This window comes from Anaerococcus lactolyticus ATCC 51172 (assembly GCF_000156575.1).
In the GTDB taxonomy this organism is placed as follows: domain Bacteria; phylum Bacillota; class Clostridia; order Tissierellales; family Peptoniphilaceae; genus Anaerococcus; species Anaerococcus lactolyticus.
Genome location: NZ_GG666044.1, coordinates 192,203 through 249,873 on the forward strand (window position 1 = coordinate 192,203; position 57,671 = coordinate 249,873).

General features: G+C 34.6%; 58 protein-coding genes and 1 CRISPR repeat array (1 of these 59 cut by a window edge). Of the genes, 8 read left to right on the plus strand and 50 right to left on the minus strand.

Annotated elements, in window-relative coordinates; translation table 11 throughout:
- Positions 1–215: 215 nt before the first annotated feature.
- The 4 genes from HMPREF0072_RS00815 to HMPREF0072_RS00830 form a co-directional block, all read right to left on the minus strand.
- Entirely contained in the window at positions 216–1,679 is a 1,464-nt protein-coding gene (locus tag HMPREF0072_RS00815; protein WP_004826788.1) for a VapE domain-containing protein, read from the minus strand.
- Between the two features lie 117 nt (positions 1,680–1,796).
- Entirely contained in the window at positions 1,797–2,159 is a 363-nt protein-coding gene (locus HMPREF0072_RS00820; RefSeq protein ID WP_004826789.1) for a plasmid mobilization protein, read from the minus strand.
- Entirely contained in the window at positions 2,152–3,276 is a 1,125-nt protein-coding gene (locus HMPREF0072_RS00825) for a site-specific integrase (protein ID WP_019116620.1), read from the minus strand. Before HMPREF0072_RS00825 ends, HMPREF0072_RS00820 begins: the two co-directional genes overlap by 8 nt.
- 1 nt (position 3,277) lies before the next feature.
- Positions 3,278–3,472 (minus strand): hypothetical protein, encoded by a 195-nt coding sequence (locus HMPREF0072_RS00830; RefSeq protein ID WP_004826791.1) that lies wholly within the window; start codon positions 3,470–3,472, stop codon positions 3,278–3,280.
- Positions 3,473–3,733: 261 nt separating this feature from the next.
- Between HMPREF0072_RS00830 and HMPREF0072_RS00835 the strand changes: the two genes are divergently transcribed.
- Complete coding sequence (locus HMPREF0072_RS00835; protein WP_004826792.1) at positions 3,734–4,165, plus strand: helix-turn-helix domain-containing protein; 432 nt, start codon at positions 3,734–3,736, stop codon at positions 4,163–4,165.
- Positions 4,166–4,592: 427 nt separating this feature from the next.
- Here HMPREF0072_RS00835 and HMPREF0072_RS00840 read toward each other — a convergent pair whose 3' ends face one another.
- From HMPREF0072_RS00840 to HMPREF0072_RS00885, 10 genes are all read right to left on the minus strand, one after another.
- A complete protein-coding gene (locus HMPREF0072_RS00840; protein ID WP_004826793.1) occupies positions 4,593–5,444 on the minus strand; it encodes a MerR family transcriptional regulator in 852 nt (283 codons plus the stop codon).
- A gap of 443 nt (positions 5,445–5,887) precedes the next feature.
- The gene (locus HMPREF0072_RS00845) at positions 5,888–8,161 is read right to left on the minus strand and encodes a hypothetical protein (RefSeq protein WP_004826794.1); all 2,274 of its coding nucleotides are present in this window, start codon (positions 8,159–8,161) and stop codon (positions 5,888–5,890) included.
- Between the two features lie 320 nt (positions 8,162–8,481).
- Positions 8,482–9,720: a tyrosine-type recombinase/integrase gene (locus tag HMPREF0072_RS00850; RefSeq protein ID WP_004826795.1), complete on the minus strand. Its 1,239-nt coding sequence runs from the start codon at positions 9,718–9,720 to the stop codon at positions 8,482–8,484.
- Positions 9,713–9,919 carry a DUF3173 family protein gene (locus HMPREF0072_RS00855; RefSeq protein ID WP_004826796.1) on the minus strand — a complete coding sequence of 69 codons (207 nt, stop codon included), beginning with the start codon at positions 9,917–9,919 and terminating at the stop codon, positions 9,713–9,715. The genes HMPREF0072_RS00850 and HMPREF0072_RS00855 overlap by 8 nt, the downstream gene beginning before the upstream one ends.
- The gene (locus tag HMPREF0072_RS00860; protein WP_004826797.1) at positions 9,916–10,410 is read right to left on the minus strand and encodes a replication initiation factor domain-containing protein; all 495 of its coding nucleotides are present in this window, start codon (positions 10,408–10,410) and stop codon (positions 9,916–9,918) included. The genes HMPREF0072_RS00855 and HMPREF0072_RS00860 overlap by 4 nt, the downstream gene beginning before the upstream one ends.
- Positions 10,407–10,604: a replication initiation factor domain-containing protein gene (locus HMPREF0072_RS00865; RefSeq protein ID WP_004826798.1), complete on the minus strand. Its 198-nt coding sequence runs from the start codon at positions 10,602–10,604 to the stop codon at positions 10,407–10,409. The genes HMPREF0072_RS00860 and HMPREF0072_RS00865 overlap by 4 nt, the downstream gene beginning before the upstream one ends.
- On the minus strand, positions 10,585–11,106 hold the full coding sequence (locus HMPREF0072_RS00870; protein WP_039930922.1) for a hypothetical protein: 522 nt from the start codon (positions 11,104–11,106) through the stop codon (positions 10,585–10,587). Before HMPREF0072_RS00870 ends, HMPREF0072_RS00865 begins: the two co-directional genes overlap by 20 nt.
- 115 nt (positions 11,107–11,221) lie before the next feature.
- Complete coding sequence (locus HMPREF0072_RS00875; protein WP_004826800.1) at positions 11,222–12,514, minus strand: ATP-binding protein; 1,293 nt, start codon at positions 12,512–12,514, stop codon at positions 11,222–11,224.
- Positions 12,511–12,855 carry a hypothetical protein gene (locus HMPREF0072_RS00880; protein ID WP_004826801.1) on the minus strand — a complete coding sequence of 115 codons (345 nt, stop codon included), beginning with the start codon at positions 12,853–12,855 and terminating at the stop codon, positions 12,511–12,513. Before HMPREF0072_RS00880 ends, HMPREF0072_RS00875 begins: the two co-directional genes overlap by 4 nt.
- Positions 12,852–13,226, minus strand: coding sequence for a hypothetical protein (locus HMPREF0072_RS00885; protein ID WP_004826802.1), 375 nt, complete (start codon positions 13,224–13,226; stop codon positions 12,852–12,854). The genes HMPREF0072_RS00880 and HMPREF0072_RS00885 overlap by 4 nt, the downstream gene beginning before the upstream one ends.
- Positions 13,227–13,523: 297 nt before the next feature.
- On the opposite strand from HMPREF0072_RS00885, the gene HMPREF0072_RS00890 reads away from it, so the two are divergent.
- Entirely contained in the window at positions 13,524–14,591 is a 1,068-nt protein-coding gene (locus HMPREF0072_RS00890) for a hypothetical protein (protein ID WP_004826803.1), read from the plus strand.
- Positions 14,592–14,596: 5 nt separating this feature from the next.
- Here HMPREF0072_RS00890 and HMPREF0072_RS11210 read toward each other — a convergent pair whose 3' ends face one another.
- The 16 genes from HMPREF0072_RS11210 to HMPREF0072_RS00970 all read right to left on the minus strand — a co-directional run bounded on the left by HMPREF0072_RS11210 (position 14,597) and on the right by HMPREF0072_RS00970 (position 29,629).
- Positions 14,597–15,193, minus strand: coding sequence for a restriction endonuclease subunit S (locus HMPREF0072_RS11210; protein WP_081447013.1), 597 nt, complete (start codon positions 15,191–15,193; stop codon positions 14,597–14,599).
- Entirely contained in the window at positions 15,178–15,726 is a 549-nt protein-coding gene (locus HMPREF0072_RS00900; protein ID WP_004826805.1) for a restriction endonuclease subunit S, read from the minus strand. The genes HMPREF0072_RS11210 and HMPREF0072_RS00900 overlap by 16 nt, the downstream gene beginning before the upstream one ends.
- Position 15,727: 1 nt before the next feature.
- On the minus strand, positions 15,728–17,656 hold the full coding sequence (locus tag HMPREF0072_RS00905; RefSeq protein WP_004826806.1) for an HsdM family class I SAM-dependent methyltransferase: 1,929 nt from the start codon (positions 17,654–17,656) through the stop codon (positions 15,728–15,730).
- Between the two features lie 370 nt (positions 17,657–18,026).
- Positions 18,027–19,559, minus strand: a complete 1,533-nt coding sequence (guaA, locus tag HMPREF0072_RS00910) for a glutamine-hydrolyzing GMP synthase (protein ID WP_039930923.1) — start codon at positions 19,557–19,559, stop codon at positions 18,027–18,029.
- A 19-nt stretch (positions 19,560–19,578) separates the two neighbouring features.
- Complete coding sequence (locus HMPREF0072_RS00915) at positions 19,579–20,409, minus strand: pyruvate, water dikinase regulatory protein (protein ID WP_004826808.1); 831 nt, start codon at positions 20,407–20,409, stop codon at positions 19,579–19,581.
- 9 nt (positions 20,410–20,418) lie between these two features.
- Positions 20,419–22,482 (minus strand): glycine--tRNA ligase subunit beta, encoded by a 2,064-nt coding sequence (gene glyS, locus HMPREF0072_RS00920; protein WP_004826809.1) that lies wholly within the window; start codon positions 22,480–22,482, stop codon positions 20,419–20,421.
- A complete protein-coding gene (gene glyQ / locus HMPREF0072_RS00925) occupies positions 22,475–23,356 on the minus strand; it encodes a glycine--tRNA ligase subunit alpha (protein ID WP_004826810.1) in 882 nt (293 codons plus the stop codon). Before glyQ ends, glyS begins: the two co-directional genes overlap by 8 nt.
- A complete protein-coding gene (recO, locus tag HMPREF0072_RS00930; protein ID WP_004826811.1) occupies positions 23,346–24,122 on the minus strand; it encodes a DNA repair protein RecO in 777 nt (258 codons plus the stop codon). The genes glyQ and recO overlap by 11 nt, the downstream gene beginning before the upstream one ends.
- On the minus strand, positions 24,103–24,990 hold the full coding sequence (era, locus tag HMPREF0072_RS00935) for a GTPase Era (protein WP_004826812.1): 888 nt from the start codon (positions 24,988–24,990) through the stop codon (positions 24,103–24,105). Before era ends, recO begins: the two co-directional genes overlap by 20 nt.
- Positions 24,987–25,376, minus strand: a complete 390-nt coding sequence (gene cdd / locus HMPREF0072_RS00940; protein WP_004826813.1) for a cytidine deaminase — start codon at positions 25,374–25,376, stop codon at positions 24,987–24,989. Before cdd ends, era begins: the two co-directional genes overlap by 4 nt.
- Positions 25,373–26,179, minus strand: a complete 807-nt coding sequence (locus HMPREF0072_RS00945) for a diacylglycerol kinase (protein ID WP_004826814.1) — start codon at positions 26,177–26,179, stop codon at positions 25,373–25,375. Before HMPREF0072_RS00945 ends, cdd begins: the two co-directional genes overlap by 4 nt.
- 4 nt (positions 26,180–26,183) lie before the next feature.
- Entirely contained in the window at positions 26,184–26,642 is a 459-nt protein-coding gene (ybeY, locus tag HMPREF0072_RS00950) for an rRNA maturation RNase YbeY (protein WP_004826815.1), read from the minus strand.
- Positions 26,639–27,583, minus strand: a complete 945-nt coding sequence (locus HMPREF0072_RS00955; protein WP_039930924.1) for a PhoH family protein — start codon at positions 27,581–27,583, stop codon at positions 26,639–26,641. Before HMPREF0072_RS00955 ends, ybeY begins: the two co-directional genes overlap by 4 nt.
- Before the next feature lie 48 nt (positions 27,584–27,631).
- The gene (locus HMPREF0072_RS00960) at positions 27,632–28,072 is read right to left on the minus strand and encodes a hypothetical protein (protein ID WP_004826817.1); all 441 of its coding nucleotides are present in this window, start codon (positions 28,070–28,072) and stop codon (positions 27,632–27,634) included.
- Complete coding sequence (gene floA / locus HMPREF0072_RS00965) at positions 28,062–29,006, minus strand: flotillin-like protein FloA (protein WP_004826818.1); 945 nt, start codon at positions 29,004–29,006, stop codon at positions 28,062–28,064. Before floA ends, HMPREF0072_RS00960 begins: the two co-directional genes overlap by 11 nt.
- On the minus strand, positions 29,006–29,629 hold the full coding sequence (locus HMPREF0072_RS00970; protein ID WP_039930926.1) for an NfeD family protein: 624 nt from the start codon (positions 29,627–29,629) through the stop codon (positions 29,006–29,008). Before HMPREF0072_RS00970 ends, floA begins: the two co-directional genes overlap by 1 nt.
- A gap of 404 nt (positions 29,630–30,033) precedes the next feature.
- Here HMPREF0072_RS00970 and mgtA point away from each other — a divergent pair, with 404 nt between their 5' ends.
- The gene (gene mgtA, locus HMPREF0072_RS00975) at positions 30,034–32,565 is read left to right on the plus strand and encodes a magnesium-translocating P-type ATPase (protein WP_004826821.1); all 2,532 of its coding nucleotides are present in this window, start codon (positions 30,034–30,036) and stop codon (positions 32,563–32,565) included.
- 63 nt (positions 32,566–32,628) lie between these two features.
- Here the strand turns inward: mgtA and fni are convergent, their stop codons facing one another.
- Together fni and HMPREF0072_RS00985 are read right to left on the minus strand one after the other, a co-directional pair.
- The gene (gene fni / locus HMPREF0072_RS00980) at positions 32,629–33,642 is read right to left on the minus strand and encodes a type 2 isopentenyl-diphosphate Delta-isomerase (protein ID WP_004826822.1); all 1,014 of its coding nucleotides are present in this window, start codon (positions 33,640–33,642) and stop codon (positions 32,629–32,631) included.
- A 12-nt stretch (positions 33,643–33,654) separates the two neighbouring features.
- A complete protein-coding gene (locus tag HMPREF0072_RS00985; protein ID WP_004826823.1) occupies positions 33,655–34,965 on the minus strand; it encodes an LCP family protein in 1,311 nt (436 codons plus the stop codon).
- Between the two features lie 171 nt (positions 34,966–35,136).
- Here HMPREF0072_RS00985 and HMPREF0072_RS00990 point away from each other — a divergent pair, with 171 nt between their 5' ends.
- Complete coding sequence (locus tag HMPREF0072_RS00990; RefSeq protein WP_004826824.1) at positions 35,137–36,453, plus strand: sodium-dependent transporter; 1,317 nt, start codon at positions 35,137–35,139, stop codon at positions 36,451–36,453.
- Positions 36,454–36,652: 199 nt separating this feature from the next.
- Here HMPREF0072_RS00990 and HMPREF0072_RS12105 read toward each other — a convergent pair whose 3' ends face one another.
- The 13 genes from HMPREF0072_RS12105 to HMPREF0072_RS01045 all read right to left on the minus strand — a co-directional run bounded on the left by HMPREF0072_RS12105 (position 36,653) and on the right by HMPREF0072_RS01045 (position 49,959).
- Positions 36,653–36,826 carry a hypothetical protein gene (locus HMPREF0072_RS12105; protein ID WP_004826825.1) on the minus strand — a complete coding sequence of 58 codons (174 nt, stop codon included), beginning with the start codon at positions 36,824–36,826 and terminating at the stop codon, positions 36,653–36,655.
- A gap of 48 nt (positions 36,827–36,874) precedes the next feature.
- Positions 36,875–37,048 carry a hypothetical protein gene (locus HMPREF0072_RS12110; protein WP_004826826.1) on the minus strand — a complete coding sequence of 58 codons (174 nt, stop codon included), beginning with the start codon at positions 37,046–37,048 and terminating at the stop codon, positions 36,875–36,877.
- 331 nt (positions 37,049–37,379) lie between these two features.
- Positions 37,380–38,934: a CRISPR direct-repeat array (repeat unit 29 nt; unit sequence AGGATCATCCCCGCTTGTGCGGGTACAAC).
- 60 nt (positions 38,935–38,994) lie between these two features.
- Positions 38,995–39,882 carry a type I-E CRISPR-associated endoribonuclease Cas2e gene (cas2e, locus tag HMPREF0072_RS00995; RefSeq protein WP_004826828.1) on the minus strand — a complete coding sequence of 296 codons (888 nt, stop codon included), beginning with the start codon at positions 39,880–39,882 and terminating at the stop codon, positions 38,995–38,997.
- 1 nt (position 39,883) lies between these two features.
- Complete coding sequence (cas1e, locus tag HMPREF0072_RS01000; RefSeq protein WP_004826829.1) at positions 39,884–40,822, minus strand: type I-E CRISPR-associated endonuclease Cas1e; 939 nt, start codon at positions 40,820–40,822, stop codon at positions 39,884–39,886.
- Entirely contained in the window at positions 40,819–41,466 is a 648-nt protein-coding gene (gene cas6e, locus HMPREF0072_RS01005; protein WP_004826830.1) for a type I-E CRISPR-associated protein Cas6/Cse3/CasE, read from the minus strand. The genes cas1e and cas6e overlap by 4 nt, the downstream gene beginning before the upstream one ends.
- Positions 41,448–42,173, minus strand: a complete 726-nt coding sequence (gene cas5e, locus HMPREF0072_RS01010) for a type I-E CRISPR-associated protein Cas5/CasD (RefSeq protein WP_039930927.1) — start codon at positions 42,171–42,173, stop codon at positions 41,448–41,450. The genes cas6e and cas5e overlap by 19 nt, the downstream gene beginning before the upstream one ends.
- Positions 42,174–42,182: 9 nt before the next feature.
- Positions 42,183–43,262 (minus strand): type I-E CRISPR-associated protein Cas7/Cse4/CasC, encoded by a 1,080-nt coding sequence (gene cas7e, locus HMPREF0072_RS01015; protein ID WP_004826832.1) that lies wholly within the window; start codon positions 43,260–43,262, stop codon positions 42,183–42,185.
- On the minus strand, positions 43,246–43,857 hold the full coding sequence (gene casB / locus HMPREF0072_RS01020; RefSeq protein WP_004826833.1) for a type I-E CRISPR-associated protein Cse2/CasB: 612 nt from the start codon (positions 43,855–43,857) through the stop codon (positions 43,246–43,248). The genes cas7e and casB overlap by 17 nt, the downstream gene beginning before the upstream one ends.
- An 11-nt stretch (positions 43,858–43,868) precedes the next feature.
- Positions 43,869–45,557, minus strand: coding sequence for a type I-E CRISPR-associated protein Cse1/CasA (locus HMPREF0072_RS01025; RefSeq protein WP_004826834.1), 1,689 nt, complete (start codon positions 45,555–45,557; stop codon positions 43,869–43,871).
- On the minus strand, positions 45,550–48,303 hold the full coding sequence (locus HMPREF0072_RS01030) for a CRISPR-associated helicase/endonuclease Cas3 (RefSeq protein WP_039930928.1): 2,754 nt from the start codon (positions 48,301–48,303) through the stop codon (positions 45,550–45,552). The genes HMPREF0072_RS01025 and HMPREF0072_RS01030 overlap by 8 nt, the downstream gene beginning before the upstream one ends.
- 167 nt (positions 48,304–48,470) lie before the next feature.
- Positions 48,471–49,013 carry a tRNA 5-(aminomethyl)-2-thiouridylate-methyltransferase MnmM gene (gene mnmM, locus HMPREF0072_RS01035; RefSeq protein WP_004826836.1) on the minus strand — a complete coding sequence of 181 codons (543 nt, stop codon included), beginning with the start codon at positions 49,011–49,013 and terminating at the stop codon, positions 48,471–48,473.
- Positions 49,013–49,564 (minus strand): ImmA/IrrE family metallo-endopeptidase, encoded by a 552-nt coding sequence (locus tag HMPREF0072_RS01040; RefSeq protein ID WP_004826837.1) that lies wholly within the window; start codon positions 49,562–49,564, stop codon positions 49,013–49,015. Before HMPREF0072_RS01040 ends, mnmM begins: the two co-directional genes overlap by 1 nt.
- A complete protein-coding gene (locus tag HMPREF0072_RS01045) occupies positions 49,564–49,959 on the minus strand; it encodes a helix-turn-helix domain-containing protein (protein WP_004826838.1) in 396 nt (131 codons plus the stop codon). Before HMPREF0072_RS01045 ends, HMPREF0072_RS01040 begins: the two co-directional genes overlap by 1 nt.
- A 160-nt stretch (positions 49,960–50,119) precedes the next feature.
- Here HMPREF0072_RS01045 and HMPREF0072_RS01050 point away from each other — a divergent pair, with 160 nt between their 5' ends.
- From HMPREF0072_RS01050 to rlmH, 3 genes are all read left to right on the plus strand, one after another.
- The gene (locus HMPREF0072_RS01050; RefSeq protein ID WP_039930929.1) at positions 50,120–51,361 is read left to right on the plus strand and encodes a DNA polymerase Y family protein; all 1,242 of its coding nucleotides are present in this window, start codon (positions 50,120–50,122) and stop codon (positions 51,359–51,361) included.
- A gap of 71 nt (positions 51,362–51,432) precedes the next feature.
- Positions 51,433–51,837, plus strand: a complete 405-nt coding sequence (locus HMPREF0072_RS01055; protein WP_004826840.1) for an ATP cone domain-containing protein — start codon at positions 51,433–51,435, stop codon at positions 51,835–51,837.
- Entirely contained in the window at positions 51,837–52,319 is a 483-nt protein-coding gene (rlmH, locus tag HMPREF0072_RS01060; RefSeq protein WP_004826841.1) for a 23S rRNA (pseudouridine(1915)-N(3))-methyltransferase RlmH, read from the plus strand. Before HMPREF0072_RS01055 ends, rlmH begins: the two co-directional genes overlap by 1 nt.
- Before the next feature lie 501 nt (positions 52,320–52,820).
- On the opposite strand, the gene HMPREF0072_RS01065 is transcribed toward rlmH, so the two are convergent.
- The 5 genes from HMPREF0072_RS01065 to HMPREF0072_RS01085 form a co-directional block, all read right to left on the minus strand.
- Positions 52,821–54,047 (minus strand): diphosphate--fructose-6-phosphate 1-phosphotransferase, encoded by a 1,227-nt coding sequence (locus HMPREF0072_RS01065; RefSeq protein WP_004826842.1) that lies wholly within the window; start codon positions 54,045–54,047, stop codon positions 52,821–52,823.
- Positions 54,044–54,862, minus strand: a complete 819-nt coding sequence (locus tag HMPREF0072_RS01070; protein ID WP_004826843.1) for a Cof-type HAD-IIB family hydrolase — start codon at positions 54,860–54,862, stop codon at positions 54,044–54,046. The genes HMPREF0072_RS01065 and HMPREF0072_RS01070 overlap by 4 nt, the downstream gene beginning before the upstream one ends.
- Positions 54,863–54,894: 32 nt before the next feature.
- Positions 54,895–55,356, minus strand: a complete 462-nt coding sequence (locus tag HMPREF0072_RS01075) for a PTS sugar transporter subunit IIA (protein ID WP_004826844.1) — start codon at positions 55,354–55,356, stop codon at positions 54,895–54,897.
- Between the two features lie 242 nt (positions 55,357–55,598).
- Positions 55,599–55,796, minus strand: a complete 198-nt coding sequence (locus HMPREF0072_RS01080; RefSeq protein ID WP_004826845.1) for a hypothetical protein — start codon at positions 55,794–55,796, stop codon at positions 55,599–55,601.
- 50 nt (positions 55,797–55,846) lie between these two features.
- Positions 55,847–57,058, minus strand: coding sequence for an arginine deiminase (locus tag HMPREF0072_RS01085; protein ID WP_004826846.1), 1,212 nt, complete (start codon positions 57,056–57,058; stop codon positions 55,847–55,849).
- Between the two features lie 383 nt (positions 57,059–57,441).
- Here HMPREF0072_RS01085 and HMPREF0072_RS01090 point away from each other — a divergent pair, with 383 nt between their 5' ends.
- Positions 57,442–57,671, plus strand: partial view of a TMEM164 family acyltransferase gene (locus HMPREF0072_RS01090; protein WP_248601161.1) — the 5' end (the start) only. The gene runs 391 nt beyond the window's last position; the window shows 230 of its 621 coding nt (coding positions 1–230); its start codon is at positions 57,442–57,444; its stop codon lies beyond the right edge, outside the window.

Genomic DNA, 57,671 nt, shown 5'->3' on the forward strand with positions numbered 1-57,671 from the left:
TTAACAAATCTAAAATTTATTTTTTAATATTTTTTCAAATAGACATTAATAAGTGTAACTGTAACTTACAAAATAAAAACTTCCAAAATTAGGCAAGCTTGTTTTAAGAGTCTGTTTCAACCCCTTATTATCAAGCCATTAATTTATGTAATCCTAATTTAAGAAGATTTATAACGGTGGGTTACAGGTTACAAAGTTACATCTGCATTTTTCACTTAATTTTCTGTATCTATTTCTAATTGATTTTCTTTTTGCCATTCTTCTGGCAAAAACTTCTTATCAACTTCTATAAAGTCAGTTTTGTATTCTTCTTTCTTTTCATAATATAGTTTTACTGGAATTGAGACTCCACTTGGTGATATTCTCTTGGTCTTTGATGACCTAACTGGAATCCATTCTTGGAAATAATTATCCATAATCTCTGAAAAAGATTTCGATTTTATTTGGAAGCCTTGCATGGTTAATTCTTTGAAACAAGTTATATTAGGATCTGCACTTTTTGGCTTATATTCTTCTAGTAAATACCTAATGTCTTCCACATCTGGGTTTAGATATTTGAATTTTTCTTGTTCCTTATACAAGTCTTTTAAGAGATTTTTTGGTATAGTCCATGCGTGGGTCTTGTTTTTGAAAATTTCATATCCTAAGGCCAATGCCTGATTAAAATCTTCTCTTATGCGTGACATATATTCTTTGTCTGAGATTTTTTCTTTATTATTTTTATCTGGATATATAGTCCTTATTCTTTGATTCGAATTACATTCAACAGGTAAATATCTTCTTTCTCCAGTATGGTCATTAAGAAAAGTTCTTTCGTTTAATGTCCCTATAAAGATGCAAGTTCTTGGCACGTCTGTTGCATATTTTTCGTAGGGTATCCTTATCCTATCGCTTAATTTTGATAAAAAAGATTTAGCTTCATTAGCCGATTTTGCATTTCTTAAAGCAACGAATTCTTCGATTTCAACAACAGTTTTACCGATAAGGTTCATGATAGCATCCTTGCCTTGAATGTTTTCTATTGTGCAAAACCAATCGTCTGTTATGGACAGGTATCTTGCAAAAGTCGATTTGCCTATACCTTGTCCACCAACTAAAACAATCATCTCATCAAGCTTAGATCCTGGATTAAAAATTCTTTTTATCATACCCAATATCATATGTTCCATTATCCAATTGTTAAGCTCTGTATCATTCGCTCCCAAATACCTTGGTAATAGTTTTCTAATTGCATTTTTATCTCCATTCCATTTTAAATTTTGAAGATATTGCTTTGGCGGACTCACTTCATATTGATGAGCTACAAAACGAATAGCCTCCCACATTTTATTGGCATTATAATTAATTCCAAAATGTTTTTCTATCTCTAAGCCTAGTCTATTGTTCAAAGAATCATCCCAAAGTCGTATTTGATTTTCCTTTATATTTCTTTCTCCGATAATTTTCCCCTGGAATTTTATTTCATTGGTAAATTTATCAAAGAATATTTGTCCATCAATGATTTTTTGGTTTTGACAATATTTTGGATTTAAAATAGCAGTTACAATATTCCCAGTAATTTGTCTAACCGTCCCCTTATCTGTAGTTTGTAAGTCTAAAAAGGCGTAAGTCTGATCTATTTCCGGGAATTTTAATTTAATATCTGTCATAAGCCTCACTCCTTTTCTTTTTACAACCATCTAATCTATTTATTGTTTTATATGTGTTTTCCATTTTATCCTCCTGTCTGGTATAAATAAGACTCCTGTGGTAAAATGAACTTGTCTAGAGAACACTTCTCACAGGAGTGTATGCCTTTACTCTTTGTAGTAGGGGCTTTTTTCTTTTTTGATTTCTTCATATATTTCTAAAATATAGATTAAAATATCAGCTTCATCGTCATTGAGTTTGCCGAACTTTTTAATAACTTTTGCTAGTTGAAATATTTCCTTGGCTATATTATCAGAAAGTCTGTAATCACTTACTAACTTAACTTCGTGATTTAATAGCATTTGAATAAAATAATCTTGCTTTTTAAGTCCACTTATTTCTATCTTTTTGTTTATTAGTTCATATTCTTCTTCAGATACCCTAAAATTTAAAATGCGATTTCTTTTTCTATTTTTCTCTTTATTTCTAGTTTTTTGTGAAATTTTATCTAATGAATGTCTTCTAAACATCTTTATCGTCCTCTTCTAATAAATCTTTCCAATCATTTGCCTTGTTATTTCTTACTTGCGTTAAAGACAAAGCCATTTCTTTTTGCTTGCTAGGGAAGAGATGAGCATATCTATAGGTGATGTCAATTGATTCATGTCCAACCCTATCAGCTATTGCAGTTGCAGAAAATCCAAGTTCAATCAAGAGTGAAACATGAGAATGCCTTAAATCATGTATTCGAATTCTTTTTACTTGAGATTTCTTAGAGCCCCTATCCATTTCATGGTGTAGGTAGCTCTTAGAAAAATTAAATATTAAGTCTTTGGGTTTTAACTTATAAAAACTTTCTATATATTCTTTGATCTCATCAGTTAAAAATTCAGGCATAACTATTGTCCTTATACTTTTTTTAGTCTTAGGAGCAGTTATTACATTTTTCCCATCTATCCTTTGTAAAGATTCATCAATTTTTAATGTATGCCTTTCAAAATCAAATTTCTCTTTTGTTAAGGCTAATAATTCTCCCATCCTAAGACCACACCAATACAAAAGTTCAAAAGCATAGAATGACTCAGGTTTATCTTTAATAGCTTCTATAAATCTTTCATATTCATCTTGAGTCCAAAATAGCATTTCATCAGCTTCTTTTTCTCCCATAGACCCAACATCACGAGCAACATTAGTTTTTAAATTGTAGTACCTACAGGCATGATTTAAGATACTTGATAATTGGGCATGAATAGTTCTCAAATAGGTAGGAGAGTACTTTTTCCCATTCTTATCCTTAATCTTCATAAGCTCATTTTGCCATTGAATGATGGTTACATTATTAATCTCATTAAGCATTAAATCACCTATATAGGGAAGTATTTTTTGATTTACAATTGCTTCTTTTGTCCTCCAAGTATTTTCTCTTATTCTTGGTTTTCTATCCCTCTTATAAAGTTCAAAAAACTCCCTAAAGCTCATCTCAATTGATTCAGAATGTTGATTTAAGAATTCTTGTTCCCATTTTAAAGCTTCTTTTTTTGTTAAAAATCCACGTTTTTTCTTAGTTAATTTTTCTCCTTTCCAGTTGGTGTAATTAAATTTACAAAACCAAGTCTTGTTCCCGCTTTCATCTCTAAATGCTGGCACTTTAAACCTCCTTTGCATTCGTTGGTTTATAGCAATACTTTTCCATAAAGTATTCTCTATTTACCTTTCCTCTTTGCACACGATACCCTAATTTAAGTAGGTCTTGATTCATATCGTTTATAATCTGATATGCTGTTGTCCTACTTACATCAAGAAAATCTTGTACATCTTTTGCATTCATAAAAATACCTTTCATAATGTCCTCCTTTTATAGTTTGTAAGGTTCTACATCCTCAAAAGGGCGAGCATTAATTTTTATATCTTACATTTTCCGTTCAATATCGAACGGTATGTATATATAATAACAGTTCATATTTGTTCTGTCAAGTTTTTTCTATTTATTTTTTTCTAAAATATTCAGATACTTGCAAATATTTACAACAGAACAGTTTTGTTGAGCTTTTGTTCATTTTGTGATAAAATATTTATAGTTATTGTGAAATAAGGAGGAGTTAGTTTGATTTCTGGAGAAAAATTAAAAAAGTTAAGACTTATGCGAAACTTAACTCAAAAAGAACTCGCTATTAAGTCTGGTTTGACAGATGCTGCCATAAGAAATTATGAACTTGGAAATAGATCTCCAAGTAAAGAACAATTACAAAAAATATCTGAAGCACTTGATTGTGATATATCAGCATTAATTAATCACGAACCTAATTCTATTTTTGAAATAATGCATATAATTTTTGATTATGAAAAAGATATGAAGTTTAGACCCTTAGCAGACGAAGGAGAAATTACTGGACTTTTGTCAAATGATGTAGATTTCAATAATTTTCTTATAGAATGGAATGAGATGAGAAAGAAGCATTATAACGATGAGATAACAGACGAAGAATTTGAAGATTGGAAGTTATCTTACCCTAAAAAATCAAGATTTTTAAAATAAAAATATGTACGCAAAAAGACCGCAGCTTGAAACTACGGTCTAATTTTTTGTCCGAATGTAAACCACTTGGAACTATTATTCAATTTATTCTTTTTAACAAATGTTCCCATTTTAATCTCATTTACAGTTTTTAATCTTCTGTAACTATTGATTTTACAAGTTTTTTTAGTTTTTTTGCTACTTCTTTTAAAATGTACTATACATCTAAAACCGTTCAAAATACAAGGTTCTTTTTTATAATTTCGTTAATCCGTATAAATATAATACGTTTTAAATTTTTTAATCCTGTCCTTGTCCCAAAGCCTTAATCTCAATCTATTTTCTAACCGTATTTGATACAATTAAACTATTTATCTTGGCCCTGAAACTCTTTACATTTGGGCATAAAAAAAGCACCTACTAAAGGTAAGTAGATGCTTAGCTATGATTATTGATATTTATTATTTAGATACTTTTCATTTGCCTTTAACAACTTTTTATAGTAATTATCATAGCTTTTGCTAAATTTTCTAATAAGTGGAATTGCTATTTCATAATATTGATTTTCCTTCATAAAGTTTTTAAGCTTATCCTGGATCTGTTTCATCATGCTATTTTGATACTCTTCACTATTTTTATAGGTTTCATATTGAGAAATTACATCCTCATTATCTTTCATCCACTTTTCAAAACTCTCTATAGCATCGAGTTTAGCCTGATTCACATCTCTTAAGGTTTTCATATCAAAGGATGAGCTAATATTCTCAATATATTTTTTCTCTTCTTCAGTTAATTCAAAAGTAGGAAGCCAATCAAGATAAGCTATATATTTGTAAAAGTAATCCTTACCATCATCTTCTAATGGTTCATTCAAAAATGGTTGATAGGCAGCAAATAACATTTGTCCAAAATATCCCGGAAAAGCAATTTCTAGTTTTTCATAGATATTTTCTTCCACCTCAAGTAGCGAAACTTTCTCATTGATTAGTTCATTACTTTCACCTTTAACAATCATTTCTAGTATTTTTTTTCTTTTTTCATCAAGGTCCAATTGATGTTGTTTTTCCCTTAAAACAGAAGACAGACTATTTCCACCTGACGATATACACTGATAAATATCTGAGATACTCATTCCCAATTTTCTAAATATAGATACCTTTTTTAGAATCTCTAAATCCTTTATACTATAGTCTCTATAACCATTCTCAGATTTCTGAGGATTGATAAGTCCTTTATCCTCATAATACTCTATTGCCTTCCTAGTTAGACCCGTTTCTTTTTGAATTTCACTTCTTAACATGGTTATATACCTCCTTTGATTAAAGGATAACACGGTCCCCAACGGTCAGGTCAAGCCCTATACATATATAAAATTCCCACTTATCTATAAACCAAAACAGTGTCTGACCATTTTTGCAAAGTGCTTATTTTCTTTTTGATAAATCTTATTCAAACAAACACTAAAATCGACATTTTATTGTCGCATAATTTACTTGTTTGCTATATAATCTAAATGTTCCATCAAGTATTCTGTCATAGTCTTAATAAATTTCACTATTTTATTTACCTTAATTAATGACCTAATTTATAACAACTTGCATAATTATATAAAATCAAGATTTTTAAAATGAAAATATGTAGGCAAAAAGACCGCAGCTTCAAACTACGGTCTAATTTTTTGTCCAAATTTAAACCACTTGGAACTATTATTTACATACCACCCGGTTGTTAGTTTTCTGCACCTTATACTTCATTGTAGCTATTACTATTAGTCAATATTGAATTAATTCTGTATCTAATCATATATAATGCTAACATGGTAACTTTAAAAGCAAATTTAAGCATATAACCTTCAAAATAATCTCTTCCATGAATACATTCATTTCTAATATTTAGAGAGTTACTATTATACATAAAGTGATATACGAATAATAAATCCGGAGCACTCTCTAAACCATCCAACTCCTCGTATACATCTTCTATTAGCTCTCTTAATATAGAACTTGGATCTTTAAATTTCATAAATTCACGTACATTTTCTTTAAATGGCACAATCCCAAATAACTTTCCAAGTTTTCTAATCTCAATTTCTAACAAAGGAAAAAGTTGAGTTAAGTGACCTAGAGAAATTTGTTCATTAAATGGAATTAATCTGACTCCAATAATTTTTTCTAACAATTCATATAACTCTTTTTCTTTATTAAATAAATTAATTACGAAATATACGTTATTTATATATGTATCATGCATAGCAGAAACATAAATATCTGCATCTAAAATATTTATAAATTTATATCCATATTTTTCTATAATTTTCTCAACCTGTTTTCTTAAGATATTGTCTGTTTCATGTCTATCAAAATTTATACCAGTGTCTTTAATTGGAAATATATTGTTTATTTCAATTCTATTAACCATATACATTAATGAATGATTAGAAGTTCTTTCAAGAACTGATATTAAATCATCAACTTTAGCTAGAACGGTACTATTAGCTACAATAATGGGATTCTCCAAAATACTTTTATTGTATTTTTCTACTTCTTCTGTGGAAATCTGGGTACAATATGTAAATTCCTGAAGATTCTTTACTTGTTCTTGGTATTTACTTTTTTCCCAATACTCTTGAAGATTTATCATATCTTGTTTCACAATTCTTTTATCAACAATTTGATTAGTTTGATTAACAGATATGAGAAATAACATCGCGTGGTAGAATATATTCGCAACCAAAGTATCATTAACATCTTTTATTAACTTCAAGAACCTATCCTTAGTTTCATCATAATAAATTTGATTAATATATCTTGCTATATCTATATTTTTTAAGTATTGCGTCAAATTTGGAATATCGTTGATATCCAAAATAGTCCTATATTCATTTTCTATGTAATCTTTTACGCTTTGAATTTGATCTCTATGTAGAGGAAAAGAGGAACGGAGTCTCATTAAGAGATTTACAGAAGTTATAGAGTGTAAACTTTTATAGAATTCTTTTATTACTTCTGTTTTATCTATCCTATCCATAGCTCCTTGATCAAATAGCATAGTCAATATTTCATAGGTTGAAGAAGTCAATATTTCATAGTCCTCACCTTTACTAATCAGTTCTAAAAACAAGTTACAATGATCCTCAATAGTCTCTATATTTGGAGCTTTTTGATTTAATAAGAAATCAACAGATTCTATTACAAAATCAGAAATCCTATTGTTAAAATAGTTTTTTAACTGTTTTAATAAATCCGGAGTCCAATCTTTATAGTTTGGAACTATAATATCTCCATTTGAATACATAGGGATTACTTCTCCATTCCTTATTGAAATCTGGATCATGTCTAATAAAGTATCTTCCTGCCAAGTTAAGTTAGTCCCTCTATCAAATGATTGAAAATTGAAACAGTTTTCTGAGAGTAATTTATCACCATACTTCTCAAAGAAATTTTCTGAAAGGCCATAAACTACACGATTTAGATTATCTTCTATGTTTCGTTTTATTCTTCCAAAGTCTTTTAATTTTATTTTTTCTAAATATAAAATTATCTCTTCTTTATCATAATCAAATTCTTGCATATTGAGTGCTTGATGAAAGTTTCGCTGATTCATGAATCGATTATCAATAATATACTTTGACTTATTTCCTGAATTTTGTAATTTAGTTAACCAAACTGATAAAAGTAGGACTTTAGAAAACTCGCTACTTACATTTTTCTCACAGTTCTCTCTTTCTGTTGCTCCTACATAATATTTTGATATTTCATAAATCTCTTGTAACAATATTGTTCTAAATTGAAAGTTAAAATCACATACCTCTAAAATGTTAGTAAAATTTCTTAAGATACGAATCAAAGAATTACTTCTATTTTGATACTCAATGTACGAGCCTACGTCTGACAAATTATAATTATCTTCAATATATTCAATAAACCATTGCCAGCTCTGACTTTGTTCCAATATCCCCTCAACAAATTTAACATGAATTTCATGATCTAAATAGTTTTTGTATTTTACTTCTGACAATTCTCTACCCCCCTTACTATTAAGTAATCCTTATATCTATTATTTTAATATAGATTATTACCATTACTTTTAGATAATTAATATTTGAATATAGAAATAGCCCCAGTACAAAGACCAGGGCTATCGCTTTTTTCTAAACCACTTGGAACTATTATTCAATTTATTCTTTTTTAATTCCAGTACCATTTGAGTACCAGTAGCCATTTTTTATTCTCTATATAGCTTGGAATTAAGCCATTTTAGAAAATTTTGCGATTACTCCCATTCAATAGCAACTAAGATATTAAACACTGTTGTTTTCAACACTTTAAGCATTGCTATTAGATTTTGGCAGGATTTTGGCAGGAATCACTACTATTATATTTAATAAACTGATTTCCATTGAACTCCACCATTGATTTTTTTGGATTATCAAACTTAATAATTCCACTCATTTTTTTAGCTAAGCTTCGGTCTCTATTAGGCCAAAGATGACTATAATGTTTTAATGTTATCTCTGGTCCTGAATGCCCCAATCTATTACTTACTGTTAAAATATCTGCATTAAAATGATTGATCAAATAGCTTACATGAGAGTGCCTCAACCCCTTAGCCTGAATCCTCTTAACATTAGCCAATTTAGCATGTCTATTAATAATTCTATGAATTGTATTCCTTCTAATAGGTTTGTCACAATAACTTATTATAAATTTGCTAACTCCGTATTTCTTCTGAGTGCTTTTCCATCTTTTTAATATGTTGATTGTTGAGTCATCTAATGATATAATTCTATTACCAGAATCTGTTTTGGTTCTGTTTTTTATCGTATAGGAGCTAGGACTACTTAAATCAATTGTAGAATTAATTGTAAGGGTCTTGTCTTTGAAATTTACTTTATTCCATGTTAAAGCCTGACCCTCTCCTACCCTTATACCTGTATTAAAATAGAGCCACAACATTACAAATCCCATGTGCTCATATAAATCGTCTAAACAAAAGGTAGAGATTACTTTTTGAAATTCATCTAAAGTCCAAAACGGCACATATATTTTTTCTTTGGGTATAGATTTGGTTTTCTTGCTTACATTCTCATGAACAAATTCTAAAGTTACAGCATAATCTAATATTTGTCTAAGGCATCCATATATCATTGAAGCATAAGTTTTACTATAATCACTATTATTGATAAGATCAGATTTAAATGCTTCACATTTTCTAACATTTATATCTTCAATCTTAGCATTAGCAAAGTATTTTTGAACTTTTCTTATTATATGAATCTTTGTTCTAAACGTAGAATCTTGCACCTTTGCTTTATAGTGTCCTATAAAATATTTTTCTATGAAATCTTCTAATTTTATTCCATTTGCAAATATCCCTTGAGACTCTACATATTTTCTCTTTAGATAAATAGAATAGTCATAGCATGATTTCGCTGTACTAAAATTTTTTCCATTATTATCCTTACGACCTTTTTTTTGAATTCTCTTGCCAGTTATATTATCTATTCCTAATTCTACCTGATAAAAAAATTTTCCGTTTTTATCCTTATAAACACAAGGATATTTAGTTTTACTCATTATGTTCCCCCTTATCGTCTAGGGAAACTCCAATTATTTTTTCAACGTAGGATTTAGGCACACAACCTATCCTTGTTCCATTATATAATGAATAACCGTCATTTACAAGCTCTTTCTTTGCTCTTTGTATAATAACCTTAGCTTGATGCTCTTTAAATCCAATATCTATCAAGTCGTCTTTAGTAACCATCATCTTCATTCACCATCCTTTCTCCATGGCGGGGCTTTGCCCAAATAATTTTTTTCGTGTTTCTTAAGCCAAATTAACACATCATCTTTTACCGTATATTTTTTATATTCATCTACTAGAAATATAATAAAATCATATAACTCATCAAATCCATATAGATATTGAATCTTATAGAATATAGAAAATAAGCCGCTATTGTTGATAATATATTCAATCGACCTATCAAGATCATTATCTCTAGGTGAAGGTAATGACAATGTGTAATTCATATCTTCTAACTCATCAATCATCAACTTAGTTATTTTATGAGGTTTATTTGATCTCGTATAAAAAAACATATATCTACTAAGAATTGAACATAAAAGTACTTCTTTTAATTCTTTATCGTTCTTGCACTCAAGTATCATATCTGTTATCTGATGAGCATATTCACTAGAAAATTCTGCTTCTAACCTCACCCAGTCATTTACATTTTTGGCAATATGTCTATAAGGTTTCATGATAACTGCTCCTTCTTTTTATCATAAATTCTCAACAAAACTTTTGAATTTCGTTTCCTTGAGCCAATATAGAGTGTCTCTGCATTAAAATTATTAGATACATCACTTATCTTAGAAGGATTTCTAGGATATCTTTTCTTTTTATTTTCATTAACAACTCTGTCATATAAATTCTTATATTTGGATTTTCCCATATCTCACCTCAGTTCTTCCACATTGAATTGATTTTGATAACTGACTTACTGATAGGCCTTCGTCTATAAAATCAACACAAATATCTAATCTTGAAAGCCTACACTTAAAATAGGTAGTTTTTATCATTTTTAAAAATCTCCTGATATTCATTGGTTTATTATAAGTATTGGTATAATTCTCACAATATATTTTCCAGGCTGTGGCACTAAAATATATGATTACACACATATTAGGCATAGCCTCATTATATGCTATCGAAAAATAGAACAGCGCATTTTTTACATAATATCCCTTAGTATAGCCTGCTGGTAATTTGAAATTAATATATTTACCAACATTTGCATCTACTAAGGATAATTTTCCTAATATACTTTCAATTTTTGTACAACTATTAAATATATTTATTATTTTTGGCGCTACTAACAATCTCCAACTTTCAAAATCAAACTTTTCATTCGGAATCAATATTAATGTAAATTGATCCACACCTAATTTCATCATTTTAAACCTCCAAATCTGTATATGCCAACAACTATAACCTATTATCTCCATATGTGGAGCGTGGCTATTAGAATACCCACGCTCTTAGTTACTGATACGCTACGCGTATCAGTAACTAAGTTTTTAGGAATCTACAGAAAGGGAATACAAATAGTTTAGGAGATTCTATCTTCGCAAGTTTCGGACAAGAGAAGAATCCCATTCCTGGTTTTAAATTTAAACTAGGTATATTTGCAGACTGTGAAAATAACGTTCTATACGTTAAATCATCTGATTCACTAAGAACTATCCTTATAACTAATTGTTCAGTTATTGCTCTAGGTACTGTTTCAGCCGAAAACCTTTGTAATACCAAAAACACAAAGAAACCTAATTGTCTACCCATAAACACTATATTAGATAACAATGATTCAATATAATCCCTATCTTTCTTTGCCAAAGTATTCCATGAAGCTCTTAATGCTCCAAACTCATCAATCACTAATATGCTAGCTGGTAGCCCCAAATCTCTATAATCAAAATTAGATTTTTTATCGAAAAATTCCTGTAAATCTTCCTTTCTCTGAACCATATCATTATAAAATTTTTCTATCATTGATATAGCACCCTCTTTATCAGCATAAAATCCTTGTTTTAAATTATGCTTTCCAAATGATAATAAATCGGCAGACTTTGGATCAATAAGATAAACTAAATGTTTAATTTCTTTATTTAAAATCTGAATAAGTAAAGACTGTAACATAAAGCTCTTTCCACCACCAGTTTGAGCAGCAATACCCATATGGTGAAATGGTAGAACATCATTATCTGATAATCTAAACGAATAATCATTTATACCAGTTTTAGACCAAGCTAAATAATCTTTAATACTATCAAATACTAATTGACTAAACATTTCTTTAGAGGATATCTCATAAATGTATGTGTTGCCATCATTACTTAAATACTGTTGTGTAACTATATAATCACTTAAAGCTCCATTAAGCCTTATATCTTCTAGTTTCTTATCAAACTTAATATTGTTTTCTATACTTATAATTCCTTGATTTAGATTACCGCCATCTATAAATTCCACCTTAACAAGTGGCAATATCAGAACATTAAAAACTTTGTTTTCAATATAATATTTACTATCTATAAGCTGTTTTCTTAACTTTTTACTTATCCTATAATGTATAAAAGCATACTTAAGACCACGATTTAAACTATTCCTATAAGACCATGACATTAACAAAATAACTAATATGCAAACTGCAATTATTAAAAATAGATTTACAAAAACATCGTTATTCACAATTTTATATTTTACTAATAAAGGACTTAGAATTTGTAATCCTAGAAATAGTATCAAGCATATAATTATGATTAACATAGCAAAAGTACCTCTAATATATCTTGGAGTCCTCATTTAGAGAACTCCACATCTTCAGCAGTTATAGAAAGATTATTTCTATACTCTCCATAAACATTACATTTAGGATTTATCATTTTAACTCTAGAAAACTTTTCATATGGTTTTGCTTTACCCTCAACTTTAATAATTATTTGTTCACCTTCGTTAAGTTTAGTAGCACCTTCACCATAATTTGTTTTATCAGAAACAATCATACATTTGTATTTGGTTCCTTTAGGTTCAGTAGGTTTAGCATTTTCGTAGTCAACCCAATCTTCATTTGCTATAACCATTATGTCTTTATCTTTAAAAAACGCACTGGCATTAAATGCCATAAATTTATTTAAACCTTTCATATTAAACCTCTTTTTTCTAAATCAATTAATATCCAAAACACTTCTCTAATACACTCATTTGAAGTAATGTCTCCATGATTAAAAAGTCTATTAAGCAATTTTTTAATATTTGAATACTCATTATTCAAAATGTTATATTTATTGATTATGTCATAGATTGCGTTATAATCATTTATTCTATAATCTCCATTAACATCTAGTCCAAAATATCCATGCGTATAACAGATTGCCTTTAATAAAGTTTCAGCTGCTTGATAGCTGTCATAATTTTCTTTTTTTAAACTTTCTGTTATTATGGATTTTATTATTACCATTTTAGACCTTAACTCTAAATATTTATTTAAACTTTCAATTAAATTTTTTGTATGCATTATTTGTCCTTTCAGTTCGGTAATTCTTATAAAATTAAGACATTAAACCATGTTCAATTTATAAACCTCCTTGTAAAACATGATTCACATCACCTGGTACTTATATTGTACGAGACAGATACATCACATCCCAAATAATTTGATTCTTTTGTTTATCAAAGTATATTACTTATATATCAACATTTATACAGGTTTTATAACCGTTTTATTTTTAAATTAACATCACATTTATCAAAAAAATACATCACACCACGAAAAAGTTACACCATGTATTTGAATTAAAGAAAGGTTATTATTATGAATGAATTAGAAATCAATAAATTTTACGACTCAGTAAGAAAGTTTTATGACATTAAAACAAACAATCAACATGCATTTAGAATATTATCTAGCAGAAGACTTAAAAAGTTTTATTCTGAATTGAAAAATATAAAACTAAAGGAATTAAAATATAAAAATGTAAATGATATATGGGTAGATTTAACAGAGAATGAACGAATGAGTTATATGATTTCAATCAAAGATCGTATATTTGATAGTTATCTTGATAAAAGTAAACATAAAAAAGCAAATGATAAAATTATTAAACACTATAGCGTAGTTTTAGATAACGCTATTTCTGCATATAATCATGATAAAAATAGAGAAGATGTTGCTTATAAGATTTACTATAATCCAAATAATCTAATAAATTCTTATAACGAACAAAAAATAGACGCAGAAAAATACTTTCCACACATCAATTTTCCATCTTTTGAAGAATGGTGTAAAATTAACAAAAATTTATATGAATCTTCAAATAAATATATAATAGAGTCTCATAAAGATTTTGATTCCTGGTATAAAGAAAATAAATTACTAGAAGATTGGGCTATTGAAAATAAAGATCTTTATGAACAAATAAAATCAAACTGTCCATATAGTTATAAGTCTGATAATATACCAAGTATAAGATTTAAAGATTGGTATAGAAATTTTTCCTATAGAAGTCTAAGACTTTATGATCTTGATATGCAATTTAAGGAGGAACTAAACCATACTTTGCAACTGGATGATAGCAATGATTACAAATTGGATCTTGATAATATAGATAATAATATCATATATTATGATAGTTATCTATTCAAAAGATATGTCAATGTGACTATAATGACTATAATAAAAGCATTAAAATATAAAGGAATTGAAATTCACACAGATGAAATTATTAAAAATCTTTATATTGTTAATGATACTTATAAAGATGATTATGAAGCTTGTATTCAAGAATTTTATAAAGCTAACGAAAAAATTAAAGCATTAGATTTTATAGAAATCAGCGAAAAAAAAGAGTTTGATCCATTTAATAATAAAAACAGGCGATAATATATTTATCCGCCTGTTTTACTTATTTTATCCCCAAAAGGTAAAGATTTTATATATTTTTCCATAAAATCCCAATCAGGTATATAACCATCAGAAGAATAAGTTCTATTTTTATCTATAATAGGATTGTCATCTGAATTCCTCTTGATTGGGAGTTCTAAAATTAAATCTGGTAAAGTTTTATTAGCTTGCCTACCATAATTATATTTATATTTATTTTTTTCTATAATAGTAGTCAAAAAAAGTTTCACTAAATCAGATAGTTCTTCTTTAGATTCAAGAGTATACAAATCTCGGCCACTATAAAATTCTTTATTCTGTAAAAAGGTAGATAATACACTACCACCGCCTGCTACTGTAAGTAAACCTGGTTTTTGTGGTATTACATCATCAATTAATTCTACAATTGCAGAAACGCCATTGTTCTCTGCTGTTCTTGAGACAAAATTAATACCATTATTTACTTCTATACATTTATTTAGCTCAAGATTAACACCATATTTTACATTAAATATGTCTTTAACTTTAAATTCCTTCCATAAATCAATATTAAGATTATACGATATATTATTATAATTTTTTGTTATTAAAGAATCTCTAATAGAGCTTTGACTCTCTCTCTCTCTCTGGTTTCAAGCCTTTCTATAAAATTTTCCATGTATTCCCAGTCAGGAATATATCCTTCCTTGTTAAATTGTTTATCTTTATCAATTACAAAACAATCATTTTTATCAACTTTTGCAGGTAATTTTATAACTTCGTCTTTTAATTTATTCAATACTCTAGCTCTACCATATGAATATTTGAAAATTTCTAAATTTAATACTGTGCATATAAATAGGGCACTTTTTTCGTTCATTTTAGGATTTCTTAACGTATAAACTTTGTTGCCTGTAGCAAAATCATATCTTTGGTAAAATGCTATAACCCCTTCTGCCCCTATTGTTATGCAATCTCCTTTCGTTATTCTATCATTTGACACATCAACATAACAATCAACACCATTATTAAGTCCAGTTCTTGAAATGAAAGGAACTTTTCCTTCTTCTAAATCATTTTTAATAGATAATTTAGTTGTTTGTGGATTTAATAGTTTTCCAACATTAAATTCTTTCCAATTATCAAGTTCAATCATCTTAAATTACCCCATCTTTTATAAGGAATGCATAATAGTTCCTAATAGTTTTTTCAAAATCTGCTTCTGTCAAAGTTGAGTAATCGGTTTTCATATATGCTTCTGCCAGCCATTCATCATTATGATCCACCTTTGCAGTTGCACTCAAGCCTTCAACTACTTTTTTATTTCTGTATAAGTCTAGCCATTTTTCTTCAATTTTTTTCCATAAAGATTCATCTTCTTTACTAAATTGTTCGACTCTTCCAAGATTTTTTCGCTTTATAAAACCATCATCTTTATAATAGCCAAAGAATGTCTCTCTTATACTACCATCAGCCGAAATATGTGGTCTTCCTAATGTAAAAACCATACAACAAGCAGATACTGATGCTCCAGGGTAAAATACTTCATTAGGTAAGGTAAAAACAGCTTCTAATGTATTGTCTTCTAACATTTTTTCTTTTGCTGATTTTAATATATTATTTGAACCAATGGCAGCTGATACAGGTAATAGTATAGCTAACTTTACTTCTTTCTTGGCCTTTCCATCATTTACCCTATTAATATTAATCTTCTTAACACAATCTGAAATAAATTCAGCAAACGAAAATCCTTTGCTAGGATCTTCTTTCCCATTTATTTGATTAGGTTTCCAGCCTATTTTGTATTTTCCTGGTATCGTTCTAGGCTTAGCATTGTAAGGAGGATTCATTAAAACAATATCTGGGTTTGCTTCAATAAAAAATTCCTCACTATCAAATAAAGAAGCTAATTTTATATTGGAGTTACCATCACCGTGAATTAACATGTTAGTAGTTGATAAACCAAACGCTGTTTCTTCAATTTCAACACCATATATATTGTTTTTCTTAATATTTTCTTTTAAAATTTGTTTTTCTGCATCTGTAATTCGTGCTTTATCACAGTCAGCTAACTCCTTAACCATTGCTTGTACTAAAAAAGACCCTGAACCACAAGCACCATCAAATACCCTTTTATACCTGTCCACTTCTGTTATTCTACACATAAACTCTGTAATATGATCGGGTGTGAATGCTTGATTCTTATCATCTTTCCCTGTGTATTTATTAAATGCTATGAAAAATAAATTAAGTATATCTTGACCTTCGTCTGAGTCTTCATCAATATAAGCATAAATATTTTCTAAGATATATGATAGTATTCCTACCCAATCCTTTATATCCAAGGCTTTAACTTTTTGATTATTCAATACGTTTTTTTGAAGCAACTCTATCTTCTTTGCTTTATTATCTGATCCATCCAATAAATTCTCAAGAGTTTCTTTAATTGAACCTATAATTCCAGACGGTTTATTGTAAGACCAATAATCCCTTAACTCTTCTACCGCTTTATCATCAATTGTTATGAAACCTCTTTGTTTTACCACATCTTTTATATATAACAAAGAAGAACCGACAAATTGACTTCTTAATTTTTCGGGTATGTCTTTTTTATGTAAAAGTTCGTTAAGTGCATAGGTGTTTTTTAAAACTTTTTCCCTGTCATTCTGTTTGCTTGCATTGAATAATGAAGTGTAATACTCCATAGTATCGATGACATTTTCATTATTAAGTAATGTTTCGTCAGATATTTTGTTTTTCCAAATCTTGAATTTATCATTATTTGTATTAGCCAAAATAGCAATTATTTTTTTAGTATTGAATAAAACTTTTTCTTCATCAACATATTGTCTGAGTTGTTCTTTATCAGATTCAACAAAATCAGCTTTTGTTTCTACTAGAACAACAACTCCTCTTTCTCTATTTTCAAATCTAATATCTAGTTTAAAATGATCAGGAGTATATCCTAGTAAATTTACTAGTTTGTCCCTAGAACCAGCTGCTTTAACATATGAGAATTCGCCGCCCTCAATATTAGATGTTTTATATTCATTGCCTATTCTATTAACTATATCGTGCCTTTGCATGCTTTCTCCACTCTAATTTATAATCCTGTGTCTATCTCTTATAATATACCAATTTTTAACATTTTTTACATACTGAACTTACGACGAAATTCAATTCAAATCATAGATTTTCGGTTGAAATTCGTCTAAGCGTACATTTTCTCGCATTCAAAATAAGCGTCCTTTAGCATTTGACATAGCAAGTCATTTTATTATACTTACTATATCAAATGCTAAAAGACGCAATGTAAAAAACTACGTTTTTCTCAATTTTATAAATCCTTGGCAGGATTTTGGCAGGGATCTATATATCAATTCATTTGATTTCATTGACTTTCATCATTTAAAAACGTTGAAATTTAGAGTTTCCCATTCAAATCATTTTATATATTTATTCCCATTCAATTGTTCCTGGTGGTTTGCTGGTTATGTCGTAGACTATTCTGCCTACTCCTTCTACCTCGTTTATCATTCTGTTTGATAGGGTTTGAAGGAGGTCGTATGGGAGGTTGGCGGCTTCTACTGTCATGGCGTCTGTGGAGGTGACGGCTCTGATGGCTACAACGTTGTCGTAGCTTCTGGCGTCGCCTTTTACTCCTACGGTTTTAATTGGGGTCCATACTGTGAAGTATTGCCATATGTCTTCATTTAAGCCGAAGTTTTTAACTTCTTCTCTTAGGATGGCGTCGGTTTCTCTGACTATCCTTAGTTTGTCTTCTGTGATGTCTCCCATGACTCTGATGCCGAGGCCTGGTCCTGGGAATGGTTGGCGCCATACCATGTCGTGTGGGATGCCTATGGCTTCTCCTACGGCTCTTACTTCGTCTTTAAAGAGCATTCTTAGTGGCTCTACTAGACCTTTGAAGTCCATGTCTTCTGGTAGACCACCTACATTGTGGTGGCTTTTGATGACACTTGCCTTATCTTTTCCAGATTCTATTACGTCTGGGTAGATGGTGCCTTGGACTAGGTAGCTTGCTCCACCAATTTTTTTGGCTTCTTCTTCGAATACTTCAACAAAGTGGTTGCCGATTATTTTTCTCTTGGTTTCTGGGTCTGATACTCCTTTTAGGAGGTCTAAAAATTCTTTAGACTTATCTACCATTTTGACGTTTAGGCCAAGATTTTTGTAGGTTTCCATTACAGATTTGGCTTCATCTTTTCTGAGTAGTCCATGGTCTACGAAGATACATTGGAGCTTATCTCCGATTGCTTTTGAGACTATGGTTGCTGCAACAGAGCTGTCTACCCCACCTGATAGGCCGCAGATCATTTTTTCGCCTGCGTATTTATTTTTGATTTCTTCTATAATTTCTGTGGCGAAGTCTGCCATTTTCCAAGTTTTTTCTGCCTGGCATATGTTTAATACGAAGTTTTCTAAGATTTCCCTGCCATATTCAGAATGAACTACTTCTGGGTGAAATTGCACAGAATAGATTTGCTTTTTATCATTTTCCATGGCTGCAATTTCTGTATTTGCTGTCTTTGCTGTTGCCTTAAAGCCATCAGCAATTTTTGCTACCCTATCTCTATGGTTCATCCAGATTATTGATTCTTCTGGAATATTTTTGAATAGTTCTGAATTTGTGTCTACTTGTAATTCTGTTTTTCCATATTCTGCGAGGTTTGGTGTTTCAACTTCCCCACCAAATACAAAGTTTATAAATTGGTGACCATAGCAGATACCCAATACTGGTACTCCTAGGTCAAAGATTTTCTCATCTGCCCTTGGGCTTTCTTCGTTGTTTACTGATTGTGGACCACCTGTTAGGATTATTCCTGCAAGATTGTTTAAATCAAGATCTTTAAGGTCGGTGTCGCATTCGTGTAGTTCTGCAAATACACCCATTTCCCTAACACGTCTTACAATTAGTTGGTCATACTGACCACCAAAATTTAATACTAGGATTTTTTCTTTTGACATAGTCTTCCCTTCTTGAGTCTTAGCTCTTTTCTTCCCTTTCCTCTGGGAATTTTTCAAAGTAATATTCGATAATTTCTGTAGCTGTTTGTTCGATTGTATTTTCTGTTACATCTATTACCTTGCAATCAAGGTCTTTGAAGACCTCCATGGCATAGTCAAGTTCGTATTTGATTCTTTCCTTGTCAAAATACTTACTTTCTCCCATTAGACCAAGTGTTTTTGTCCTTTGAGACCTGATGTTAGAAAGTTTATCTGGATCAATTACAAGACCTATTACCCTGTCAGGATCAACCTCGAATAGTTCTTGAGGGATTTCTGATTCTGGCAAGAGGGGTAGGTTTGATACCTTGAAATTTTTAGTGGCTAGGATCATGGTTGTGGGAGTTTTTGATGTTCTGGATACGCCAACTAAGACTATATCAGAGTCCAAAAATCCCCTTGGATCCTTTCCATCATCATATTTAATAGCAAATTCTATAGCATTTATCATATTGAAATAGCCGGTAGATAGGGTCCTTGTGAGACCCGGTTGCCTGATTGCCTTCATGCCTGTCAATTCTTCAAATTTATTTATACCATAGGAGAGGATGTCAAGCACAATTATATTTTCTTTTTTTGCCCTAGCTCTTAGGTGGAGGGCTAGGTCCTTATTCGCTATTGTCATTACAATTACAGATTCCTTATCTAGGCCATCCATAATTATATCTAGCTCAGCCTTACTACTTATATCCGGTTTTCTAATTACCCTTGTTTCTAGGTCTGGAAATTGGCTGGTAACGGATTTTATATAGTTGATTGCAGTCTCTCCTGTCGAATCACTTATAATTACAATCGTTAAAACATCTTCCATCACTATCTCCTATCTTACTATCTCAGAAATATCAAAAATTTTAGCCATTCTTCTCTTGAGTAAGTTTAGCATGGCTAGCCTATTATTTTTAACTTCTTCATTGTCTACATTTATCATTGTGTTGTCTAGATAGTCATTTCCTACTAAGCTTGTGGCTTGGATATTTTCTAATTCTTTCTTATAGTCAGCGCTGCTTACAAGACCAAAGTTTTCGAGTTTTGTTATTTCCTCGTAGAATTTTCTTTCAAGGTCTGTTTCAAGGAGGTCTTCTCTGATTTCTCTATCTTCACTTTCCTTGGTTAGGTTGTTTATCCTAATTAAATATGAAAGCGAATCATCATTTTCTCCTATGAAGTCGCTGACAGCCTTAACTTTTTCACTCATTTTCAAAATATTTGTGAAGTTTGTATTTATTACTGAATTTACGATATCATACCTGTAGCCATCATCTAATAGCTTGTTTTTAAGCCTATCTTTGATGAAGGTTAGGGTCTCATCCATGGTTTTATCGTAGTCAAAGGCTAGGGCGTTAATCTCTGTATAAACCAAAAGAGCCTCAGCTATTAACTTTTTGATATCAACGTCGATACCATTTTCTAAGATTATATTAATTATTCCAAGGGCTGCCCTTCTTAAACCGAATGGGTCACGACTACCTGTTACATAATTTTCTATAGCATAAAGACCAACTATGGAGTCCATCTTATCAGCTATGGCAAGTAGGATGCCTACTACAGATTTAGGTGTCTCTGAATTTTGGTTTTTAGGTAGGTATTGTTCCTTGATAGCTGTGGCTACTCTTTGGTTTTCGCCAGAATTTAGGGCGTAGATTGCACCCATAGTTCCCTGAAGCTCAGTAAATTCTACAACCATCCTTGTTACAAGGTCTGCCTTTGACAAGTAGGCTGCTCTTTTAGCATCTTCTGCTATATCGTCACCAAGACTTAGTTCTTTTTGATAGCTTGTCGCAAGCTCAACAAGTCTTTTTGTTTTCTGACCCATATTGCCAAGGCCTTCAAAAAATACAAGGTTATCAAGGTCTTTAACATAAGATTCTAATGTATTAGCTGCATCTAGGTCATAGAAGAATTTAGCATCTTCAAGCCTTGCAACTAAAACTTTTTTATTTCCTTCAATTACATTTTGACTTTCATAGTCATCCCCATTTCTGACTAGGCAGAAATAAGGAAGAAGTTTTTTCTTATCATCAAGGATAGGAAAATATCTTTGGTGGTCCTTCATAGGAGTAGTAATTACTTCCCTAGGTAGTTCTAGGTAGGAATGATCAATTTCACCAACTAGGACTGTAGGATATTCAACGATATTTACTACCTCATCTAGGAGGTCTTCGTCTTTCATATATTCACCACCAACTTGGCTAGATACAGAATTTAGCCCCTTAAGGATAATATCTCTTCTGTCCTTACCCCTTAGAATTACGTAATTTTCTTTTAGTTTTGCTTCATATTCTGAAATGTTTTCTATAACAATCTTATCAGAGCCAAGTGTCCTGTGACCCTTAGTAATGTTACCTACTTCAATGCCTTCAGCATCAAAATCGAGAACCTTATCATCCAATAATGAAACAAACCACCTGATTGGTCTGGCCCATCTGATTGACTTACCTCCCCACCTCATTGATCTTGGGAAAGAAATTGATTTTACAATTTCATAGACATTTTCTTTTAGGATTTCCTCTAAGGACTTGCTTTTTTCCTTCTTTTCAACAAAGACGTAGTCTTCGCCCTTTTGCTCTTTGATAATCACATCAGAAAGCTCTGCCTTTTGGCCCTTAAGGAAGCCAAGAAGAGCTCTTGATGGATTATTATCCTCATCATAGGCAATCTTTGCACTTGGTCCCCTAACAGAAATCACTTCTTGCTGGGCAGTTTCTGCCACGTTTTTTAAAAGGACCATAAATCTTCTTGGGGTAGATTCGATTTCTACATCTTCGTAGGATAATTTATTTTCAGATAAAAGTTTTTCAAATTTTTCCTTTAATTGGATTTTGGTATTTTTGACATAATCTGAAGGTATTTCTTCTACTCCAATTTCTAATAGGTAATTATGCATGCTTTTCCTTTCTTAAGAGAGGGAAGCCAAGCTCTTCTCTTTTTTCAATGTATTTTTGGGCTACTAGACTTGATATGTCTCTAACTCTTTTGATATAGTGGTTTCTTTCTGAAACAGAAATTGCTCCCTTGGCATCAAGGGTATTAAAGGTGTGGCTGGTTTTTAGAACATTATCATAGGCTGGATAAATCAAACCAAGCTCAATTAACCTTTCTGCTTCTTTTTCATAAATATTAAATAAGGTTTCTAGGGTTTCATTATCCGCATCTTCGAAAGAATATTTTGAATTTTCATATTCTGGAAGTTTGAAAACATCACCGTAGGTTAGGTTTTCTGACCATTTAATGTCATAAACATTATCAACGTCTTGAAGGTACATACAAATTCTTTCAAGGCCAATGGTAATCTCCCCACTTTCAAGGGCACAGTTGATACCACCTACTTGTTGGAAATATGTAAATTGGGTAATTTCCATTCCATCAAGCCATACTTCCCAACCAAGTCCCCAAGCACCGAGGGTTGGAGATTCCCAGTTGTCTTCAACAAACCTAATATCGTGTTTTTTTGGATCTATGCCTATGGTTTCAAGACATTTTAGGTATAAATCTTGGATATTAGATGGAGTTGGTTTTAACAAAATTTGCATCTGGTGGTGTTGGTAAAGCCTGTTTGGGTTTTCCCCGTACCTACCATCTGCAGGTCTTCTGGATGGTTCAACATAGCAAACCTTCCATGGTTCAGGACCAAGAGCCCTTAAAAATGTGTGAGGGTTCATAGTTCCTGCACCCTTTTCGATGTCGTATGGAATCATGACCGAACAACCTTGTTCTTTCCAATACTCCTCTAGTTTTAATATTAAATCTTCAAAGTACATTTACATTCCTTTCGAGCGCCTTTTTGACCCATTCAAGCGACGGATAGGTCGCAAGGTCTAGGTTTTTTAGGCAATAGTCTATTATTATTTTGCCAATTTTTGGATAAGCTTCTACCAATTTTATATCTTCAAGTTCTTCAGATTTTGTATAAAGAAGCTTATTGAAATACACAAATTCTTCATAGGTCATAAAGACCCTATCAAAAATCTGATCTTTACACTCATCACAAATTGCTGATGACTCACTTGGTGAAAAATACAAGTATTTACCCCTTATATTTTTACCACATATGCCACAAGTTTTAAAGTTTGGTTTGAAACCTGAAAATGAAATATATTTTAGAAGAAAGCCTAAAAATATATTCACTTGGTTTTTTTTCGCCTCTTCGAAGGCATCAAAGCTATTTGTAAGGAGGGTAAAAACCGTTCCGATCTGGATATGATCAATAGTCCTAAGTAATAAATCGCAGATTGCAGATTTATATAATATTATATCAAAATTTTTATTTGATTTGTAGTAGGGATTTAAAACAATTCCCTCCCTCAAACCATAAAATTCCTTGCCGGACTTATATAGGTCAAAGGAAGCTAGGATAAACCTGGTTGTAAGGGCTAAGTTTTTAGAATTTTTCTTTAAAACACCCTGGCAAGATATGGAAATTTTGCCCATGGTTTCTGTGAAAACTTCGATAATTTTGGAAGATTCCTTGTAATTAAATTCCCTGAGGACTATGCCCCTTATATTCTTAAGGTCTGCCGTAGCCAAACCTATCCACCAACTTTTCTTTCTTGCGCCAATCTTTTTCTACCTTGACCCAAAGCTGGAGATTGACCTTGCTATCTAAAAAGGTCTCTATCTCGCTTCTTGCGTCAATGCCGATTTGCTTTATCATTTTACCGTTTTTGCCGATAACAATCTGCTTATGAGAATTTTTTTCCACAATGATTGTTGCCCTTATATCTATTAGAGGCTTGTCATCTCTCTGTTTAAAATCATCAATCCTAACTGCAAGACCATGAGGGACCTCTTCTGAAAGAAGTCTTAGGGCCTTTTCCCTGATGATTTCCGAAACCACAAACCTCTCGGTCTTGTCGGTGATCATGTCCCTGTCATAGTAGGCCGGGCCATCATCTAGGTAGGATTTTACCCCATCTATATAGGTGTGCACATTGGTATCGTCCAAGGCGGAAATGGCTATTATTTTATCAAAAAGTCCCACCTCTTCATAAAGATTTTTTATCTCTTCAATTTCCTCTTCATTTAAAAGGTCGATTTTATTTATAAGAAGAATTATAGGAACTCTGACTTTTCTAAGTTCGTCAATTATCATCTGATCAAGCTTGCCAATCTCCTTAGACTCATCAACCACATAGGTTACGACGTCTGATTCATTTAAGGAATCCTTAGAAAAACTTAAAAGTCTTTCTTGAAGAACATTTCTTGGCTTTTGGATGCCAGGCGTATCTATAAAAATAAGCTGGCTATCTTCGTCGTTATATATTATATTTATCTTATCTCTGGTAGTTTGAGGCTTATTTGAAATGATGGAAATCTTCTCTTTTAGAATTTTTTCCATAAGAGTCGATTTGCCAACATTTGCCCTACCAACTACTGATATAAATCCTGATTTCATTCTAAATCCTTTTTACTAAAACTTTCTGGCAAGAGGTCTTCGATGGTATAAGTCTTGTAGTTTTCAGAATCCTTTGCCACAACTATCCTCGTATCACCATCTGCAAATTCTCTTATAAATTGTCTGCAAACTCCACATGGATAGGTGTAGTCACTATCGCCAGTTATCACTATGTAGGCAAAATCTCTTTCCCCCTGGGTAATGGCTGTAGAAAGAGCATTTCTTTCAGCGCAAAGACTTGGAGAATAGGCAGCATTTTCTACATTTACACCCTCAAAAATCTTGCCTGACTTAGTCATTACGACACAAGCCACATGGAAATTTGAGTAGGGTGCATAGGCCCTTTCCTTAAGGTCTAAGGCTTTTTTTATTAAATCCTTAATCATGAAAATATCCCAAATATAGCCATAGCCATGGATGTACCAAGAATGGCTCCTCTCACAATTTCTCTTGCAGAGTGGATATCAGCCTCGTACCTAGACTCGGCAACTATTAAGGCAAGGACTACAAGAAGAAGCCTTACCAAGGGTTCTTTCACCATAAGAATCCCAACAGTTGCAAGGCAAAAGGCAACAGATGTGTGGCCTGAAACAAAGCCACCCTTAAAGGCTGTGCCGTGGCCCTCATAGAAAACTCCCTTAAGAAAAATTGTCAAAATTATTACCAGAGATATGGCAATTAAAGCCAAATGCGATGGTCGTCTTGCAATTTTTAGGATTACTGAATCATAAAAATTTAAAAACTTGTCAAAAAATATTAGATAGCCGACAAAGCCTGCATTCAAGGCTGCAACAAAGGTCGCAGCTGCTGACACATCCTTACCTGCCTTGGCAAGTTTTGAGAACTTACCCCCACTTGCCAAATCTACTACCTCTTCTAAGGCTGTATTTAAAAGCTCAAGGGCAATAACAAAGGCAATGGAGAATACTAAAAACATCATCTCAACCCTAGATAGGTTGAAAAATAAAGATGCGATTAGGACTAGGATTGATGCTAGGATGTGAAATTTCATATTTTTTTCGTGGTTAATAGCATAAACCAGCCCCTCATAGGCATAGTCAAAACCTTTCAAGAATTTTTGCCCGTGAGTTAATTTAAGGGGCTCAAAGTCTTCGCCCTCGCCTTTTTTCAACTCATCAAGAATCTCTTTTTTTAAATTTTCTTTAAGTTCGTCGTAGTTTTTATCCATTAATCTATTTAAAAACTCCTAGGTTTTTCATAACCTCTTTTTCTCTAGATCTCATCTCTAGCTTGTCATCTTCTTCTATGTGGTCATAGCCTAAAAGATGGAGGGTTGAGTGGCAAATAAGATACATCATCTCTCTTTCAAGTGAATGGCCAAAATCTTTTGCTTGATTCTCTGCCACATCCAGGCAAATAACTATGTCTCCCAGAAGGAAAATAGAATTTCCCTCATTATCATAGCCTTCTTCATCCATTGGAAATGATAAGACGTCAGTTGGTCTATCCACCTCCCTGTATTCCTTATTGAGCCTATGGATGGTTTCCATATCCACTATAGATAGAGAAACTTCAGCATTTTCTGTAAAATTTTCTACCCTTAGGACTTCTTCTATGGTTTTTTCTGCCCTTTCCCTAATAAGGTCAAGGTCCAAATCATTCTTTGTATCATTCGCTAACAGAAGATTCATTTTCTTTTTTCTTTCTTTCTTTCTTCTTCCCTCATCCTATCATCCTTTTCATAGGCATCGATTATCCTTTGGACGAGTGGGTGACGGACAACGTCAATTGAAGTAAAACTCATAAAATCAATTCCCGGAACATTTTTTAGGATTTGACTGGCTGAAACAAGACCAGACTTCCTGCCACGAGGGAGGTCAACCTGGGTCTTATCACCTGTAATTATCGCCTTTGAACCATAACCCAAACGGGTTAAAAACATCTTCATCTGCTCGTAGGTTGTATTTTGTGCCTCATCAAGAATTACAAAAGAATTATCCAAGGTCCTTCCCCTCATATAGGCAAGGGGAGCGACTTCTATAATGCCCTTTTCTACAAGGGCCTGGTAGGTTTCAAAACCCAAAATTTCAAAAAGCCCATCGTAAAGAGGTCTTAGGTATGGGTCAACCTTATCTTGCAAATCACCCGGCAAAAATCCTAGGCTCTCGCCCGCTTCTACTGCCGGACGGGTGAGGATAATCCTATTTACTTCGTTGTTTTTAAAGGCACGCACAGCCATGGCTACGGCAAGATAAGTCTTACCTGTACCTGCTGGACCGATACCAAAAACAATATCATTCGCCAAAATCTTTTCTATATATGATTTTTGTCCCAAGGTCTTTGGCTTAATTGGCTTGCCACCGGCTGTTGTGACAATCACATGGTCAAGGAGAGCCTTAACCACATCCTTGTTTTCCCTCTCGAGCATATCTGCATCGTATTTTAATCTTTGAAAGCTAAGCTCTCCATCTCTTTTAAGCTCGGATAAAAGCTGGATAATTAGCTTTTTGGCAAGGTCAACATGCCCTTCTTCGCCATTTATTTCTAAACTATTGTCCTTAAGCTTAAGTTTAACGTCAAACCTATCTTCTATATATTTTCTATTTGAATCAAAATTGCCAAAAAGCGAAATAATTCTTCCCGGCTCTTCTATTTCTAAAAATTCCTTAATATTTTTCTCCTAGCGTCTTTTAGAAACTGGCGGGCCTAGGATTTCTGCCATTATTATGGCATCCTTTAGCCTTTTTCTGTTTTTTTCTTTCGCCATTTCTTCTCTAATCTTATCTGTCTTTTCTTTTTGCTCTGCCTCTTTTAGTCTCTTTAGGGCAGCTGTGTCTCCCTCTTCAGGTTTTTTGAATTTTTCTGCGTGTTTTGTCCTAAGGTCTGATTTTAACCTTCTTTGGGCTTCTATATCTGGTTTTGATTGACTTTGGTATGATCCAAAATCACTTTCCATATTTTCTAGCAAATCATTTAGGTAGCCAATTAGGGATTTTTTCCTTGGACTTTTCTTAACTTCGGAAAAGGGGTTTTGTATTTTACCTTTCTTTTCGCTTTCTACTTGAATCTCTTCTGCGAGATTTTCCAAAAAAGATAAGAAAGACTTATTTTTATTTGCCATCTAGGTCAGCCTCATCGTTTGAGATTGACTGTCTCATCTTTGTGTCTGCCTTGATATTTTGAAGGTTGTAATAATCCATTACTCCAAGATTTCCTTCTTTGAAGGCTTGAGCTATGGCAAGTGGGATTTCACTTTCTGCTTCCACAACCTTGGCCCTATTTTCTTGTTCAAGGGCGATAGCTTGGGCACGTCTTTCTTCGGCCTTGGCTTGGGCGATATTCTTATCAGCTTCTGCCTGGTCTCTTTGAAGTTCAGCGCCGACGTTTCTTCCTACGTCCACATCTGCTATATCAATTGATAAAATCTCAAAGGCAGTACCAGAGTCAAGTCCCTTGTTTAATACAGTTTGAGAAATGTTGTCTGGATTTTCCAAAACTTCTGCGTGGGTTTCTGAAGAACCAACTGTGGTTACTATACCTTCGCCAACTCTAGCTATAATGGTCTCTTCACCTGCACCACCGACTAGCCTTTCGATGTTGGCCCTAACAGTAACCTTGGCAATTACCTTCACCTCTATACCATTTTTAGCAACAGCTGCTATGGTTGGAGTATTGATAACCTTTGGGGTTACAGACACTTGAACAGCCTCAAACACATTACGACCTGCAAGGTCAATAGCTGCGGCTTGTTCGAAAGAAAGATCGATATTTGCTCTTTCTGCTGCAATTAGGGCGTCAACAACTTGGTTGATATTACCACCTGCAAGGTAGTGGCTTTCAAGGTCATTTGTGGCAATGTGGATGCCTGCTTGGTGGGATTTAATCATGGCGTTTACGATTTTAGATGGAGAAACTCTCCTAAATCTCATCGCAACTAAGCTTGCCATAGAAATCTTAAGGCCTGAAAACCTCGCTGTGATCCAAAGACCAACTGGTACCATTGTAAAAAATACTACGACTAATACAAAAATTAGTCCCATCATTATAAATTCCATTACATCTCCTTTACTATTATGTGGCCATCTTTAACACCTATGACAGAAACCACCTTAGATTTTTCGATAAATTCTGCCCTGGCCATAGCATCATAAATTTCACCATCAATTTCAATCCTGCCTGTTGGTCTTAGGATTGACTTTGTATAGCCTATACTTCCAATAAGATTATTTAGATCCCTGTTAGGTCTAGGTCGTCTTTTATTTTTCTCAGACCCTTCCAAAACATAGGAATCAAATAAATTTGCCCTAAAGCCTAGCTTTACAAAGACTGTCATAGTAATGACAACTGCAAGGCCTGTGGCAAGGATGACAAATATTCCTGTGTGAGGATCTGTGAAGGAATCCATCACTGAATAAGTCGTAAGGGCAAGCCCTGCCACCCCAATTATTCCAAAGCTAGGAATAAAAAGCTCCAAACTTAAAAGGGAAATTCCCACGATAAAGGTGAGAACTGTGATGTTATCTGCTATGTTGTACTTGGCATTGGCATAGTAAAAATAAGCAAAAAGCACTACAGCTGCACCGGTGAAAAGAAGCTTTTTTTGGGTAAATAAGAGACATATCAAAGATATGACTGCGAGAATAAAACTTGTCGCAATAAAAAGGTCATTTCCTAGCATATTTTTCTCCATTCTTAAATGCGAATCCATGAATTTAAAAATAAAAATCTCTTCTTAAATTCAGGGATTATCTTTTATCTTCCTTATAACTATTATCTAGTAAATGAGGTTAAAAATCAACATAGAAGGGCTTTGTTCGCTACTAATAAATAAGACATTAGAGCTACAAGCGCAAATTTTTTTGCAAAAAAATAGTGTCTTTCTAAAGCAAGTAAGATAGGATTCTTGCTTTTAAAATCTCGCCTACTCATCCATTGTCTTAGCCTTAGCAAATCTATCTTGCTAGGAACCTGTTAGTTTATCCTAACGCTTTTGTTAGTCGCAACTTGGGATATAATCTAAATATTATTTATAATTGAAAATTAGCCATAAAAATATATAGTTTCTATATATTGGAGGCTATTATGAAAGAATTTTGGTCTTATGATAAAAAAGAAATCTTTAACCAACTAAAGACAAGTGAAAAGGGCTTGACCAGCCAAGAAGCAGAAACCAGGATAGAAGACTACGGAAAAAATACTCTCAAGGAAGTAAAATCTTCTTCAAAATTTATGGTTTTTATATCCCAATTTAAAAGTCCTATTACCCTAATCCTTATTTTCGCAGCAATTTTGTCAATTTTTACGAAAGATTATTCTGATGGATTCATTATTTTAATTATCATCATGATTTCATCTTTCCTAAGCTACCTAAACGAAAGCCATGCCCAAGATGCTGTGAAAAAACTCCTTTCAAGTGTGAGTGTAAAGTCTACAGTCCTAAGGGATGGAAAGTTCCAAGAGATTGACAACGCAGGCTTAACTTTGGGAGATATTATTAAGGTTGCTACTGGCGATATGATTCCAGCTGATTGCCTGCTTATTGATGTGAATGCACTTACAACAGACGAATCAAGCCTAACTGGAGAAACTTTTCCAGTAGAGAAAAATGTAAAAATTTTAGACGCCACTACCAGCCTTTCCCACAGGGAAAATTCCCTTTGGATGGGCACCCATGTCATCAGTGGGTCAGGCCTAGCTGTTGTAGTAAACTTAGCAAAAAACTCAGAATTCGGAAAGATTACCTCCTCCCTAGGCCAAAAAGATACCGACACTGATTTTGAAAGAGGAATAAAAGACTTTGGAAACCTGATTTTGCACGTAACAATCCTCTTGATTTGTCTAATATTTTTATTTAACATTATTTTGAACAAGTCATTTTTAGAATCCTTCATGTTTGCCCTAGCACTTTCTGTTGGTCTTACCCCACAAATGCTGCCAGCTATTATAAGTGTAAACTTATCCAAGGGTGCAAAAAGGATGTCCGATGAGGGAGTTATCGTTAAAAAACTCAATTCTATCGAAAATTTTGGATCAATGACCATTATGTGTTCTGACAAAACAGGTACCATCACCAAAGGCAAGGTCAAACTTGATTATGGTCTTGATTATAGGGAAGAAAAATCTGACGACTTAATTAGGCTTGCAAGCATAAATTCATATTTTCAAGAAGGCTACAAAAATCCGATTGACGAGGCGATTCTCCAGGGAAATACCACTGACTTTTCACCTTACAAAAAACTTTTTGAAATCCCTTATTCCTTTGAAAACAAGATTTTGTCTGTGGCTGTAAATGACTCTTCTAACTTAGCACAAAAAAACTTCATGGTAACCAAGGGCGCTTTTGAGAATATTGTTGGGGTTTGCAAGACCTATGAAAAAACAGACAAGAGCCAGGGGCCTATTGGTGAAATCAAAAATCAAATAACTGAACTTTTTAACAAATATTCTGCCCAAGGCTACAGGGTGTTGGGCCTTGCCTATAAATTTTTAGATGATGGGGAGAATATCAAAGAAGAAAAGGCAAGTGATATGATTTTTAAGGGCCTGCTCCTATTTATAGACCCCCTCAAAGATGACGTTAAGGATGTAATCTGTGAGATGGATAGGCTGGGCGTTTCTCTAAAAATGATTACTGGAGATAATAAAGAAATTGCAAAAAATATCGGCAGTCAAATCGGTCTTGACCCTACAAAGATTCTGTTGGGCGAAGATTTAAAGGACTATTCCCTAAGCCAACTTAATAAAAAAGTCCTAGATGTTGACATTTTTGCTGAGATAAGTCCAAACCAAAAGGAAAAAATTATCAGAGCCTACAAGGAGGCTGGCGAAATTGTTGGCTACATGGGTGATGGGATTAACGACGCACCTGCTATCAAACAAGCAGATGTGGGTATTTCTGTAAATACAGCCGCAGATACAGCCAAGGATGCGGCATCAATCGTGCTTTTGCAAAACAACCTAAATGTTTTGCTTTCCGGCATAAAAGAAGGCAGGAGAACTTTTATCAATACCTTAAAATATATTTTTATCGCCACTAGCGCAAATTTCGGCAATATGTTTTCAATGGCAGGTGCGAGCCTATTTTTGAAATTCTTGCCACTTTTGCCCAAGCAAATTCTCCTAACCAACCTATTTACAGACTTTCCATCCTTGCAGATTGCATCAGACTCTGTTGATAGTACTTGGTTAGAAAAACCAGTAAAGTGGGATATGTCCTTTATCAAAAAATTCATGATAATTTTTGGTATTACATCCTCAGTTTTTGACTACCTAACATTTTTCGTCTTGCTAGCAATCTTTAAAGCTGACGAACAACTTTTCCAAACAGGTTGGATGTTAGAATCAGTCATCTCTGCCATGGTTGTAATGCTCATTGTGAGGACTGCAAGACCAGTTCTTAGAAGTAAACCAAGCAAAAAATTGATCCTTGCAATAGTCCTTGTAAGTTTAGTTCTAATAGCCATAATCTATAGCCCTCTTAATACTTACCTAGGCTTGACATCCTTGCCGATAAAAGCGCTCATCTCTATGTTTGGCATATCCTTAGCCTACGCTTTAATAGCAGAAGTACTAAAGAAAAAATTTTACGAAAAAAATTCCTTTTCAAGGAAATAAAATTTGAGCAAAGAAAAAAACGGCAGGTTTCTGATAATCAGATTCCTGTCGTTTTTCATTTTCCTAGCCAACAAGCTCTTTAAGCCTGCCAGTTAACTTATAATCAACTTTTTTTAATTCTTCTATATTCTTCACTCCAAGTAGAGCCATGACTATTTTTAAACGCCTATTCATTTCCTTTAAGTAGTCGTAACAAGCCTCATAACTTCCTAAGAGTAAGTACCTAAGAGCTTCACCACTAATTGCTGTCATATCAGCCCCAAGTATTAGGGCCTTGGCAACATCTACTGCAGTTTTAATCCCACCTGAACCAATGATAAATACATCATCGGATAGGCTCCTCGCATCAATTATCGCCTTGGCTGTTGGCACTCCCCAATCATAGAATTCTTTATAGTCGGATTCAAAGTCCCTCATATCTTCAATTTCTATGAAATTTGTACCACCTTTGCCAGAAACGTCTAGGTATTTTACGCCTGCTTCTATAAGCTTTTGGCAAGTTGCCTTTGAAAGACCATTGCCAGTTTCTTTTACAATTATAGGCACGTCTAGGCTTTTGATTAATTTTTTTATGTTTTCGTAATAGCCCTTAAAGTTCTTATCGCCTTCTGGCATAAAAAGTTCTTGGGCCACATTTAAGTGGACTTGGATGGCGTGAGCACCTATCATACCAGCTGCATTTTTAAAATCCTCAAGACTTCTTTCAGCTCCAAGATTTCCTATCCTTACCATGTCCTTTTCCCTAATTAGGGTGAAACTTTCTTTAGCTTCATCATCTTCGAGACCGATTGTTTGACTGCCCACAGCCATTGGTATGTTAAGGCTCTTACAGATGGATGACAAATCTTCGTTTATATCAGCGCTTGATTCACCACCACCGGTCATAGCATTTATCATAATAGGCATAGAAATTTTCCTACCTAAAAACTCAATGGATGTATCAATTTCATCAAAATTTACGTCTGACAAACTATTGTGATCAAGGTAGACATCTTCAAAAAGTGGGTCGCTATAACCAGATGTCTTTAGGTAATTTTCAATATGTTCGTCTTTTCTTTCTCGTCTTCTACTTGTCATATTTTTTCCTAACTATTCCCCACCTTCTCCAGAGCCACTGTCTGATGGTTGGTCAACATTCAAGCCTGGTTCGTACTCAACAACGCCTGGGTCTGCTGGTGCCTCTTTTGGTGCTGGGCTTTCAGGAGCCTTTGGTGCTGGTTCATAAGTCTCGGTACTAGGCTCTTGTCTTCTCTCCCTGTGACCTTGGTTGGTCTTTGGAGTTGACTTGGCAGGCTCTTCCCATTTTGGTTCTTCTTGGTATTCATAGGAGTTATTATAATTATTTTCGTAAGTATTTTCGTAATTATTCTCGTAATTATAATTTGGCTCGTAGGTTTGATTATTTATATTATTATTTTTTGGGAAAATATTAACTGGTGCCTCTTGGTTAATGCTTGCATGGTTTGATTCAGGAAGACCAGAATCTTCTTCCTTCCACTTACTAAGCTTGAAGTCCGCAAATACATCATTAACTATATCCCAAGTTCCTCTTTCATCTGGTATATAATAACTAATGTTGTTTATATAGGCACCATTGCCCGGAACTATAAAGGTTTCAACCTTATCTGATGAGAAATTTGGAATACTTTTTACCAAATTAACTATGGCACTCATTGGTAGGTTGGTCTTTACATATTTGATGTAGGACGAAATCACTGTCATAAGGTTCATTTCATTTGATTTCTTAACAGCTTGGTCTACCATGGCCTTAACAAAATCTTGTTGGGCATGAACCCTTCCTATATCACCATTGTTATAGATATGTCTAGTCCTTAAATACCACATGGTATCTGTACCATTAAAGTGGTGCATACCTGGTTTGATATTAAGAGTCCACTTTTTAATGTTTACACCTTCTGGCACCTCATAGTCAACACCACCGATGGCATCGACAATATTTACAAGAGCCTGGTAATTAACTTGGACATAGTAGTCAATATCAAGGCCTAGGAAGTTCCTAAGACTTTGAAGAGTTAGCTCAATACCACCAAAGGCGTGGGCGTGGTTAACCTTATCATAGGTATTTCTCACAAGGACCCTGGAGTCCCTAGGGATTGACAAGAGTTTAATTGTGCCGTCCTTGGTATTGGCCTTCATCAACATAATAGTATCCGTACGGGTGAAATCTTCGTTATTCTCTTCACCTGCTGCCTTATCCACTCCAACTAGGAGGATTAAATATTCATCTTTACTTGTTTTAACAGCCTGGTCTTCAAATGTCCCTCCATTAGAATGATTAGCAGCATTCGACCTTTGATCAAGAAAATCAAAAGCAAATTTGCTAGCCACAAAAGATAGGGCAAAAACAAAGACTAGGGCAAAAAATCTTCTTATCTTCATAATTTTCCTTTACTCGTTACATTATACCCTAAGTCTATCCCTTCTTTAAACTATTTTTTAAAATAATATTATAAAAAATTTTTAAAAGTTCGCACTTGCTTGAATATTTCCCAAAATTCATTATAATTAGATTATTAATCATTAATTTAAAATTATTTTATTGGAGTTATTATGGAAAATAGAAATAAGTTTTCTTCCCTATGGGGATTTATAATGGCTTGTGTTGGCTCTGCTGTAGGCCTAGCCAATGTTTGGGCTTTTCCCTATCAATTAGGTTCTAATGGTGGATTGGCATTCTTATTGCCCTATCTCCTATTCGCCTTTATTTTTGGCAGGGTAGGTCTGGCCGCGGAAAACGCCATAGGCAGAAAATATAAATCAGGACCAATGGTTGTCTACAAAGAAGCCTACAAAAGTCGCAACATGGAAAAATTTGGCAAAATAATTAGGTGGCTACCAATGATAGGAGTAGGCCTCTTATCAATCGGCTATGCTGTAGTAATTACCTATGTCATCAAAGCCTTGTTTGATACCATCAGTGGAAGTATTTTCACTGTTGAAAGTGCCACTTGGTTTGATAGCATATCCACAAATGATTTTAAGGTAATTATTCCCCACCTCTTCTTGATGGTCCTAGTGTATTTTGCCCTAGCCTACGAAACCGAAGGAATTGAGAAAACAAACAAATTTATCATGCCCTTGTTTTTCGTACTCTTCCTTATCCTTGCAATCAGGGTATTCTTCCTTGACGGAGCCCTTGGAGGTTATAAATTTATCTTCAACATGGACTTTGGAAAACTTAAGGAAATCAAAACCTGGGTCGCAGCCATGGGCCAGGCCTTCTTTTCCCTATCCCTAGTAGGAACAGTAATGGTAGTCTATGGGTCTTACTTGCCAGATGATGAAGATGTAATAAAAGCATCAACCATCACAATGGGACTTGACACCCTCTCAGCTATGATCTCAGCCTTCGTAATGCTACCAGCATGTTTTGCCTACGGCTTTTCACCAGCAAGTGGACCAAAACTACTCTTTGTAGTCTTGCCCCAAGCCCTAAAAGAAATGCCCCTTGGCAAATTATATGGAATTATCTTGTTCCTAGCAGTAGTCTTTGCAGGCATATCGTCAATCCAATCAATGCTAGAAACCATAACCGAAGCCATAGTCTATAGCTTCCCAAAACTAAAAAGAAAAATGGTTCTAATCGCTTTAATCACAACAATTTACCTAATAGGTATCTTCATCGAACCAATCTCAAAATGGGGTCCATGGATGGACATAGTAACTATCTACATCCTCCCAATCAGCGGGATAATAGGAGCCATCACATGGTTCTGGATAATCAAAAAAGAAGACCTCCTAAGCGAAGTAAACAAAAGCGTAAAAAGCAAATACGGAAATACCTGGTATTATACAGGCAAATACATCTTCGTACCCCTAGCCATAATCCTATGCTTCATAGCCATAAGATACCACATATCTTTCTAGGAAACTTGGAAACTTGAAAATCAACAAATTCAAAAAGGCATGACCAAAAAACTGGCCATGCCTTTTACTTTACAAAAAATTTCCCAAACAGGTCTTAGCCTAAATTTAGCTAAGGTAAACTAATAACTAAAGCTATCATTTTTATTTTAGGATCTAACCTACTTTTAAAATTTTAATTGCTAAATTATATTTTCTAATCCTATTCATCATCAGGAGCATACCAAACAATATGCCTCCCCTCCTTCTTGGCCTTGGCACTTTCTTCCTGGTATCTCTTGATTCTTTCTTTTTCTTCTTCTGTGAGTATTATATCATAATCCTCTGCTTTTTCAGCACCAAGCGCTATACCTATAAGCAAATATTCCCTATTCATTTCAATCTCCCATATTTTGAACTCAAATAATCCTACTAAACAAAATACCTAATCCATATCAGGAGCATAAAAAACAATATGCTTGCCCTCTTTCTTAGCCTTCTCAGACTCCTTTTTGTACCACTCGATGGCCTCTTTATCCTCTTCTGTGAGTGTGATATTATTCGCCTCAGCAGTTGTATCTCCCAGTGCTATTCTCATTATTAAATATTCTCTATTCATAATTTTCTCCTTCTTCCAAAAAAACTTTATAAAATCCTAATTTTTATAAACTCATAAACTTAAAATCAAAACACAAACAAAGCTAGCTTTTAAAACAAAATGATATTTCGATTAAAAAAATTGATAAATTCAGAATTAAAAATGAAAATAAATAGAGAATTAATTTTTGAAAAAATAAATGATTAATAAAAAATTCGAAATGAAAAAGTATTAACACTTCCCTTAATATTATACCCTTTATGACCTGATTTAATCCCAAAAAATAAAAAATCGAACTCCCCCACTTGCAAGTCCTGTCCTTAAAATTAATTTCAGAGGAATATATTAAGAAAGGATCATCCCCGCGTCTGCGGGTACAACCTTTATAACCTTCCTCAAAAGCCTAGCAGCAAGGGATCATCCCCGCTTGTGCGGGTACAACCTAAATCAACAGTATCTAATTTTTGAATATCTAGGATCATCCCCGCTTGTGCGGGTACAACTTATTTAAAAGGCTTGAAAACTTCCAACCTGGAGGATCATCCCCGCTTGTGCGGGTACAACTGCTGCAAGGAAGGCTTTGGGATATGGGAAGAAGGATCATCCCCGCTTGTGCGGGTACAACGGAACGCAGAAACAGCAGATCCAATAGCAGATAGGATCATCCCCGCTTGTGCGGGTACAACGTTTTATGATTTTAATCGGGATTGTTGGTCTGAGGATCATCCCCGCTTGTGCGGGTACAACTGCCTATAAAGGCTTTTTCAAAGGCTCTAGCTGGGATCATCCCCGCTTGTGCGGGTACAACTTATATGGATAACCTTCTGGAGTGTTTGTTTCAGGATCATCCCCGCTTGTGCGGGTACAACATATTTTTTCTAATTCTGTTTATTAACATAGCAGGATCATCCCCGCTTGTGCGGGTACAACTGATAATGTGGATGATAATCATTTCTGGTAGAAGGATCATCCCCGCTTGTGCGGGTACAACTCAAAAGCTTCAACATCAAGAGTCATCTTTTAAGGATCATCCCCGCTTGTGCGGGTACAACTTAAATATGAATTTATCTTCTTAACTTTAACCGGGATCATCCCCGCTTGTGCGGGTACAACTAATATGTGGTATTCTATGAGAATGAAAATTGAGGATCATCCCCGCTTGTGCGGGTACAACTTGATTTACGATAATGATCATTTTAATAAATTAGGATCATCCCCGCTTGTGCGGGTACAACTTTTAGTGTAATTTCGGAGTTGCCTCCTTAAAAGGATCATCCCCGCTTGTGCGGGTACAACCAGTCTATGCCAAAATGTGGCACAGATGGAGGAGGATCATCCCCGCTTGTGCGGGTACAACTCATTAATATCTCTTTTTCTAGTCATCTTTTAAGGATCATCCCCGCTTGTGCGGGTACAACTCTTATAATCTATATAGGAAACATTTCTAATTAGGATCATCCCCGCTTGTGCGGGTACAACTTTCTACTGGTGGAAGCGTCCATATTGTCATCAGGATCATCCCCGCTTGTGCGGGTACAACTGTGTCTTGGGTAATTGTAATCATTTTTATTCCAGGATCATCCCCGCTTGTGCGGGTACAACTGGTACATACTGTCTTCTTTGTCGAAGGTGTTAGGATCATCCCCGCTTGTGCGGGTACAACCCAAGGAGATGCTGGAAGAAGTGAAGCAAGAGAGGATCATCCCCGCTTGTGCGGGTACAACTTTTAAAATTTGATAATAAATTAAATTATATTAGGATCATCCCCGCTTGTGCGGGTACAACAAACATTCCATACGTTATAATCACGCTTTTCCAGGATCATCCCCGCTTGTGCGGGTACAACTTACCTGGTTCGTTAAATTGATTTTTAAAATTAGGATCATCCCCGCTTGTGCGGGTACAACAGTAAAAAAAATACATTATTAAGCCAATCTGGATCCTTTTTTCAGGAATTTTGATTCACTTTAATTTTCTAATCTTTTGACAAGTTTATTTAGTTTAGCTATTAGTTTTTGAATTATTTTCACATCCTCCAGCGCTCTATGAGGTACATTTTTATTTATTCCATATTCTTTTATGACCGTTTCTAGCTTGTAATTTTTAAGAAATAACTTATCGTTTTTTACATATTGCATGACATCATAGGTCATATTTTTAATTTTTGGTTTTTCCTGCCTCTTTAGGGATTCATTTATAAATTTAATGTCAAAATTTATGTTATATCCTACGAGTGTATCTTCTCCTATGAAGTCTATAAATTCATTTATGGCGTTTTTTTCATCTTTGCCTTTTTTTATATCTTCATCGCTTATTCCGGTTATGTTGCTTATTTTTTCTGACAATTTTATATCCTGCCATATAATTGAGGAATATTCTTTGTTTTCCTTACCGATTTTTATCGCACCTATTTCAATTATCCTATCATTTATTGGGTCAAGTCCTGTTGTTTCAAGATCGATTATTATATAGGCTTTGGTATGTTCCTGAGATTTGAATGAGAAATATTTTTTCGCTTTTCTCATCTTTGCGGCTTTGCTAAAACCAAGTTTATTTTCTTTTTTATCTTCTTTGGGGTTTTGTGGTGTTAGTACTAAGGGGATTCCTTCAAAATCTATCATTATTTTATTTGAATTGTGAGTTTCAAATTTATATCCTATTTCATTTCTATAGGCATAGGTCATTGTAGCTTCGCCACTTCCTACGCTTTCTACCACTCGCTCCCATAGTTCTTGTCTTATTTTTGTATTGAAATTTCCTACATAGACTCCTGTCGCTATTTCCTGCATCCACTTTGTGAGGTCACCTCTTAATGATGGTGGGGAATTTTTTAAGGTTATTACTGTTAATGGCATTTTAAATCTCTCTGTAGCTTATGCCATGTTTAGCATTTCTTTCTTTATCGTCCCAAAGCTCGATTATTTCGGTGGATATTTTTTCTTCCTCAGATATATCCATTAAGAATTGTAAATCTTCTACGATTTTTTGCATTAATTTCCCATCAACCATCCTATCTCTGAGACTAAGTCTGCCTATTTTCCCAATGTCCTCTCCCTCTTGGTGTTTGTTTGCAAGGTCGAAGGCTAAAGGAATTGTTAATTCTGCCTTGTATAGGTCAGCTATGTCATAAACAAAAGACTTATCGTGGCCCGTATGGATAAAGCCAAGTCCAGGGCTCATGCCCAAGGCAACTATTACACTGTGGCATACTCCGTACAGGGAAACATTTAGGGCTGATAAGGCTTGATTTACTGGATCGCTATCTTCAAAATCATCAACCTTATACGCTCTTCTTTCCCACTTTACATTAAATTTTTTTGCGCAATCTCGGTAAACTTTTCTAATTCTTGATCCTTCCCTGCCACGAAGTTGCTGCATGGTTAAGTTTGAAACGTCCTCACCTTTAAAACGCATGGCATACATTTTTCTTGCAACAGTGAGTCTGGTCCTTTTATTTGAAACTAATTTAGCTTGCTTTTCTAAAAATCTAGTGGAATTAGCAAGACTCCTGCCATGGGCATAATATCTAACGCCCCTTTCACCTACCCAGATTACAGATGTTCCGACATCACCAAGAATTTCCATGGCCCTGTGGCTTATATCTGTGCCTGGTCCTAACAAGAGAACACCAATAAGTGATACGGGTATATTTACAAGGCCACGATAATCGCTAACTGTAATTGCACTGTCAACCCTATTTATTTTTGCGTGTTCAACATAGATAAAGCTTACCCTATCAGATATCCTTGGCAATTCAGTTAAGTCTGTCTTTTTTGCTCCTGCTATGTTTTTCATTTTTCTGGTATTATTGTCAAAAACCCACAACCGTAGGCTTTTTTCTTGCCAATGCCATTTACAAGAGCGACTTTAAATTTTTCAAGGTCAGTAATTGTGAGCATTCCTTCATAGGTGGCGCTTACAATATTTTTCCTCGATTTTTTCTTATCTTCTTTATCAAAGTTCATAAAATATTCTTTATCTATCTTGCTTATCCCAAATTCATCAGTCTTAACTTCAAAGCCATTTCTCTGGGCCTTATCAACTAAAAATCCATTTAATTTTTCATTAGGTACAGGCATAATACGACCACGTTTTGTTGAATTTTCTTTGTCTATTTTGGCTATAACTGTATTTAGTTTTATCCTAAATTTTGCCCTAATCCCTTCTTTTAAAGAAGCAAGAAATTCATCATAATCCTTGACTTCTGTTGTTGATTCAACGCCATATTTTTCCAGCTTTTCCTTATCTGGTATATACTCGCTTAGGATTATTAGGTAGTATTTATCACCAATATTGTCAATTCGCCACAATTTTCTTGTACGTATATCATTTTCTTGTGGAAAAGAATGTTCTACCCAACCATGGTAGCAGCCAAGATGGGTTAAGTCTTTCATCTTTCTTCTATTATTTATATCTATTTCTACTCTTGATAAATACATAACTGGCCCTCCAAGCTTTCAAAAACGTCAAATGGGTCTTTATCTGATTTTGCCATGACTAGGCTAGATCTAGCCTCAAATCTTGGTCCAAATTTACGTTCTTTTTGAGAAAATGAAACAACTCTGTCATTTCTAATTGTGTGAGAATTTTCTGGCAAGAGGTCCTTATCGGCATAGATATCTGCTCGGTAATTTTTGTTTTTCTTTTTAAACCAATCAGCAGCCTGCCAGTCAAGATTTTCTAAAGCCTCTATTGGTCCTTCCTCATTTGTGCCCAAGATGAACCTTGCAGGCAACGGACAGGAGCGTCTTCCCATAAAGGGTTGGAAATATGGATATTTTAGTCCTTGAAGGATTTCTTCCATCCACTTATCATCTTCATGAGAGATAGCTACAACAAAAACTGCGTCTTCCATATAATAACGGTTTGTTACATAAGTTCTTTCAAGTTCTCCATTTGGCTTTACTTTCCTAGCTATGTGGTAGTCTTTTTTAAGGACTCCCTCTTGGTCAACTCTGACAGCAAAGTCAAGATCATTTAGTTTTTGTATTTTCTCATCTTCATCACGTTCATAGCCAAAGCTTGCCGCTATTATCCCAATTACCCCTGATTTTGATGGATAATAGTCGCTTGTCCTCGTTTCAAAACGAGATGAAGTCCCCCATGACTGCATAGGTCCTGTTAATTTTAATAAGATAGTTTTCACTATTATCACCTAGGCTTCTATATTTTTTTCTATCTCTTTGCCCAAGTCTTCTAGGAGGTCATTTAGACTTGCTTCTGACTTTCCTATCTCATTTACTTCTGTATTGCCTAAAATTAAATAGGCTGTAAAGATTGGTTTATCAAGAATTTTGTCGTATTTTGTATATTCAGAAAAAAGTTTTTCTATTGATTTATCAACGTAGCCATTATCTGATTTAATTGGCTCTTCAAAGGCGCTTACCATGTTTAAAGGCCTATCAGACCTTAGACTTACAACTATTGCTTGAGGTAGGGTTTGGTTGGCAAAGGTATTTATTTTTCCAGTTGGCATGGATTCTACGAAAGATTTTACAAAAAGTTTAGTAGCCTTTATGGTTTCTTCCTTATCAGCAAGCTGCCTATAGAAATCATGAAGGGCAATATTTGCATAACGGTAGAGGGTTGAAGAATTGTATTCAACTGTACCAAGCATACCAGCTCCCGCATTATCTTCTGGAGCCAGGTCGTCAACAGCGGTAAAAAAGTCAAATTCACTTTGGATAGCATGGGTTGATATAGCGTGAGCTACCTGGCTAGATGCATCTTCATTTAGAGAAGCATCATCTGCAACCATTCTGCCAAATAATGCTACATCAATAGAAGTATCATTTTTCAAAATCTCTTGGAGAATTTTTTTATCGTTAACCTTATCGATACTAGCTTGAGCAAGTTCTTCTGCTTGCTTATCACTCATGAAAAATAAGGCTTTAGCTTTCTGATCTTTAGTTGAAATCTTAGCATTATTTATAGTTTTATCAGCCATCTCCATGGCTTCTTCTATGCTTATTGAACCATCTTTTTGGACGATTTTGTTAGCTACATATCTAACAATTTCAAGCGACCTTATTCCTACATTCTCCACATCACCATTTTCGTTAAAATATTTTCTGATAGCCCTCTTCCAAGATTGAGAGCTAACCCTAGCCCTAGTTACACCCCCGTATTGGGCGGTTTTTGGACTACCTGTATCGTCCCTGTTGATATTTGCTGGTGGTACGGTTTGGATAGCGTGGATGTCTAGAAATAGTCTGTTGTTAATTTTGTTTTGCATTTTTTTCGTCCCCTTCTTTTTTGTTGAATTTATAATATGATCTTGACCATTTAATTTTTAGCCCTTCTCTTTGATTTTTCAAAAACCAATATAGGTCATCGGCAAGGCTGGCATAGTCAACCTTAACGTCTGATTTAGCTTTTAAAAGTTTTATCATTTGCCTTAGGTGGTGGCTTAGTTCATCAAAATTGCTTGATGTTATCATGGCATTAAACCTTCTATCGAGTGCTTTGGTATCGTCTTCCTTATCTCTAGCAGTTTTTAAAGCATCTCCTAGGTTTTGCTTTTTCTCCCCTTCTTCATAATCAAGCTTTAAAACAGTGTCCACTTTAGCTTGTTGGTGGAGGGCGTACATTTGGACAGCTGTTAGGATTGCCTTCTCATAATCATTTAAATTTTTATTGGAGCCTAAAAATTCTTCTGGTATATTATGAAAAACAAAGGCCAAGGCATCCATATTAACAGATGAGTCCTTGTTAATCGAATTTCTAATATTAGCAAAGATGGCCTTGGTACTTGGCTTATCCCTATCATTGTCAAGAAGCCTTAGAATCTTTGCCGTTTCCTTATAAACATTTAATTTAGAATCTTCCATCTATACCTCCTTTATAATTCTTTATTTATTCTTGCCATAAAAAAGTTAAAAGCAGTTGCAATATTTCTTACAGAATCATTTTCAATTATGCCTGTGTAATCTCTTGGTCCAGAATCAGCTACAATCTTCTCTGCTTGTTTGATTGAAATTTTCTTTAATTCCTTGTACCAATCATCTATTTTTTTATCCTTATTGTCCGAATAATCAATACTTATCAACCAATCTCTGAAAGGTTTATCAAGCTCATAATATAGGCTTTCTGAGTATCTTGATACATATTCGTTTGATTCAATGTTTCTAATCTTTTTAGTATCATTAACAAATGATCTAAAAATTTTGTCTACAATATATTTAGTTTTATCTACAACTTTATTTATTCTAAATATCCAGCCTTTATCTTCCAAATCATTCACAAGATTTGCTTCGATGTATATACTATCTACAATTTCATTTGTTGGCACCCATGACATAGCATTTCCATCATCTTCCATGCTTATTGCGTTTATTTTTACAAACTCATCTCCAATATAATCATTAACGTCATTTAACCAATCAATAATACCAGGCTTTCTTTTTGCTGTATTCTCATTTCCTTCATTAGCATCTTCAGTCTCCGTAATCAAACCAAACGATCTCCGCAAAGACTTATTTAATTGGTGTTTTCTTGGAGTAAAATCACCTTTATTAGTCCCATCTTTGTTGTATCTCCATACAGTCATTGGCTCTAAAAAATTATTACTGTGCAAAACTTCAGGTAGTTTTACAATTCCCATTTTAAAAGGCTTTTCGGAATCAAAATCACTTATATATATGGCCCTAGAATAAGCTGTATAAAGTTCGGCTGTGTTATTAATCGGATTATCACTCATGTATTTTTTGACAACTTCGCTAGGCTTATATTCCCAAACAGGGTTTTGAATATTTGTATTATAGTCAGTGTTTGAGGTGTTGACTAAAACCAGATTTAAAACCATTGTTTTATATAAATTGTCAGAAGATAGAAAAACTCCACCCAAATCAAATAGCCATCCCTTAGAAGCTTTATAGCTTTTATTACTAAACCTAACCTTATCTGATAAACTCGCATAAGATTGAAAAGATATTAGCCATCTAACAACCTCATCATAGTCTAAAATTTCTTTATTGTCGTCAGAACTATATTTGGGTGAAAACAACGCTATCTTATTTCCACTCTCAGATACAAGCCTATTAATATTTTTTCCTAAGATTTCGCTTGGGTTGGTCTTGCTGATTTTAGATTCAGAAATTTCCTCTTTAGTCACCTGATAAAAAGGATAATTGTCATCAAAAAGATAAAACCTATCGTGCCAACATTCTAGGTAGTCTGTTACTATTTCAGGAAATTTCCCTGACTTCCATAGACTTTCCCATGTTTCCATGAGGGCATCTTCGTAGTCTTCCTCATACTCTTCGTCAACATTTTCAACTTGCTGCATTTTTTCATTTATTGTAACCATTTCATAAGGCTTTCCATTTGCATCATACCTTGAAAAAACCGTATGAAGGATGGCGAGTAAAAATCTCATCACTGCAAAATTTTGAGTTGGCATTTCGCCGGCCAGTTCTAAATAATTATGACAATTTTGAAAAAATTCTCTCAAACCTACAAGCTTCGTTGTCCCCTTATAGTCAGTTACTACCGATATCCAAGGTTCATCAATTAGGTTAAATTCACTCATCTTTATCCTCCTTTTTTACGCTCAAACCATACTTTTCATCATAAAGTAAAACCTTATCCCCTAGCCTAAATTCATTGTTTGAATCAAATATTATTGCCAAAGAATTTTTAAGCCAAGCTTGGTCATCCCAAGCTGATAAATTTTCTAGATAATATTTTTCCAATTCTTCTATCACCTTGTCAATTATATACCCATTTTCTTTATCAAAGTACACAGCATTCGGTAGTTTAATAGTTCTTTTTGCTATTTCCATGGCTGTCTTATTATCATATGGATCAAGAGTACCTACTTTGTCAAAAAATTCATAGCCACCCTGGCAAGCCTTAAGGGCAATTACTTCTATGGTATCTGAGCTATCCCTAACTTGGGCATTGGCCTTAACATCAGATGATTCTGCCATTTTATTTGAATTTTTTAGCCAAGCCGATAAATTTTTCTTATCTCCTATCTTTTTTAGAGGTTTATCAAGTCTGTAAACATTAGCTCTGAATTCTTTATCGTCTATTTGTTCATCACGATTATCCCTATATTTTTCGTATAACTTTTGTAAGTCCCCATCTAAATCCAAATCCCCATCTCCATAAACAAGCTGTACTAAGTGGGAAATGTCATTTGGCAAATTGATTCTTTCTGGCAAATAATACTCAGTCCTAAATAATATATATTCAGAATAAACAAAACTACTTCCCTTATCAAAATCATATCCACCACAATTTAAGACGTAAACCATTGGATTTTTGAGATTTTCAGGTCTTTTGGTTTCCTTGTGTCTGTGAAGTCTGCCCATTCTCTGGAGAATCAAGTCCATTGGGGCAAGGTCTGTAATTAGGATATCAAAATCTATATCCAAAGATTGCTCAATTACCTGAGTGCCTATTACTATTTTAAAATCAGGCCTATTGCCATTTTTACCAATAGTTTCTATCAAATTTTTTTCTTTTTTGTACCTATCGGTAGATATAAAAGACGAATGTAAAAGCTCGACCCTATCTTCCCCAAAGACTTCTATACATTTTCTGGCAAAATTCTGGGCCTTCCTAACTGTATTTACCATCACGCCCACAACCCCACCTTGGGCTGTATTTTCCTTAATTAAACTAACTAGGTCTTCACTTTCACCTTTAGATTTTTTTATTATTTTGTAAGATCTTCCAGCGTCTTTCTTAAAATCAGCAAATTGTTTTATGCTCGCCCCATCATTGTAGGTTAAAAGTGGGTAGGCTTCATTTATTTCAAAGCCCTCTGGTTTTGGAAGTCTATCATAACCGAGTTCTGCTCCAATCATATAAGCTTCTAAAAGAGCGTTTCTTTTTGAAATTGGAAGAGTCGCTGAAAGAATAACAACAGGAACTTTATAGGCTCCCAGCCACCTCAAAGCCCTATACAAGAATACAGACATATATGCATCATAGGCATGGACTTCATCTATAACAACAACCTTATTAGCCAAACCCAAATGCCTTAGCATCAAGTGTTTTTGTTTAAGAGCTACAAGGAGGATTTGATCAACAGTTCCCACTGTAAAATCATCGAGTATTGACACCTTCCTACCTGCAAACCATTCATTAACCCCTACTTCATCTCCTCCATGAATATTCCTACTTTTTGGAAGTTTTGAAAACTCATCATTAAGCTGGGCCTTGCCGTGTATTAGCCTAAGAGACTTTTCCCCTTCTATATGGTCGAGCCATTCTCTCACACGAGTGAAAATCCCATTTGACGTAGCCTGAGTTGGTAGTCCAAAAAACATACCAGTACGGTTAGTTTTCTTGGCAAGATCTTCAACTGCTATTAGGGCTGTTTCAGTCTTACCTATACCCATCGGAGCTTCAATAATAAATATTCCAGGTTCATCAGTATTAGAAATCGCTTTTGAAATTTTCTTTTGAGTATCTTTCGGTTTTTCTATAAAAGGAAATCTTTCATTATAAATTCCATCAAAATAATAATGAGGCGTCCAAGCATCAGCTCTATCATCAAGCCATTTTTTAAATCCAATTTCTACCCTATCAGGACTTACCTCAACTTCGTCTATGGCAATTAGAGGAAAATAATTTTCGTTGCTAGTAATCCAATCTGCCATAATCAAAAGACCAGCTAAGATAACTTGTCCAGGCTGAGAAATTAAGGGCAAATCCTCAGCACCAGAAAAACCACAACCAATAAGTGCCTTATCAAAAATACTTTTTTGTAGGTTTTGCCAAAAAAGCGCCCTTTCTGAGCTTGTTTTATCCTCTTGGCAAAGGCTTGAAGCAAAAGAATTACAAATATCTGCTTCCTTTTCAGAAATCGGTCTACCATGGTGGGCTCCAATTATATTTGCTACGCAAAAATTTACCCCAAATTTAGTTAATAAATATTGGCCACTAATATTATGGCGAATATTTTCTCTCTTAGTTAAGGAAAATTTATCAATGTCTTTAAAACCTGCATTTACAAGCTTTTCCAAAACCAAATTATCAAGTTCAAAATCCCCATTAAAAGATTTTTTAACCTGAAAAATTGGTGTAGCCTTGCCAAGATCATGCGTTGCTCCCAAAAACCTGCACAAATTTAAAAGAAGCTCATCTTTATCCTCCACATCAGTTACTACAGAATCCATCAACAAATCTCTAACCCCTTGAGATAGCCAATGATTATACAAATAACCACACACTTCCCTAGTATCTGCTAAATGCACTTGCAAAGGTAGCCACATCGGGATATTTTTCACCCTGTTTTTCTTTGCCCACAAAAATTTTTCCATAACTTCCACCTTTCTCCTCTAATTATATAATAAAACAACTTCATCTATGTAGTTTTTTAATTTGGTTTTTCATATTTCTCTTCCATTTCCCAAAATTTTATAAATTAAAAGACCCATTGAACTGGCCTTGTTTTTCTTGCCTTTGGCAAGTGGTTTTTGTTTAGCTCTTAGTTCTTTTCTACCACAATTATGTATGGTGGATTATTGGGTCTGGTTGGGTAGGCTATTTTTATTAGCCCATATTTTTTCTGGTCGATTCCTGCTAGGTATTTTTCAATTTTTTCGCTTTCTTCTTTGCCTGCTGGGTGGCCTGGATAAATTGTTATTATGGCTATGCCGTTCTTGTTTAAAAGGTCTAGGATTTTTTCTAGGCTTTTTATTGTGCTTTCATACTTGGTTGTGATTTCCTTGTTGCCTCCTGGCAGGTAGCCTAGGTTATATATGGCTAGATCAAGCCCTTCTTTTATATATTTTTCAATATTGGCATGGTTGTCTAGGTGGAAAATAAATCTTTGATCGTCGCCTATTAATTTTTTTGCTTCTTTTTCTGCCTCTTTTTGGATATCAAAGCCATAGAGCCTTGCTACTTCTGTGTTTTCTAGGATATACTTGCTGTCTTTGCCAGTTCCTACTGTTAAGTCAGCCGCAACTTTTATTTCTTTTTTTGAACCTATTATTATTTTTACTAGGTCAGTTACTCTTTTGCCCATCAGTAGGACCTCAAATTTTTAAGGTCTTTGCCGTCAATTTCCTTAAAAAAATCTGCCTGGCTTGGTCCTTCTTTTCTTATAGGCATACCCATCCTGTGCATTTCATTTAGTTTGAATATCATGAGGTTGACATTTACGTCGTGCATACTGGCTAGCTCGTTGTAAGTATAGCCTTCGATTATGTCGTCCATGAGCCTTTTTTCATCCAACAAAAGATGAGCTGCAAAGATGTTGGCTTCTATTTCCATTTCGCTTTTTATATCAAAAATTTCATATTCAACCAAGGTATCCTTTGCGTTGGCTTGGTGGTAGATGTCATGGCCCAACTCGTGAGCAAAGACCATGTTTAATATCCTGTAGTCTACATAGGGATTGTAGAAGACAAAACGACTGTCCATTATTATCTTATACATGCCCAAAAGCTTGGTGTTTTCCTTGAAGGGGATGATGTGGACCCCTCGTTCTTCAAGGATTTGCCTAGGGTCACGAGTCTTATGGGTTTTGATTAAGTCTAGCACGTCCTCATAGATTTGATCATATGAGTAGGCCATTATTTTTTGTTCCTAAATTTTTTGCTGTCTTGTCTAGCTATATAGTAGGCTTCGGAAATAGCGTCTAGGATTGCCCTTTTATCTTCTTCTGGGATTTCGCCCCCTGCCATAAGTCCAATCACACCATCAACTAGGTCTTCTGCTTCCTTGCCTGCCTTGATGCCGTATCTTTCACGAGTTGTAAGGATGAAGTCTTCTTCATCTGTGACTAGATAGTCATGGCTGGTATTTAAGGCGTCTGCCAAGAGGTCGTAGGTCTTTCTATACCTTGGCTTGGATATGCCTAGTTCATAACGGGATATGGTTTTTAGGGATACATTTACCTTCTCAGCTAGTTCTCCCTGGGTCAATTTTTTTTCTTCTCTTAAACTTTTTAATTTGCTTGCGAAACTCATAACTCTCCTCGTTTTTTATTTTCCTATTGCATAAAATGTCTTGACAAAAGACATTTAGTGTCTTATAATTAAGTCACAGTCACTTATTGTCTTAATTATACATTAAGAGTCTAGAATAATCAAGATGTTTTACAAAATCTTTTACCTCAAGGAGTACGAAATGAAGAGAATTATCCTACATTCAGATATGAATGCCTGCTACGCATCAATAGAGGCCAAGCTAAACCCAGACCTTAAGGGCAAGGCCATGGCTGTGGCTGGCAATCCTAAAAATAGAAATGGAATCATCCTTGCCAAAAGCCAGGAGGCTAAGGAGATGGGAGTGGCAACTGGCATGCCAATTTGGGAGGCTATGACCCATTGCAGAGACCTAATATTAGTTTCTCCCCACTATGACCAGTACCTTAAGCATTCAAAGATGGCTAAGAAAATCTACTACGATTACACCAACCAAGTCGAGTCTTTCGGACTCGATGAATGTTTTCTAGATGTGTCTGGTTCTACCAAACTTTTTGGGTCTGGTTTGGACATTGCCAAGGAAATTTCAAGGCGTATGAAGGAAGAAGTTGGGCTTACAGTGTCCATCGGTCTTTCCTTTTGCAAGGTTTTTGCCAAACTAGGCTCTGATATGAAAAAACCAGACGCCATCACTGTCATTGATGAGAAAAATTGGAAAGATAAAGTCTGGCCCCAAAATATTGAGGCTATGGTTGGCATAGGCAGGGCAACCAAGGCAAAACTAAACCACATCGGTATCTACACCCTAGGAGACCTTGCCAAAAGTCCAGTTAGCCTTATACAAAACCTCCTCGGTATAAACGGGGTCTATCTTTGGACCTATGCCAATGGTGAAGATATACGTCCAGTCGTTGATATAGGTCACGAGGACATAATAAAGACTATCGGCAACTCCTCCACTTGCAGGAAGGACCTTTTAAATAACGGCGAAGTCAAAAACGTCATCCAAGAATTGAGTTTTTCTGTATCAAGAAGACTTAGGGAATCTGGACTTGAAGCCAACGGTGTTGAAATTTTCGTAAGAGATTCTGATTTATTTTCTCAACATTTTACTGACGACTTAAAACTTGCCAGCCAATCTTCAATCACCCTAGCTGATGCTGGCTTCAAACTATTTTGCAAAAAATACGACTGGCCCCTTCCTGTCAGAGCTATCGGCATCAGGGCAACCAAACTCAGACCTCTAGGCTCTGGAAGCCAACTTGATATCTTCACCGAATGCGACAAGTATTTCAAAGAAGAATCTTGCGACAAGGCCCTTTATGAAATCAGAAAAAAATATGGCAAGGATGCTATTTCCTTTGCCGCCCTCAAAAGAGATATAAAGCTTCCAAAGGAGCTCAACGAAATCATAACACTTCCCAACAGGCACTATAATTCCTGATAAATTTATAAAGTTTTTGGGTATAAATACAGGTAGAAATGATATTGAATTTTTAAATTTAGGAGAAAATAATGACAGAAAAAATATTAACCTTGCTAAAAGAATTTTTAAAAAACAACAATATTGAAGACCTAGACATAGGTGAAATCATGAAATCTTTGTCAGTAGATGCTATAATGTCCATGATTTCAGGAAATGATGAGTATGTAGTCAAAAAAAATGGCAACCTCGAAAAATTCAACGCAGATAAGCTTTCTAGATCAATAAAAAACGCTGCAGACATGGCAGGTATGCAATTAAATAGCTCTGATATTGCAATCATCCTAAAAGATGTGGCAGACAAATTATTTCATGGCGACAAAAAAAGACTTACAAGAACTAATGAAGTCAGAAATATAGTCATAGACACTCTAGCAAACGAAGGCTTCTCAAAGATTCGCGACGCCTACGAAGCCTACGCCCAGAGTCAAAACTAATGTTAATTAAAATAATCTGCGTAGGAAAAATTAAGGAAAAATTCTACAAAGAAGCCTTGGCCGAATACGAAAAAAGGATGACCTCCTACAACAAGGTTGAAATCATAGAAGTCGCTGACGAGAAAGCTCCTGAAACCTTGTCAGAAAAAGAAATCGACCAAGTAAAAAACGCTGAAGGCGAAAGAATTTTGTCTAAAATCAAAGACGATTCCTTTGTAGTAACCTTGGAAATCGCCGGCAAAGCCCTAGACTCAATCAAATTTGCAAGGCTCATCCAAGATGAAATGCTAGACGGCTTTGGGAGAGACATGGTTTTTGTAATCGGAGGGTCAAACGGTCTTGGCGAAAATATCCTAAAAAGATCTAATTACAGGCTATCCTTTGGTAAAATGACCTACCCCCACCAACTGATGAGAGTCATCCTAATGGAACAAATATATAGGGCTTACAGGATAATAAACAAGGAACCTTACCATAAGTAGGAAAATTTGGAATAATCTTTATTATAAGATTATATAGAAGACTTCTTCGTTCATCAGTATCCCAAATCGATAAGATCCCTCGTCAGTTCGCTACGCTCACTGTGGTCTCCTCGAGCCGACGGGCTGTATTCCCATTAGGGACGGCGCTGAGTATTTCCCAACTCCCAAGTGCCGTCTCGAATCCTACCGCAGGTAGGTGAGAGACCTCCATCGTTCTCTATATCAAGGGTTCCGTTTATACATCGTTATTATTCCAAGCCTTTATAATTTACCCAAAAATTTCCGATGAAAAAGTGAACCTCATCTAGAGAAACCGATGGAGACCTCTCGTCGCTTTGCTCCTCGAGGTGGGTGTATCTTTACCCAAACTATTACTCTAAATATTATCATAAAATCTATACAATAAACAATATAACTTATCCGAATTCTTAGCAAACCCCGAAACAAAAACCCCAGCCTGCTCTTATTTTTCGAGCCTTGACTGGGGTTTGTCTTTTTTTATTAAATTTCTCGAGTGAAATCTTCTATTCTTACAAAAACTGGCATGCCTTTTTCATATACTTGCTTAACTTCACCTGCTATTAGTGGAAGGGCGTAGGCTTGAATTTTTTTCTCTAGAGTTTTCTTATCAACTAGCCAATCTTGAGGGATTTTCATTTCCCTGTTGGCAATTTCTTCTGGACTTACTTCTGTATAGTAAACTTCGTAAGCTTCGCCCTCTTTTCTCCTTAGGACTGGCACAAGGTTAGTCCTTGTTGTTCCAAGCTCTACTGCCTTATAGCCAAGCTTGTAGGCTTCCCTAGAGTCAGTTTCTGAAATCAAGGTATTTGATCTCTGGACAATATTTAATTCAACTGCCCTAGACTTGATTTTAAGCCTATCTCTAACAAGATCAGCGAGTCTTTGACCAACACCGGAAACAATTGGATGATTAAAGCCGTCCTTGGTATTGGTGAAAACTTCTTCAGACAAAATCCCGTCTACGTCCCTAAAGCCCTCAGCTATAGCCACAAGTAAATTTTTATCAGTCTTTAACGCCTCTTTGATATCTCCCAAAAGCTCATCTATACTAATTTTGTCCTCTGGTATATACAAAAGATTTACCAAGTCCTTGTGGTAGTTGTAGTTAGAAATCAAACTTGATGCAGCAAGCCAACCTGCGTGACGGCCCATGATTTCAACGAAAGTTACGCTCTCAAGGTCGTAAATATCCACATCACACCTTAAGCTCCTTAAGGTTGATGCTATATATTTAGCAGCAGACCCAAAACCTGGAGAGTGATCCATGCCCTCAAGGTCATTGTCGATAGTTTTTGGACAGCCGATTACGTTTATGCCCTCAATGTTTTTGTAAGCTATGTAAGCATTTAGCTTTTTAACTGTATCCATGGAATCATTGCCACCAATATAGACAAAAAGTCCAATGTCGTTTTTCTTAAGGACATTAAAAATCTTCTCATAAACCGGGCTATCAAGGTCATCATTAAGCTTAAACCTGCAAGAACCAAGTATAGAAGCAGGTCTTGCCTTAAGTTTTTTGGTCATATTTTCCTTTGTGAAAACCTCAGCGTCCACAAGTCTAATGTGCTCGTTTATAATTCCCTCGATACCATTCATTGAAACAAAAATTTTCTCAAAATCATTATCAATACCACTATCAATGACACCTGCCAAAGATGAGTTGATAACAGAAGTTGGCCCACCTGATTGAGCTACGATTAGATTCATTTATTCTCCTTATTCAATACAAATTTTTCTAGATAATAAGCAATTCCATCTTCGTTATTTGTCTTTGTCACAAAGTCAGCTACATTTTTGACCGGCTCTACTGCATTGCCCATGGCAACTCCTGTGCCAGCCACCTCAAACATAGACATATCGTTCATTTCATCGCCAAAAACTATAGTGTCTTTAATGTCGATGCCAAAAATTTTACAGGCTTCGATGATTGAAGAGCCCTTAGAAAGCCCCATAGGCATCACCTCATAATAAAACCTTGCAGACTTAACCTGCTCAGTCCTATCGCCAAACTTTTCCCTAATATTTGCACAAGGTGCATCAAGTTTGTCAGGATCCTGGGCAAAAAGAAGCTTGTTTGGAGCAAAATCTAGGCTATCCCTGATATCCCTAACTCCCCTAACTTCCATCTTAAGCATGCCACTCTCACGACTTGAATAAAAATTTTCCGCATCATCGGTAAAAATCACTTCTCCATGAGGAACCATGAGAATGAGGTCCAAAGACTTTGAAAATTCGAGAATCTCCTTGGCAAGGTCAAAGTCCATAGGATGATTGACAAGGATTGTATCAGCCTTAAAATCATAAAGCTGGCCCCCATTGTAGGAAGAAAGAATCCCGCCAAATTCATCGAAAGCCAAAGCTTTCGCCTGCTCCCTTAAGCCATAGGTAGGTCTGCCGGAAACAATCATCACCTCATGCCCTGCCTTACTAGCAGCAATCAAAGCTTCACGAGTCCTGGCTGTAATCACCCCCTCGCTATTAACCAAAGTTCCATCAACATCAACTGCAATTAGTTTTTTCATACAACTCCTAACTTATTCTTAAAATTAAGACCTTACTTAATCCTAAAAAGCTCGTCCCCAAAATTAACAAGGCCAGACCTAAGAACATCCACCTTCTTAATAACTGGATTAGTAATAACAACAGGAGATTGGATATTCTTGCCACAAGACTTAATCTTATCAAGGTCAAACTCAAGTAGCAAATCACCAACCTTAACCTCATCGCCAACTTTTTTGTAAGTCTTAAAACCTTCTCCATCCATATCCACAGTATCAATGCCAATATGGATTAAAACTTGAAGACCAGAAGGATTTTTTATAGCCATTCCATGCTTGCCATTAGCCACAATAGTAACCTTGCCAGAGCAAGGTGCGTAAACCTTAGAGTCCGAAGGAACCATCAAAACTCCAGCCCCAACTATAGACTTGGAAAAAATAGGGTCTACACACTCAGTAATATCCAAAACCTCGCCCGTCATAGGTGCAAAAAACAATTTATCATCAAAATCAACCATAAAATCCTCTTTCTAAGTCAAATATATAAAAGGGCAAAACCCTTATTCTTAATATGTAAAGTCTAGGATTAAACTCCTAGTCATACTATACCACAAAACGGCAAAATAGTTTTATCCAAGATATTTTTTTATCACTCGCTTTAACTTTTTTATCAATTCATTTCACCATATTTAATAATTAAAAATCAGTAATCAATAAATTCCCACAAAAAAATCCGGCCTTGTTGCCGGATTTTTATCTTTTATTTTAATTCTTCACCACTAAAGGCGTCAATCAAATCATCTTTTACTCTGTTTGCTTTTTCTTTGGCGTCTTTGACAGTTTCTTGGACTTCTTTTTTGTTTTTAACTACTAGATATGCACCAGCGCCTACCATGAAGGCTGCTTTAGCTAGTCTAGATATGATATTTGGTTTATTTTTATATTTATTATTAAACATTTTTCCTTCTTTCTTTCTCTAAAAGTGTCCAATAAATATATACCCAATTTTTAGTCTTCTCTAACAAGTGGCATTGACATACATCTTGGGCCACCTCTGCCTACTGTTAGGTTTGAAGAATCAAGTTTTAAAACTTCGTAGCCTTCTTTTTCCAAAACATCGTTTGTAACATTGTTTCTATCATATACTACTACCTTGCCCGGTGCAATGGCGAGTGTGTTAGACCCATCTGTCCACTGTTCACGAAGAGCTGCGATTGGATCTCCACCACCACATGGGATGAGTTTAACGTGATCAAGGCCAAGGGCATCCTTGAGTAGGTCTTGGAGACTCTTGTCTAATTGCTCAGATATTACTTCCCCGTCTCTTGCAGTGAAACTATAGGCGTGGAAGGTGCTCATGATGCCTGGATGATATGTAAAGGCATCGTGGTCGATTTGTGTAAATACAGTATCAAGGTGCATATAGGCTCTCTCAACCGGAATGTTTACAGCAAGTACTTGCTTAACTTCATTATCGTCAGCAAGAATTAGGTTTGTTGCAAGCTTTTTGATCGCATCAAGCTCAGTTCTTTGGCTAATACCAACCATAACAAGGTTTTTATTGATATTTAAAATATCCCCACCTTCGATAGAATGGCCAGAAGTTCTTCCATAGAAGTCTCTAGTACCACCAAATTCCTTGTGATATTTGAAAATATAGTCAGCATAAATTGTTTCCCTACGTCTGGTCCTGGTGTGCATACAATTGATAGAAACGCCATTGGCTATAGAAGAGAATGGGTCTCTGGTGAAATATAGGTTTGGCATTGGATAGATGGCAGTGTAAGCCTCGTTACTAACAATCTTGTCAATATTTTTGAAGCCACCAATTTCCTTAAGGGTGATGCCTGACATAGTTTTTTCAACAAAGGCCTTAGTATCCTTGATAGACTTAAGAAAGGCTTCACTCTCCTTGTACAGGTTTTCGTTTTTAATATTCGCTTCCTCTAAGTATTGGTTCAAAAATTTCTCACGAAGACCTTCATTGCTATCTAGGGTCTCGGTCATGAGGTCTTCAAGGTAAACAACCTCTGCCCCATTATCCCTAAGGATTTTTGCAAAGGCATCATGCTCTGACTGAGCCTTGGCAAGGTCTGGAATGTCATCAAACAAAAGTTCTTCAAGCAAGAAAGGTGTAAGGTTTAAAAGTTCCTCGCCCGGCCTATGAAGCATAACTTTTTTTAGTGTCTTGATTTCATTGTTAACGTTTACTTTTCCCATTTTAATCTCCTAAAGTAATTTTTTTAAAAAAAGGACCAGTGTTGGTATATCCACCAACAAAAGTCCTTATTATCAACCAGCCACCTGACCAGTATCTTTAGATTTCGTTTTCCTGATATAATTATAACACTAAGTCACAAACATTGCAACAAATATTATTAATAAAAGCAAAGTTTTACATAAAACACCTAACTTTCTCCCAAAATAATGGTAGCGAATTTTTCCTTAAAAATTTTACAAGCCCTAATATATGATTACAAAAAGAATTTTAACAAAATTATTTTCTTAATCCTCAATATTATGTTATAATATTGTATTATCAAGAAAGGATTTATATGGATTATTTTTTTAGGACTACACCTGACGCCGGGTTCACTTTTAATATGCACTTGGTCCGTTTAGGTTTGGTATTATTTTTATTTATCGTTTATCAATTTAGACAGAAGGCTTGGCTATTAAAAACCTTGCTAGTATCTAGTATTTGCTTGCAAGGCGTTTTGTATTGGTGGTACACCCTTGACCATAATATTTTGATTATGGAAGGCCTTCCTCTTTACCATTGCAGGATAGCAGGTATATGCTTGCCCCTATCTTTCTTTTTGAAAAGAGAAAA

What these genes read in the sequence shown, in the direction of transcription:
- HMPREF0072_RS00815 (WP_004826788.1), bottom strand. Translation starts at nt 1,679, where the DNA reads ATGGTTGTAAAAAGAAAAGGAGTGAGGCTTATGACAGATATTAAATTA.
- HMPREF0072_RS00820 (WP_004826789.1), bottom strand. Translation starts at nt 2,159, where the DNA reads ATGTTTAGAAGACATTCATTAGATAAAATTTCACAAAAAACTAGAAAT.
- HMPREF0072_RS00830 (WP_004826791.1), bottom strand. Translation starts at nt 3,472, where the DNA reads ATGAAAGGTATTTTTATGAATGCAAAAGATGTACAAGATTTTCTTGAT.
- HMPREF0072_RS00840 (WP_004826793.1), bottom strand. Translation starts at nt 5,444, where the DNA reads ATGTTAAGAAGTGAAATTCAAAAAGAAACGGGTCTAACTAGGAAGGCA.
- HMPREF0072_RS00850 (WP_004826795.1), bottom strand. Translation starts at nt 9,720, where the DNA reads ATGAGTAAAACTAAATATCCTTGTGTTTATAAGGATAAAAACGGAAAA.
- HMPREF0072_RS00855 (WP_004826796.1), bottom strand. Translation starts at nt 9,919, where the DNA reads ATGAAGATGATGGTTACTAAAGACGACTTGATAGATATTGGATTTAAA.
- HMPREF0072_RS00860 (WP_004826797.1), bottom strand. Translation starts at nt 10,410, where the DNA reads ATGAAACCTTATAGACATATTGCCAAAAATGTAAATGACTGGGTGAGG.
- HMPREF0072_RS00865 (WP_004826798.1), bottom strand. Translation starts at nt 10,604, where the DNA reads ATGGGAAAATCCAAATATAAGAATTTATATGACAGAGTTGTTAATGAA.
- HMPREF0072_RS00870 (WP_039930922.1), bottom strand. Translation starts at nt 11,106, where the DNA reads ATGATGAAATTAGGTGTGGATCAATTTACATTAATATTGATTCCGAAT.
- HMPREF0072_RS00875 (WP_004826800.1), bottom strand. Translation starts at nt 12,514, where the DNA reads ATGAGGACTCCAAGATATATTAGAGGTACTTTTGCTATGTTAATCATA.
- HMPREF0072_RS00880 (WP_004826801.1), bottom strand. Translation starts at nt 12,855, where the DNA reads ATGAAAGGTTTAAATAAATTTATGGCATTTAATGCCAGTGCGTTTTTT.
- HMPREF0072_RS00885 (WP_004826802.1), bottom strand. Translation starts at nt 13,226, where the DNA reads ATGCATACAAAAAATTTAATTGAAAGTTTAAATAAATATTTAGAGTTA.
- HMPREF0072_RS00890 (WP_004826803.1), top strand. Translation starts at nt 13,524, where the DNA reads ATGAATGAATTAGAAATCAATAAATTTTACGACTCAGTAAGAAAGTTT.
- HMPREF0072_RS00900 (WP_004826805.1), bottom strand. Translation starts at nt 15,726, where the DNA reads ATGATTGAACTTGATAATTGGAAAGAATTTAATGTTGGAAAACTATTA.
- HMPREF0072_RS00905 (WP_004826806.1), bottom strand. Translation starts at nt 17,656, where the DNA reads ATGCAAAGGCACGATATAGTTAATAGAATAGGCAATGAATATAAAACA.
- guaA (WP_039930923.1), bottom strand. Translation starts at nt 19,559, where the DNA reads ATGTCAAAAGAAAAAATCCTAGTATTAAATTTTGGTGGTCAGTATGAC.
- HMPREF0072_RS00915 (WP_004826808.1), bottom strand. Translation starts at nt 20,409, where the DNA reads ATGGAAGATGTTTTAACGATTGTAATTATAAGTGATTCGACAGGAGAG.
- glyS (WP_004826809.1), bottom strand. Translation starts at nt 22,482, where the DNA reads ATGCATAATTACCTATTAGAAATTGGAGTAGAAGAAATACCTTCAGAT.
- glyQ (WP_004826810.1), bottom strand. Translation starts at nt 23,356, where the DNA reads ATGTACTTTGAAGATTTAATATTAAAACTAGAGGAGTATTGGAAAGAA.
- era (WP_004826812.1), bottom strand. Translation starts at nt 24,990, where the DNA reads ATGAAATCAGGATTTATATCAGTAGTTGGTAGGGCAAATGTTGGCAAA.
- cdd (WP_004826813.1), bottom strand. Translation starts at nt 25,376, where the DNA reads ATGATTAAGGATTTAATAAAAAAAGCCTTAGACCTTAAGGAAAGGGCC.
- HMPREF0072_RS00945 (WP_004826814.1), bottom strand. Translation starts at nt 26,179, where the DNA reads ATGGATAAAAACTACGACGAACTTAAAGAAAATTTAAAAAAAGAGATT.
- ybeY (WP_004826815.1), bottom strand. Translation starts at nt 26,642, where the DNA reads ATGAATCTTCTGTTAGCGAATGATACAAAGAATGATTTGGACCTTGAC.
- HMPREF0072_RS00960 (WP_004826817.1), bottom strand. Translation starts at nt 28,072, where the DNA reads ATGGCAAATAAAAATAAGTCTTTCTTATCTTTTTTGGAAAATCTCGCA.
- floA (WP_004826818.1), bottom strand. Translation starts at nt 29,006, where the DNA reads ATGGAATTTATAATGATGGGACTAATTTTTGTATTAGTCGTAGTATTT.
- HMPREF0072_RS00970 (WP_039930926.1), bottom strand. Translation starts at nt 29,629, where the DNA reads ATGCTAGGAAATGACCTTTTTATTGCGACAAGTTTTATTCTCGCAGTC.
- mgtA (WP_004826821.1), top strand. Translation starts at nt 30,034, where the DNA reads ATGAAAGAATTTTGGTCTTATGATAAAAAAGAAATCTTTAACCAACTA.
- fni (WP_004826822.1), bottom strand. Translation starts at nt 33,642, where the DNA reads ATGACAAGTAGAAGACGAGAAAGAAAAGACGAACATATTGAAAATTAC.
- HMPREF0072_RS00985 (WP_004826823.1), bottom strand. Translation starts at nt 34,965, where the DNA reads ATGAAGATAAGAAGATTTTTTGCCCTAGTCTTTGTTTTTGCCCTATCT.
- HMPREF0072_RS00990 (WP_004826824.1), top strand. Translation starts at nt 35,137, where the DNA reads ATGGAAAATAGAAATAAGTTTTCTTCCCTATGGGGATTTATAATGGCT.
- HMPREF0072_RS12105 (WP_004826825.1), bottom strand. Translation starts at nt 36,826, where the DNA reads ATGAATAGGGAATATTTGCTTATAGGTATAGCGCTTGGTGCTGAAAAA.
- HMPREF0072_RS12110 (WP_004826826.1), bottom strand. Translation starts at nt 37,048, where the DNA reads ATGAATAGAGAATATTTAATAATGAGAATAGCACTGGGAGATACAACT.
- cas2e (WP_004826828.1), bottom strand. Translation starts at nt 39,882, where the DNA reads ATGCCATTAACAGTAATAACCTTAAAAAATTCCCCACCATCATTAAGA.
- cas1e (WP_004826829.1), bottom strand. Translation starts at nt 40,822, where the DNA reads ATGAAAAACATAGCAGGAGCAAAAAAGACAGACTTAACTGAATTGCCA.
- cas6e (WP_004826830.1), bottom strand. Translation starts at nt 41,466, where the DNA reads ATGTATTTATCAAGAGTAGAAATAGATATAAATAATAGAAGAAAGATG.
- cas7e (WP_004826832.1), bottom strand. Translation starts at nt 43,262, where the DNA reads ATGCAAAACAAAATTAACAACAGACTATTTCTAGACATCCACGCTATC.
- casB (WP_004826833.1), bottom strand. Translation starts at nt 43,857, where the DNA reads ATGGAAGATTCTAAATTAAATGTTTATAAGGAAACGGCAAAGATTCTA.
- HMPREF0072_RS01025 (WP_004826834.1), bottom strand. Translation starts at nt 45,557, where the DNA reads ATGAGTGAATTTAACCTAATTGATGAACCTTGGATATCGGTAGTAACT.
- HMPREF0072_RS01030 (WP_039930928.1), bottom strand. Translation starts at nt 48,303, where the DNA reads ATGGAAAAATTTTTGTGGGCAAAGAAAAACAGGGTGAAAAATATCCCG.
- mnmM (WP_004826836.1), bottom strand. Translation starts at nt 49,013, where the DNA reads ATGGGCAAAAGAGTAACTGACCTAGTAAAAATAATAATAGGTTCAAAA.
- HMPREF0072_RS01040 (WP_004826837.1), bottom strand. Translation starts at nt 49,564, where the DNA reads ATGGCCTACTCATATGATCAAATCTATGAGGACGTGCTAGACTTAATC.
- HMPREF0072_RS01045 (WP_004826838.1), bottom strand. Translation starts at nt 49,959, where the DNA reads ATGAGTTTCGCAAGCAAATTAAAAAGTTTAAGAGAAGAAAAAAAATTG.
- HMPREF0072_RS01050 (WP_039930929.1), top strand. Translation starts at nt 50,120, where the DNA reads ATGAAGAGAATTATCCTACATTCAGATATGAATGCCTGCTACGCATCA.
- HMPREF0072_RS01055 (WP_004826840.1), top strand. Translation starts at nt 51,433, where the DNA reads ATGACAGAAAAAATATTAACCTTGCTAAAAGAATTTTTAAAAAACAAC.
- rlmH (WP_004826841.1), top strand. Translation starts at nt 51,837, where the DNA reads ATGTTAATTAAAATAATCTGCGTAGGAAAAATTAAGGAAAAATTCTAC.
- HMPREF0072_RS01065 (WP_004826842.1), bottom strand. Translation starts at nt 54,047, where the DNA reads ATGAATCTAATCGTAGCTCAATCAGGTGGGCCAACTTCTGTTATCAAC.
- HMPREF0072_RS01070 (WP_004826843.1), bottom strand. Translation starts at nt 54,862, where the DNA reads ATGAAAAAACTAATTGCAGTTGATGTTGATGGAACTTTGGTTAATAGC.
- HMPREF0072_RS01075 (WP_004826844.1), bottom strand. Translation starts at nt 55,356, where the DNA reads ATGGTTGATTTTGATGATAAATTGTTTTTTGCACCTATGACGGGCGAG.
- HMPREF0072_RS01080 (WP_004826845.1), bottom strand. Translation starts at nt 55,796, where the DNA reads ATGTTTAATAATAAATATAAAAATAAACCAAATATCATATCTAGACTA.
- HMPREF0072_RS01085 (WP_004826846.1), bottom strand. Translation starts at nt 57,058, where the DNA reads ATGGGAAAAGTAAACGTTAACAATGAAATCAAGACACTAAAAAAAGTT.